At 65.2% G+C, this 54241-nt stretch carries 62 protein-coding genes (1 of these 62 cut by a window edge); 38 read left to right on the top strand and 24 right to left on the bottom strand.

The genetic code is table 11. The features are described 5' to 3' along the window. The 6 genes in view from WFP39_RS05395 to pyrE are tightly spaced (at most 9 nt apart) and all read right to left on the bottom strand, a layout consistent with a single transcriptional unit that may run on beyond the window. A protein-coding gene (locus tag WFP39_RS05395) for a DUF3089 domain-containing protein (RefSeq protein WP_336918171.1) crosses the window boundary here: on the bottom strand, positions 1–56 show its 5' end (the start). The gene continues 1117 nt to the left of window position 1, outside the view; only the first 56 of its 1173 coding nucleotides appear in the window; the start codon lies at positions 54–56; its stop codon lies off the left edge, out of view. Next, entirely contained in the window at positions 49–1176 is a 1128-nt protein-coding gene (locus tag WFP39_RS05390) for an AI-2E family transporter (protein ID WP_336918170.1), read from the bottom strand. Before WFP39_RS05390 ends, WFP39_RS05395 begins: the two co-directional genes overlap by 8 nt. Continuing rightward, on the bottom strand, positions 1173–2081 hold the full coding sequence (gene lepB, locus WFP39_RS05385) for a signal peptidase I (protein ID WP_336918169.1): 909 nt from the start codon (positions 2079–2081) through the stop codon (positions 1173–1175). The genes WFP39_RS05390 and lepB overlap by 4 nt, the downstream gene beginning before the upstream one ends. Next, complete coding sequence (acpS, locus tag WFP39_RS05380) at positions 2078–2479, bottom strand: holo-ACP synthase (RefSeq protein WP_336918167.1); 402 nt, start codon at positions 2477–2479, stop codon at positions 2078–2080. Before acpS ends, lepB begins: the two co-directional genes overlap by 4 nt. 9 nt (positions 2480–2488) lie before the next feature. After that, positions 2489–3226 (bottom strand): pyridoxine 5'-phosphate synthase, encoded by a 738-nt coding sequence (locus tag WFP39_RS05375; RefSeq protein ID WP_336918166.1) that lies wholly within the window; start codon positions 3224–3226, stop codon positions 2489–2491. A gap of 5 nt (positions 3227–3231) precedes the next feature. Then, entirely contained in the window at positions 3232–3813 is a 582-nt protein-coding gene (pyrE, locus tag WFP39_RS05370; RefSeq protein ID WP_336918165.1) for an orotate phosphoribosyltransferase, read from the bottom strand. A gap of 201 nt (positions 3814–4014) precedes the next feature. On the opposite strand from pyrE, the gene coxB reads away from it, so the two are divergent. From coxB to WFP39_RS05285, 17 genes are all read left to right on the top strand, one after another. Then, positions 4015–5049 carry a cytochrome c oxidase subunit II gene (gene coxB / locus WFP39_RS05365; RefSeq protein WP_336918164.1) on the top strand — a complete coding sequence of 345 codons (1035 nt, stop codon included), beginning with the start codon at positions 4015–4017 and terminating at the stop codon, positions 5047–5049. Between the two features lie 46 nt (positions 5050–5095). Then, entirely contained in the window at positions 5096–6811 is a 1716-nt protein-coding gene (ctaD, locus tag WFP39_RS05360) for a cytochrome c oxidase subunit I (protein WP_336918163.1), read from the top strand. 73 nt (positions 6812–6884) lie between these two features. Then, positions 6885–7796: a heme o synthase gene (locus WFP39_RS05355; protein ID WP_336918364.1), complete on the top strand. Its 912-nt coding sequence runs from the start codon at positions 6885–6887 to the stop codon at positions 7794–7796. Between the two features lie 34 nt (positions 7797–7830). After that, entirely contained in the window at positions 7831–7956 is a 126-nt protein-coding gene (locus WFP39_RS05350; RefSeq protein ID WP_336918162.1) for a hypothetical protein, read from the top strand. Then, positions 7956–8558 (top strand): cytochrome c oxidase assembly protein, encoded by a 603-nt coding sequence (locus tag WFP39_RS05345; RefSeq protein ID WP_336918161.1) that lies wholly within the window; start codon positions 7956–7958, stop codon positions 8556–8558. Before WFP39_RS05350 ends, WFP39_RS05345 begins: the two co-directional genes overlap by 1 nt. A 68-nt stretch (positions 8559–8626) precedes the next feature. Then, on the top strand, positions 8627–9493 hold the full coding sequence (locus tag WFP39_RS05340; protein ID WP_336918159.1) for a cytochrome c oxidase subunit 3: 867 nt from the start codon (positions 8627–8629) through the stop codon (positions 9491–9493). Between the two features lie 7 nt (positions 9494–9500). After that, entirely contained in the window at positions 9501–9893 is a 393-nt protein-coding gene (locus WFP39_RS05335) for a DUF983 domain-containing protein (RefSeq protein WP_336918157.1), read from the top strand. After that, positions 9890–10453, top strand: a complete 564-nt coding sequence (locus tag WFP39_RS05330; RefSeq protein ID WP_336918156.1) for an SURF1 family protein — start codon at positions 9890–9892, stop codon at positions 10451–10453. Before WFP39_RS05335 ends, WFP39_RS05330 begins: the two co-directional genes overlap by 4 nt. 12 nt (positions 10454–10465) lie before the next feature. Next, entirely contained in the window at positions 10466–11866 is a 1401-nt protein-coding gene (gene thrC / locus WFP39_RS05325) for a threonine synthase (RefSeq protein ID WP_336918154.1), read from the top strand. Continuing rightward, entirely contained in the window at positions 11866–12753 is an 888-nt protein-coding gene (locus tag WFP39_RS05320; protein WP_336918152.1) for a class I SAM-dependent methyltransferase, read from the top strand. Before thrC ends, WFP39_RS05320 begins: the two co-directional genes overlap by 1 nt. A 124-nt stretch (positions 12754–12877) precedes the next feature. Then, positions 12878–14122 (top strand): hypothetical protein, encoded by a 1245-nt coding sequence (locus tag WFP39_RS05315; RefSeq protein ID WP_336918150.1) that lies wholly within the window; start codon positions 12878–12880, stop codon positions 14120–14122. Positions 14123–14175: 53 nt separating this feature from the next. Then, positions 14176–14544, top strand: a complete 369-nt coding sequence (locus WFP39_RS05310; protein WP_336918149.1) for a dihydroneopterin aldolase — start codon at positions 14176–14178, stop codon at positions 14542–14544. Then, a complete protein-coding gene (locus WFP39_RS05305) occupies positions 14544–14906 on the top strand; it encodes a Rossmann fold domain-containing protein (RefSeq protein WP_336918147.1) in 363 nt (120 codons plus the stop codon). The genes WFP39_RS05310 and WFP39_RS05305 overlap by 1 nt, the downstream gene beginning before the upstream one ends. Before the next feature lie 11 nt (positions 14907–14917). Beyond that, positions 14918–15919 carry a GTP 3',8-cyclase MoaA gene (gene moaA / locus WFP39_RS05300; protein ID WP_336918146.1) on the top strand — a complete coding sequence of 334 codons (1002 nt, stop codon included), beginning with the start codon at positions 14918–14920 and terminating at the stop codon, positions 15917–15919. A 5-nt stretch (positions 15920–15924) separates the two neighbouring features. Next, positions 15925–16167: a MoaD/ThiS family protein gene (locus WFP39_RS05295; RefSeq protein ID WP_336918145.1), complete on the top strand. Its 243-nt coding sequence runs from the start codon at positions 15925–15927 to the stop codon at positions 16165–16167. A 4-nt stretch (positions 16168–16171) separates the two neighbouring features. Continuing rightward, positions 16172–16630, top strand: coding sequence for a molybdenum cofactor biosynthesis protein MoaE (locus WFP39_RS05290; protein WP_336918143.1), 459 nt, complete (start codon positions 16172–16174; stop codon positions 16628–16630). Between the two features lie 91 nt (positions 16631–16721). Then, a complete protein-coding gene (locus WFP39_RS05285) occupies positions 16722–17156 on the top strand; it encodes a hypothetical protein (protein ID WP_336918142.1) in 435 nt (144 codons plus the stop codon). A 190-nt stretch (positions 17157–17346) separates the two neighbouring features. On the opposite strand, the gene WFP39_RS05280 is transcribed toward WFP39_RS05285, so the two are convergent. Beyond that, a complete protein-coding gene (locus WFP39_RS05280) occupies positions 17347–17856 on the bottom strand; it encodes a hypothetical protein (protein WP_336918140.1) in 510 nt (169 codons plus the stop codon). 221 nt (positions 17857–18077) lie between these two features. On the opposite strand from WFP39_RS05280, the gene rplU reads away from it, so the two are divergent. The 3 genes from rplU to WFP39_RS05265 all read left to right on the top strand — a co-directional run bounded on the left by rplU (position 18078) and on the right by WFP39_RS05265 (position 19557). After that, positions 18078–18506, top strand: coding sequence for a 50S ribosomal protein L21 (rplU, locus tag WFP39_RS05275; protein WP_336918139.1), 429 nt, complete (start codon positions 18078–18080; stop codon positions 18504–18506). Between the two features lie 42 nt (positions 18507–18548). Continuing rightward, positions 18549–18818 (top strand): 50S ribosomal protein L27, encoded by a 270-nt coding sequence (rpmA, locus tag WFP39_RS05270; protein ID WP_336918137.1) that lies wholly within the window; start codon positions 18549–18551, stop codon positions 18816–18818. A 172-nt stretch (positions 18819–18990) separates the two neighbouring features. Continuing rightward, complete coding sequence (locus WFP39_RS05265) at positions 18991–19557, top strand: GNAT family N-acetyltransferase (RefSeq protein WP_336918136.1); 567 nt, start codon at positions 18991–18993, stop codon at positions 19555–19557. Here the strand turns inward: WFP39_RS05265 and WFP39_RS05260 are convergent. Next, positions 19503–20363, bottom strand: coding sequence for a metal-dependent hydrolase (locus WFP39_RS05260; protein WP_336918135.1), 861 nt, complete (start codon positions 20361–20363; stop codon positions 19503–19505). The two genes, WFP39_RS05265 and WFP39_RS05260, sit on opposite strands and share 55 nt — an antisense overlap. Positions 20364–20419: 56 nt before the next feature. Here WFP39_RS05260 and WFP39_RS05255 point away from each other — a divergent pair, with 56 nt between their 5' ends. Continuing rightward, positions 20420–21019 carry a TetR family transcriptional regulator gene (locus WFP39_RS05255; protein WP_336918134.1) on the top strand — a complete coding sequence of 200 codons (600 nt, stop codon included), beginning with the start codon at positions 20420–20422 and terminating at the stop codon, positions 21017–21019. Between the two features lie 4 nt (positions 21020–21023). Here WFP39_RS05255 and ygfZ read toward each other — a convergent pair whose 3' ends face one another. Next, the gene (gene ygfZ / locus WFP39_RS05250) at positions 21024–21755 is read right to left on the bottom strand and encodes a CAF17-like 4Fe-4S cluster assembly/insertion protein YgfZ (protein WP_336918132.1); all 732 of its coding nucleotides are present in this window, start codon (positions 21753–21755) and stop codon (positions 21024–21026) included. Positions 21756–21793: 38 nt separating this feature from the next. Between ygfZ and pyrC the strand changes: the two genes are divergently transcribed. Beyond that, complete coding sequence (gene pyrC, locus WFP39_RS05245) at positions 21794–22831, top strand: dihydroorotase (protein ID WP_336918131.1); 1038 nt, start codon at positions 21794–21796, stop codon at positions 22829–22831. Here the strand turns inward: pyrC and rarD are convergent. After that, a complete protein-coding gene (rarD, locus tag WFP39_RS05240; RefSeq protein ID WP_336918130.1) occupies positions 22828–23745 on the bottom strand; it encodes an EamA family transporter RarD in 918 nt (305 codons plus the stop codon). The genes pyrC and rarD overlap by 4 nt on opposite strands. A 90-nt stretch (positions 23746–23835) precedes the next feature. On the opposite strand from rarD, the gene WFP39_RS05235 reads away from it, so the two are divergent. Next, on the top strand, positions 23836–24576 hold the full coding sequence (locus WFP39_RS05235; protein ID WP_336918128.1) for a hypothetical protein: 741 nt from the start codon (positions 23836–23838) through the stop codon (positions 24574–24576). Between the two features lie 22 nt (positions 24577–24598). Here WFP39_RS05235 and astD read toward each other — a convergent pair whose 3' ends face one another. Together astD and WFP39_RS05225 are read right to left on the bottom strand one after the other, a co-directional pair. Beyond that, complete coding sequence (gene astD / locus WFP39_RS05230; protein ID WP_336918127.1) at positions 24599–26011, bottom strand: succinylglutamate-semialdehyde dehydrogenase; 1413 nt, start codon at positions 26009–26011, stop codon at positions 24599–24601. 138 nt (positions 26012–26149) lie between these two features. Continuing rightward, the gene (locus WFP39_RS05225; RefSeq protein ID WP_336918126.1) at positions 26150–27565 is read right to left on the bottom strand and encodes a protein adenylyltransferase SelO family protein; all 1416 of its coding nucleotides are present in this window, start codon (positions 27563–27565) and stop codon (positions 26150–26152) included. An 85-nt stretch (positions 27566–27650) separates the two neighbouring features. Between WFP39_RS05225 and WFP39_RS05220 the strand changes: the two genes are divergently transcribed. The 5 genes from WFP39_RS05220 (at position 27651) to WFP39_RS05200 (ending at position 33411) form a co-directional block, all read left to right on the top strand. Beyond that, complete coding sequence (locus tag WFP39_RS05220) at positions 27651–28538, top strand: alpha/beta fold hydrolase (protein ID WP_336918124.1); 888 nt, start codon at positions 27651–27653, stop codon at positions 28536–28538. Next, complete coding sequence (locus tag WFP39_RS05215) at positions 28535–29677, top strand: glycosyltransferase (RefSeq protein WP_336918123.1); 1143 nt, start codon at positions 28535–28537, stop codon at positions 29675–29677. Before WFP39_RS05220 ends, WFP39_RS05215 begins: the two co-directional genes overlap by 4 nt. A 135-nt stretch (positions 29678–29812) precedes the next feature. Beyond that, positions 29813–30586 carry a tetratricopeptide repeat protein gene (locus WFP39_RS05210; RefSeq protein WP_336918122.1) on the top strand — a complete coding sequence of 258 codons (774 nt, stop codon included), beginning with the start codon at positions 29813–29815 and terminating at the stop codon, positions 30584–30586. Between the two features lie 26 nt (positions 30587–30612). After that, positions 30613–31977 (top strand): outer membrane protein assembly factor BamB family protein, encoded by a 1365-nt coding sequence (locus WFP39_RS05205; protein ID WP_336918121.1) that lies wholly within the window; start codon positions 30613–30615, stop codon positions 31975–31977. Between the two features lie 72 nt (positions 31978–32049). After that, entirely contained in the window at positions 32050–33411 is a 1362-nt protein-coding gene (locus WFP39_RS05200) for a methyltransferase family protein (RefSeq protein WP_336918120.1), read from the top strand. A 7-nt stretch (positions 33412–33418) separates the two neighbouring features. Here the strand turns inward: WFP39_RS05200 and ubiA are convergent, their stop codons facing one another. After that, positions 33419–34324 carry a 4-hydroxybenzoate octaprenyltransferase gene (ubiA, locus tag WFP39_RS05195; protein ID WP_336918119.1) on the bottom strand — a complete coding sequence of 302 codons (906 nt, stop codon included), beginning with the start codon at positions 34322–34324 and terminating at the stop codon, positions 33419–33421. A gap of 39 nt (positions 34325–34363) precedes the next feature. On the opposite strand from ubiA, the gene WFP39_RS05190 reads away from it, so the two are divergent. From WFP39_RS05190 to WFP39_RS05175, 4 genes are all read left to right on the top strand, one after another. Then, positions 34364–35113 (top strand): 16S rRNA (uracil(1498)-N(3))-methyltransferase, encoded by a 750-nt coding sequence (locus WFP39_RS05190; RefSeq protein ID WP_336918118.1) that lies wholly within the window; start codon positions 34364–34366, stop codon positions 35111–35113. Between the two features lie 95 nt (positions 35114–35208). Next, positions 35209–36579, top strand: a complete 1371-nt coding sequence (locus WFP39_RS05185) for a glutamate--cysteine ligase (protein ID WP_336918117.1) — start codon at positions 35209–35211, stop codon at positions 36577–36579. Positions 36580–36736: 157 nt separating this feature from the next. Next, positions 36737–37177 (top strand): redox-sensitive transcriptional activator SoxR, encoded by a 441-nt coding sequence (gene soxR, locus WFP39_RS05180; RefSeq protein ID WP_336918116.1) that lies wholly within the window; start codon positions 36737–36739, stop codon positions 37175–37177. A 33-nt stretch (positions 37178–37210) separates the two neighbouring features. Next, positions 37211–37882 (top strand): spermidine synthase, encoded by a 672-nt coding sequence (locus WFP39_RS05175; RefSeq protein WP_336918115.1) that lies wholly within the window; start codon positions 37211–37213, stop codon positions 37880–37882. A 7-nt stretch (positions 37883–37889) separates the two neighbouring features. On the opposite strand, the gene smc is transcribed toward WFP39_RS05175, so the two are convergent. The 4 genes from smc to WFP39_RS05155 form a co-directional block, all read right to left on the bottom strand. Then, on the bottom strand, positions 37890–41312 hold the full coding sequence (gene smc, locus WFP39_RS05170; protein WP_336918113.1) for a chromosome segregation protein SMC: 3423 nt from the start codon (positions 41310–41312) through the stop codon (positions 37890–37892). Between the two features lie 27 nt (positions 41313–41339). Continuing rightward, positions 41340–42107 (bottom strand): thioredoxin domain-containing protein, encoded by a 768-nt coding sequence (locus tag WFP39_RS05165; protein WP_336918111.1) that lies wholly within the window; start codon positions 42105–42107, stop codon positions 41340–41342. Positions 42108–42239: 132 nt separating this feature from the next. Further along, positions 42240–42914, bottom strand: coding sequence for a DsbA family protein (locus tag WFP39_RS05160; RefSeq protein WP_336918110.1), 675 nt, complete (start codon positions 42912–42914; stop codon positions 42240–42242). Between the two features lie 3 nt (positions 42915–42917). Next, positions 42918–43460 carry a DUF721 domain-containing protein gene (locus WFP39_RS05155; protein ID WP_336918109.1) on the bottom strand — a complete coding sequence of 181 codons (543 nt, stop codon included), beginning with the start codon at positions 43458–43460 and terminating at the stop codon, positions 42918–42920. A gap of 29 nt (positions 43461–43489) precedes the next feature. Between WFP39_RS05155 and WFP39_RS05150 the strand changes: the two genes are divergently transcribed. After that, positions 43490–44512, top strand: a complete 1023-nt coding sequence (locus WFP39_RS05150; protein WP_336918108.1) for an A/G-specific adenine glycosylase — start codon at positions 43490–43492, stop codon at positions 44510–44512. Here the strand turns inward: WFP39_RS05150 and WFP39_RS05145 are convergent. Beyond that, the gene (locus tag WFP39_RS05145) at positions 44509–44730 is read right to left on the bottom strand and encodes a hypothetical protein (RefSeq protein WP_336918107.1); all 222 of its coding nucleotides are present in this window, start codon (positions 44728–44730) and stop codon (positions 44509–44511) included. The two genes, WFP39_RS05150 and WFP39_RS05145, sit on opposite strands and share 4 nt — an antisense overlap. Before the next feature lie 127 nt (positions 44731–44857). On the opposite strand from WFP39_RS05145, the gene WFP39_RS05140 reads away from it, so the two are divergent. Genes WFP39_RS05140 through WFP39_RS05130 form a run of 3 tightly spaced genes read left to right on the top strand, consistent with a single transcriptional unit; the run spans position 44858 to position 47758 of the window. Beyond that, the gene (locus WFP39_RS05140; protein ID WP_336918106.1) at positions 44858–46192 is read left to right on the top strand and encodes a serine hydrolase domain-containing protein; all 1335 of its coding nucleotides are present in this window, start codon (positions 44858–44860) and stop codon (positions 46190–46192) included. Between the two features lie 10 nt (positions 46193–46202). Then, entirely contained in the window at positions 46203–47081 is an 879-nt protein-coding gene (nudC, locus tag WFP39_RS05135; RefSeq protein ID WP_336918105.1) for an NAD(+) diphosphatase, read from the top strand. Then, positions 47060–47758, top strand: a complete 699-nt coding sequence (locus tag WFP39_RS05130; protein ID WP_336918103.1) for a DsbA family oxidoreductase — start codon at positions 47060–47062, stop codon at positions 47756–47758. The genes nudC and WFP39_RS05130 overlap by 22 nt, the downstream gene beginning before the upstream one ends. A 10-nt stretch (positions 47759–47768) precedes the next feature. Here the strand turns inward: WFP39_RS05130 and WFP39_RS05125 are convergent, their stop codons facing one another. Both WFP39_RS05125 and mgtE read right to left on the bottom strand, forming a co-directional pair. Further along, entirely contained in the window at positions 47769–48164 is a 396-nt protein-coding gene (locus WFP39_RS05125) for a DUF1489 family protein (protein ID WP_336918102.1), read from the bottom strand. Positions 48165–48190: 26 nt separating this feature from the next. Further along, positions 48191–49618: a magnesium transporter gene (gene mgtE, locus WFP39_RS05120; RefSeq protein WP_336918101.1), complete on the bottom strand. Its 1428-nt coding sequence runs from the start codon at positions 49616–49618 to the stop codon at positions 48191–48193. Between the two features lie 116 nt (positions 49619–49734). Between mgtE and WFP39_RS05115 the strand changes: the two genes are divergently transcribed. Both WFP39_RS05115 and WFP39_RS05110 read left to right on the top strand, forming a co-directional pair. Then, a complete protein-coding gene (locus WFP39_RS05115; protein ID WP_336918099.1) occupies positions 49735–50199 on the top strand; it encodes a peptidylprolyl isomerase in 465 nt (154 codons plus the stop codon). After that, a complete protein-coding gene (locus WFP39_RS05110) occupies positions 50199–50513 on the top strand; it encodes a hypothetical protein (RefSeq protein ID WP_336918097.1) in 315 nt (104 codons plus the stop codon). Before WFP39_RS05115 ends, WFP39_RS05110 begins: the two co-directional genes overlap by 1 nt. A 39-nt stretch (positions 50514–50552) precedes the next feature. Here WFP39_RS05110 and WFP39_RS05105 read toward each other — a convergent pair whose 3' ends face one another. The 4 genes from WFP39_RS05105 to ybeY all read right to left on the bottom strand — a co-directional run bounded on the left by WFP39_RS05105 (position 50553) and on the right by ybeY (position 54018). Beyond that, a complete protein-coding gene (locus WFP39_RS05105; RefSeq protein ID WP_336918095.1) occupies positions 50553–51506 on the bottom strand; it encodes an SgcJ/EcaC family oxidoreductase in 954 nt (317 codons plus the stop codon). Positions 51507–51590: 84 nt separating this feature from the next. Continuing rightward, the gene (locus WFP39_RS05100) at positions 51591–52469 is read right to left on the bottom strand and encodes a LysR family transcriptional regulator (RefSeq protein ID WP_336918093.1); all 879 of its coding nucleotides are present in this window, start codon (positions 52467–52469) and stop codon (positions 51591–51593) included. Between the two features lie 89 nt (positions 52470–52558). After that, a complete protein-coding gene (locus tag WFP39_RS05095) occupies positions 52559–53497 on the bottom strand; it encodes a hemolysin family protein (RefSeq protein WP_336918091.1) in 939 nt (312 codons plus the stop codon). A gap of 23 nt (positions 53498–53520) precedes the next feature. Next, positions 53521–54018, bottom strand: a complete 498-nt coding sequence (ybeY, locus tag WFP39_RS05090; protein ID WP_336918090.1) for an rRNA maturation RNase YbeY — start codon at positions 54016–54018, stop codon at positions 53521–53523. Positions 54019–54241: the final 223 nt, after the last annotated feature.

Below are 54241 nucleotides of genomic sequence, written 5' to 3'. Positions count from 1 at the left end.
AGCGCGGCAGCCGACAGCAAAATGCCCGCGACGATGATGTAGAGGAACTTACGCATCGCTGCTCTCCGCCAGCTCGCCCCCTGCCGCGTCGCCGGTTGCCTCGCCCTGCTCAGCCGTGTTCTTCTCCGCCCGGTGTTCCAGCGCCACCTTGATCATCGCCAGCAGCGGATCGGCCAGGAACAGGCCCAGCACGCCGAACAATATGCCCATGATCAGCTGCATCGCCAGCACCAGCGCGGGGGCGAGGTCGACCGTCTTCTTGGCGATCAGCGGGATCACCACATAGCCATCGAAGGTCTGAACCACGAAATAGACAAGGATCGTGTAGAGCCCCATCTCGTAGCCGCCGGAAAAGCCGACCAGCACCATCAGGATGCCCGAAATGAAGGCACCGATATTGGGGATGAAGGCCAGCAGGCCGGTGATGATGGAGAGCAGTGCCGCCATCGGCACGCCGTAGGCGGCCAGCATGATGTAGGTCAGGATGCCTTCGAACACCATGCCCACCAACCGCCCGAACATCAGGCGGCGCATGGTATAGGCCATGCGGCTGACCAGGATGTGAAAATCGGCGCGCTTCTTGGTCGCCAGCATCCAGGCCACGCCGCGTTCGTACAGGCGCGGTTCCAGCGCGACATAGACGCCAATGATGGCAATCAGCACGAGCGTGGTCAGCCCGCCCAGAATGCCGCCCAGCGCACGCGTCACCGTGCCAAAGCCGCTGACAGCCTGCCCGATCAGCCCCTGGATGCTGCTGATGTCGATCTGGAATCCCTGCTGGTCGAGCCAGGCAATCAGATTGAGTGATTGCGCCTCGATGATGGCGGGCAGTTGCGCGGCTTCGCGGCTGATCTGTGATCCGGCGAACATCGCGAGCCAGACCAGGAAGGCGACCGCACCCAGCAGCACGATGGCAATGCGCCAGACGCGCCCGATCGGCACCACCCGGCCCAGCAGCCGCGCCCCGCCGTCGATCATCGCGGCGAAAACCAGCGCGCCGAAAATCACCAGCAGGCTTTGCGAGATGTAGACCGCCAGAATGGTGAGGCTGACGAGCGCGATCCAGACCATTGCTCGCTGCGCTTCGTGCCGCAATTCCGGGCTGGCGATGCGCGTAGGGCTGGGGCCAAGCGTGCGGGGCATCTGTGTGTCCGGGTCAGAAGGTGTGGCACTCATTGCGCGGCTCCGTTTCCAGCAGCTTTTTGCGCCAGCGGCGGGCGCAGGCTGGTCAAGGCGCGATCAGGCCGGAGCGCACCCCACCATGTCAAGGGGTTGGCCGTGGCCCGCCCGTCGAGCGAGAAGGTAATGAATTCGGCCCGCCCGCCAATATCGGCCAGCGGCACGGGGCCGCCAAGCCCGTTGCCCCCGTCAACGGCGGATGGCGCGCGGCTGTCCGCCGAATGGTCGCGGTTGTCACCCATCAGGAAGACATGGCCTTCCGGCACGGTGATCTCGTCAAAATTGTCGAGGCCCTGCTCGCGGTGGTCGATGATGAGGTAGCTGGCCCCGTTGGGCAGCGTTTCGCGGTAAGTCGGCGGTTCGATCACTTCGCTTCCGTCCTCCAGCCGCACCCGGTATTCCTCGAACACGTCGAGGCACGGCCCGACTGCGCCCCAGCCATTGTCGCAGCTGTTCTGGTGCAAGGCGGGCAGGCGCACCGCCGGTTCGACCGCTTGCGGCACCGGCTCGCCGTTCAGGATGATGCGGCCATTGACCATGGCGATGCGGTCGCCCGGCAAGGCCACCACGCGTTTGATGTAATCCTCGGCCCGGTCGGGCGGCACCACGATCACGATATCGCCATATTCGGGCGTGGCAGGGGCGATGCGCCAATCGCCGCGCGGCAGCAGGTGGAAGCTGACTGAAACCCAGCTCCAGCCATAGGGGTATTTGCTCACCACCAGCCGGTCGCCCACCATCAGCGTTGGCAACATACTGGTGCTGGGGATGTAAAACGGCTTGGCGATGAAGGTGTGGAAAGCCAGCACGGCCAGAATCATCAGCGCCAGCCCGCGTATTTCGGCCAGCCAGTTGACGGGCGGCTTCGCATCCGCGCCGTTTTCGGTAGCCGGGCCGCTCATGCCGGATGCGCCTCCAGAATGACGAAGGCCTGCGCAAAGGGATGGTCGTCGGTCAGCGTCAGGTGGATCGTCACGCGGTGCCCCGGCGGTGTGAGTTCAGCCAGCCGCGCCGCCGCGCCGCCGGTCAGGTGCAGCGTGGGTGCGCCCGATGGGGTATTGACCACGCCGATATCCTTCATGAACACGCCGCGCTTGAATCCGGTTCCCACCGCCTTGCTGAACGCCTCTTTGGCGGCAAAGCGCTTGGCCAGCGTGCCCGGTTTGCTGAAGGGGCGGCGGTTCGCCTTGGCGCGTTCCACATCGGTGAACACGCGCGCCTCGAACCGCTCCCCATAGCGGGCGAGCGAATTGGCAATCCGGTCAATATTGCACAGGTCGGAACCGAGGCCGATGATCATGCCGCCACCTTAACGCGCCGCATCCATCAACTCGCGCATCCGCAGCACGGCATTTTCCAGCCCCACGAACACCGCCTCGCCAATAAGATAGTGCCCGATATTGAGTTCGGCGATCTGCGGAATCGCGGCGATCGGCTGGACATTCTCATATGTCAGGCCGTGGCCGGCATGCGGCTCGATCCCGTTCTTGACCGCGAGCGCGGCCATATCGGTCACGCGCTTCAATTCACGCGCCACCTTCTCGCGGTCGCCGTCGATCCAGGCATGCGCATATTCGCCGGTGTGAAACTCCACCACCGGCGCGCCAAGGCGCATCGCGGCTTCCAATTGCTTCTCGCTCGCCTCGATAAACAGGCTGACGCGGATGCCCGCATCGGCAAGGCGGGCGCAAATGGGGGCAAGCTGGTTGTGCAGGCCTGCGGCGTCCAGCCCGCCTTCGGTCGTGCGCTCCTCGCGCTTTTCGGGCACGATGCAGGCGGCGTGCGGTTTATGGGCCAGCGCAATGGCGAGCATCTCCTCGGTCGCGGCCATTTCGAGGTTCAGCGGCAGATCGGTCGCTTCCTGAATGCGGCGCAGATCCTCGTCGCGGATATGGCGGCGGTCTTCGCGCAAATGCGCGGTGATTCCATCGCCGCCCACGCGCGCCACGATTTCCGCCGCGCGCACTGGATCGGGATGATCCCCGCCGCGCGCATTGCGGATGGTGGCGACGTGGTCGATGTTCACGCCAAGGCGCAGTCGGCCCATGCGGCTCACTCCTTGCGGCTGCCGGGCTTGGTCACCGGAATGGCAGCCAGCGCGGCGGGCATTTCATCCTCCGCATAGGTCGGGAAATTGATTGCCACCAGCGGGTAGAAGGGCACGCCCAGATCGACCGATCCCGCGCTGCGATCGACCAGCGCGGCCTCGGCCACGATTTCGCCTCCCTCGGCGCGGACGCATTCCATGGCCTCGCGGCTGGAAAGCCCTGTTGTCACGACATCTTCCACCATCAGCACGCGCGCGCCGGCGGGAATGGCAAAGCCGCGCCGCAATTCGAATGTGCCGGTGGGGCGTTCGACGAAGATCGCGTCCTTGCCCAGCGCGCGGCCCATTTCGTGCCCGATAATGAGGCCGCCCATCGCAGGGGAGACGACCAGGTCGATCGACGAGCGCAGATCGCGCGGCAAGCGCTGCGCCAGCGCCAGCGCCAGGCGGCTGGCGCGTTCGGGGTTCATCAGCACGCGCGCGCATTGCAGGTAATGCGCGGAATGGCGGCCGGAGGACAGTTTGAAATGCCCTTCCAGCAGGGCATGGCAGCTGCGGAATTCGGCCAGCACCTCGTCTTCGGTCATGATTCGGATATCGCCTTTTCGGGTGGTAAAGCAGGGGTGCGAAGGCAAAGCGGACGAAAGCCCGCATCGCCTTCTGTGAAAAATCCTCCTAGAAGCGCTTGAGGCACGGGGCAAGCGGGCGTATAGGCCGCGCCGAACGCCCGTTTCCCGGCCTTTGACGGGTCACATGGGCTCGCAACGAAAACGGAAAGCACTGGACTGATGATTTTCGGCGATATCGCCCGCAAGCGGCTGCAATTCCTGGCAATTCTGGCCGCTGGCCTGACGTTCTCCACCGCATCGGTGCCCGTGCTGGCGCAAGATGCGGAATCGGCTGCGGCTCCGGTAGAGGCGACGGTTGCGGCGCCCGTGGATGGCGCGGCGCCTGCGGCTGACGCGGCGGCTCCGGCCGATGCGGCGGCGGTGGAAGCGCCCGCTTTCGATCATTTCGGCGCGGACATGATTATCGGCCAGCCCGAAGCGCGCGGCGTGACTTTCCAGAACCAGCACTCGCCCAACGGCCAATATGCGCTGTGGATGCACGATGCGATCCTGATGCCGATCATCACGGTGATCAGCATTTTCGTGCTTGGCCTGCTGTTGTGGGTGATCGTGCGGTACAACAAGCGCCGCAATCCGGTTGCCTCCAAGACCAGCCACAACACGCTGATCGAAGTCGTCTGGACAGTGATCCCGGTCATCATCCTGCTTGTGATCGCAGTTCCCTCGATCCGCCTGCTTGCCAAGCAATATGAAGCGCCGCCGGAAAACGCGATCACGATCAAGGCAAATGGCTATCAGTGGTACTGGGGTTACGAATATCCCGACCACGGCGGTTTCGAAGTCATCTCGAACATGATGCCCGAAGCCGATGCCGTCGCAGCCGGCCTGCCTCCGCTGCTTGAGGTGGACAACCGCATGGTTGTGCCCGTGGGTGTGCCGATCCGCCTGCAGACCTTTGGCGCGGATGTGATCCATGCCTTCGGTGTGCCTTCGCTCTGGTTCAAGATGGATGCTGTCCCCGGCCGCATCAACGAGAAGATGCTCGTGATCGAACAGCCAGGCATCTATTACGGCCAGTGCATGGAACTGTGCGGTGCGCGCCACGGCTATATGCCGATCGCGATCGAAGCACGCACCCCGGAAGATTTTGAAGCCTGGGTGCTGTCGAAGGGCGGCACACTGCCCGGCGCGGAAGTGGCGGCGGAAACCGCACCTGCTCCCGCTGCCGAGCCTGCCCCGGCTCCCGCTGCCTGATTGTGACTATCCTGTCTGATTTCCTAGCCTAAGGTCCGAGAGAAACATGGCCACCACCGCTGAAGGCTTCGACGCCCACCACGACACCCACGCGCATGATCATGCCGATCACAAGCCGAGCTTTTTCAAGCGTTGGTTCATGTCCACCAACCATAAGGACATCGGCACGATGTACCTTATCTTCGCGATTTTCGCGGGGATCATCGGTGGCGCCATTTCCGGCCTGATGCGCTGGGAACTGGCCGAGCCGGGCCTTCAGGTCATGGGCCAGGTGGTCGAGTTCCTCGGCGGCGAAGGCACCTTTGACCAGCAGGGCCACATGTGGAACGTGCTGATCACCGCGCACGGCCTCATCATGGTGTTCTTCATGGTGATGCCGGCGATGATCGGCGGTTTCGGCAACTGGTTCGTGCCGCTGATGATCGGCGCGCCGGACATGGCCTTCCCGCGCATGAACAATATCTCGTTCTGGCTGACGGTGGCGGGCTTCGTGTCGCTGATGTTCTCGGCCTTCGTGCCGGGCGGCACGGGCATGGGTGCGGGCGTGGGCTGGACGGTCTATGCGCCGCTCTCGACCACCGGCTCGGTCGGTCCGGCGGTGGACTTCGCGATCTTCTCGCTGCACCTCGCGGGCGCGGGTTCGATCCTGGGTGCGACGAACTTCATCACGACCATCTTCAACATGCGCGCGCCGGGCATGACGCTGCACAAGATGCCGCTGTTCGTGTGGTCGGTGCTCGTGACCGCGTTCCTGCTGCTGCTGGCGCTGCCGGTTCTGGCTGCCGCCATCACCATGCTGCTGACCGACCGTAATTTCGGCACGACCTTCTTCGATCCGGCCGGCGGCGGTGACCCGGTTCTGTACCAGCACCTGTTCTGGTTCTTCGGCCACCCCGAAGTGTACATCATGATCCTGCCGGGTTTTGGCATGATCAGCCAGATCGTGGCGACCTTCTCCAAGAAGCCGGTCTTCGGATATCTGGGCATGGCCTACGCCATGGTCGCCATCGGCGTGGTCGGCTTCATCGTGTGGGCGCACCACATGTATACGGTGGGCCTCGACGTGAACACGAAGATGTACTTCACCGCCGCAACCATGGTGATCGCGGTGCCGACCGGCATCAAGATCTTCAGCTGGATCGCCACGATGTGGGGCGGCTCGATCGAGTTCAAGAGCCCGATGGTCTGGGCGATGGGCTTCATCTTCCTGTTCACCGTGGGCGGCGTAACCGGCGTGGTGCTGGCCAATGGCGGCATCGATGACAACCTGCACGACACCTATTACGTGGTGGCGCACTTCCACTATGTGCTGTCGCTGGGTGCGGTGACCTCGATGTTCGCGGGCTGGTATTACTGGTTCCCCAAGATGTTTGGCCGGATGCACAGCGAATTCCTGTCGCACCTGCATTTCTGGGTGTTCTTTATCGGCGTGAACCTGATCTTCTTCCCGATGCACTTCCTGGGTCTGCAGGGGATGGCGCGCCGTTATCCGGATTACACCCCGGCCTATACCTACTGGAACGAGATCGCGTCCTACGGCTACATCATCATGGCCGCTTCGATCGGGATCTTCTTCATCAACATCATCTATGCGTTCACCGCCGGCAAGAAGGCTGCGGCCAATTACTGGGGTGAAGGCGCGACGACGCTGGAATGGTCGCTGTCCAGCCCGCCGCCGTTCCACCAGTTCGAAACCCTGCCGGTGATCGAGGATCACCATACGGCGGACGATCATATCAGCGCGGCGCCCGCCCGCGCCTGATCGGAAACGTGATCGGGGTTTCCCGGAAAGGACTGCCCCCTCTCGCCTTCGGGCGGGAGGGGGTCTTGATATGATGACAAAGGCAGACGCTCCTCTTGCGGCACCGATGCCGGCCGAATGGCGCGATTTCTTTGCGCTGACCAAGCCGCGCGTGATGAGCCTGGTGGTCTTTACCGGGCTGTGCGGCTTGTTGGCGGCACCGGGCGCCATCCACCCCGTAATAGGCTTCACCGCCATCCTGTGCATCGCGCTTGGTGCGGGCGGGGCGGCGGCGCTCAACCAGTGGTGGGAAGCCGATATTGACGCGGAAATGAAGCGCACAGCCGCGCGCCCGCTGCCGCAAGGGCGGATGCGGCGCGAGGATGCGCGCGATTTCGGCCTGTTTCTGTCGGGCACATCGGTGGTGGTGATGGGTCTGGCGGTCAACTGGCTGGCCGCGCTGATCCTTGCCGGGTCGATTGTGTATTATGCGGTCATCTATACGATCTGGCTGAAGCCGCGCACGCCTCAGAATATTGTGATCGGCGGCGGGGCAGGGGCGTTTCCGCCCCTGATCGGCTGGGTCGCGGTAACCGGCGACATCACGCTGATGCCGGTGCTGCTGTTTGCGGTCATCTTCATCTGGACGCCGCCGCATTTCTGGGCGCTGGCGCTGTTCGTGCAGACCGATTACGCGCGCGTGGGGATTCCGATGATGCCCGTGGTGGCGGGGGAGAAAAGCACGCGGCGGCAGATTCTCGGCTACAGCATCGCACTGCTTGCCATCAGCGTGGCACCCTGGGCAATCGGCGGGACAGGGGCGATCTACGGTATTGCCGCGCTCGTGCTTTCGGGTGCATTTGTGGCGCTGTCGGTTCCGGTTGCATTCCGCACCGCCGGGGCCGATGATCGCATGACGCCGGAAAAGCGGCTGTTCGCTTATTCGGTGTTCTATCTTTTTGCCCTGTTCGCCGCGCTGGTGGCGGATCGGGTGTTGCTGGCCTAGATCGGCCGAAACTTGGAGGCAGGTTGACCGCGCAATGACGCCCGATGAAGAAGCCGAATTCCTGCGCCGCCGCAAGGCACGCAACATTGCGCTGGGCCTCATCCTTCTCGGCTTTGTCGTGCTGTTCTACATGATCACCATTGTAAGGATATCGGACTGATGACCGTGTTGGCAAACGCGGGGGGGCAAGGAGCAGGCGGATCGGGGGATCTTGCGCGGCGAAATCGCCGTGTGATGTGGATGGGCTTTGGCATGGCGGCGGCCATGCTGGGCCTGGGTTACGCGGCGGTGCCGCTTTATGACCTCTTTTGCCGGGTGACCGGTTTTGGCGGCACCACGCAGGTGGCGAGCGAGGCGGATGCCGATCTTGCCGCACGCATGGCCGCAAGCGCCGGTGCGCGCGAATTTTCGATCCGTTTCGATTCGAATACGGCCAGCAATATGCCGTGGACATTCCATCCGTTGCAGCGGGTGGACCGCGTGGCGATTGGCCAGCGCGACATGGCGACCTATGTGGCGCGCAACAATTCGGATGTGCCGATCACCGGCACCGCCACCTTCAATGTGGAGCCCGAACAGGCGGGCCGCTACTTCAACAAGATTCAGTGCTTCTGCTTCACCGAACAGACGCTGCAACCGGGCCAGGAGGTGCGGATGCCGGTGCTCTATTTCGTGGATCCCAAAGTGCTGGACGATCCCAACATGGAAGGCGTGGAACAGATCACCCTGTCCTACACATTCCACCGTGCAAAACAGGACTGATAGGCTCTAGACCCTTTGGCCAAGCCGCACTAAGGGCAAGGCAACAGGACTAATCAGGATACCGGACCATGGCTGGCGCCAAGAATCACGATTATCACATCCTCGATCCCGATATCTGGCCGCTGGTCGGCTCGCTTTCGGCGCTCACCTTCACCAGCGGCATGGTGCTGTTCATGCATGACATGAGCGGCGGGCACCTGGTGCTGGGTCTGGGTATCGCGGGCCTGATCGCCACCTTCTTCGGCTGGTTTTCCAAGATCGTGATGGAAGCGCAGCGCGGCGATCACACACCGGTGGTGCAGCTGCACATGCGTTACGGCATGATCCTGTTCATCGCGTCGGAAGTGATGTTCTTCGTCGGCTGGTTCTGGAGCTGGTTCGATTTCGCGCTGTTCCCCGCGCCGCTGGTTTACGATTCGGCGGCTGGGCTGTGGTCGAACATTGTGGGGCAGAGCGGTGAAGAGGCCGCGCGCGTGTTCCCGCATGACGGGATCCATGTGCTTGATCCGTTCGATCTGCCGCTGCTCAACACGCTGATCCTGCTGTGTTCGGGCACCACGGTGACTTGGGCGCACCACTCGCTGATCCACGGTGACCGGGAAGGCCTGAAGAAGGGCCTGTGGGCGACTATCGCGCTGGGCGTGCTGTTCAGCGCCATTCAGGCCTATGAATACAGCCACGCCACCTTCGATTTTGGCAAGAATGCCTATTCCTCGGCCTTCTACATGGCGACCGGCTTCCACGGCTTCCACGTGATCGTGGGCACCATCTTCCTCGCCGTCTGTCTGCGCCGCGCCTATCTCGGCCACTTCACCCCGCGCCAGCATTTCGGCTTCGAAGCGGCGGCGTGGTATTGGCACTTCGTTGACGTGGTGTGGCTGTTCCTGTTCGTCTCGGTCTATGTGTGGGGCGGTTGGGGCGCACCGATCCATTGATCTGCGCGTGACCTCACCGGAAACCACGACAAAGGGGCAGCCCGGTTTGACCGAGGCTGCCCTTTTCGCCTGCTGTCCGCGCTGCGGCAGCCGCACGCTGTTTGCAGGCGTTGCGAGGTTCGCTCCCCGCTGCCGGATTTGCGGCCTGGATTTCGCAGCCTTCAATGTGGGCGATGGCCCGGCGGCTTTCCTGACGCTGGGCGTGGGCGCGCTCGTCACCATCCTTGCCGTGTGGCTGGAACTCAGCTTTGAACCGCCCTTCTGGGTGCATATCGCGCTGTGGCTGCCGCTGGTGGTGGCACTGGTGATTGGCGGCCTTCGGGTGACGAAGGCGGCACTTCTGGTGCGCGAGTTCCAAATGCGCGCCGAAGAACATCGGCATGACGGGAGTGCGTTGTGAGCAGAGCGCACCGCATCCCCATCATTGCGACACTTATCGTCGCTGCGGCGATTGCCACGATGATCGGCCTTGGCATCTGGCAACTGGGCCGGATGCAGGAGAAGGAAGCGCTGATCGCCCGCTATCAGGCCGCAGCGACCAGTGCGGAGACGCTGGCCGCGCTTCCCGCCGATCCGCTCGCCAATCTCTATCGCCGGGTAGCGTTTACCTGCACCGGGGTAACGGCCTGGAATGCGATTTCCGGCCGCAACGCGCGCGGGCAGGCGGGATATGTTCATATTGCCAGCTGTCCGGGCGCGGAGGTGGTGCTCGGCTGGTCGCGCGATCCCTCGCTGGTGCCCGATTGGGCAGGCGGGGCGCTGACCGGCACAATCGATCCCGGCGGCGTGGCGGGCTGGCGCATCGTGGCCGATCCGCCGCTCGCCGGTTTGGAGGCAAACGCCGCGCCCGATCCGGCCGATACGCCCAACAACCACCTCGCCTATGCGGGGCAGTGGTTCTTCTTCGCGCTGTCGGCGCTGGTCATATATGTGCTGGCCTTGCGCAAGCGGGGGCGCTAACCGCGCGGGGCTATGGAATATATCTCGACCAGGGGCGCTGCGCCCGCACTCGATTTCGCCGGGGTTACAATGGCGGGCCTTGCCAGCGATGGCGGGCTGTATGTGCCGCGCGAATGGCCACGCTTTTCGGCAGACGAAATCCGGGCGATGCGCGGGCTTCCCTATGCCGAATTGGCGGTGCGGGTGATGCTGCCCTTCGTGCAGCCCAGCCTGACCGAAGACGAACTGCGCGCGCTGGCCCAAGAGGCCTATGGCCGCTTCGCTCATGCCGCGGTCACTCCGCTCAAGCAGTTTGACGAACAGCATTGGCTGCTCGAACTGTTTCACGGCCCGACGCTCGCCTTCAAGGATGTGGCGCTGCAATTGCTCGGCCGGTTGTTCGAGCATTTCCTGGCCAAGACCGACGCGCATCTCACCATCGTGGGCGCGACCAGCGGCGACACCGGCAGCGCGGCGATCGACGCGGTGGCCGGGCGCGAACGGGTGGATATCTTCATGCTCCACCCCAATGGCCGCGTGTCCGATGTGCAGCGCCGCCAGATGACCACGGTGCGCGCGCCCAATGTCTACAACATCGCGATCGACGGCAGTTTTGACGATGCGCAGGCGATGGTGAAGCGCATGTTCAACGATGCCGAGGTGAATACGCGCTACCGCATCACCGCGGTCAATTCGATCAACTGGGCGCGGCTGATGGCGCAGGTGGTGTATTATTTTGCCGCGGCGCTGCAACTGGGCGGGCCGGATCGGAAAGTAGCCTTCAGCGTGCCGACGGGCAATTTCGGCGATGTTTTTGCCGGCTATGTCGCGGCGCAGATGGGCCTGCCGGTCGAGAAGCTGATCGTGGCGACCAATATCAACGACATTCTGCACCGCGCGCTGTCCACCGGCGATTATTCGGCCGGAACGGTGACGCCCACGGCGGCGCCCAGCATGGACATTCAGGTCTCCAGCAATTTTGAGCGGCTGCTGTTCGATTGCGGCGGGCGCGACGGCGTGGCGATGGCTGAACAGATGCGCGTGTTCGAAACGACCAAGGCTATGCAACTGACCAATGCGCAACGGGAAAAGGCGGCGGCGCTGTTTACCTCGGCCCGCTGTGACGGGGACGAGATGACCCGCGCTATGGCTTGGGCCAAGAACAATTGCGGCGAGATCATCGATCCGCATACCGCGATCGGTCTCCACGCCGCGCGCCATGCGGGCATCGACCCGGCAGTGCCGGTGGTCACACTGGCGACCGCGCATCCGGCCAAGTTCCGCGACGCGGTGGAACGCGCCACCGGCCAGCGCCCCGCACTGCCGGCACGCATGGGCGATCTGTTCGAACGCGCCGAAAGCTACACCGAATTGCCGGGCGATTATGATGTGGTGCGTGCCTTTGTGGAAAGCCACGCGACGCCGAGCCAGTAATGGCGAACCTGGCGCTGCAACCGCTGGTGATGGAAGGCGCGCCGTGGGCCGATTACGGCCTGGTCGACAGCGGCCATGGGCGCAAGCTGGAACGCTATGGCTCCTATCGCTTCATCCGGCCCGAACCGCAGGCGATGTGGACGCCGCGTCTGGCCGATTGGCAGGCGCATGGCGAATTCGTGCCTGGCAGCGACGAGGATGGCGGCGGGCGCTGGCAATTCAGCGGAAAGGTGCCGAAAGACGGCTGGCCGCTCGGCTGGAACGAGGCGAAGTTCACCGCGCAATGCACGCCGTTTCGCCATCTGGGCTTCTTCCCCGATATGGCCCCGGTATGGGACTGGATGCGCGAACAACTGGCCGGGCGCAGCGATGCCGCCACGCTCAACCTGTTTGGCTATACCGGCGTGGGCACGCAGGCGCTCAGCCGCCATGGCCCGGTGACACATGTCGATGCCAGCAAGAAATCGGTCGCGCAGGCGCGTGCGAATGCGCAATTGGCGGGCATGGCGGATCGCCCGATCCGCTGGCTGGTGGACGATGCGGCGAAGTTCACCGCGCGCGAAGTGCGGCGCGGCAAGCGTTATGACGGGATCATCCTCGACCCGCCCAAATTCGGGCGCGGGCCCGAAGGCGAGGTGTGGCGGCTGGAGGAGCATCTGCCCGGTCTGGTTGCCGACTGCGCCCGGTTGCTCGATGGCGACAGCCGGTTCCTGTTCCTGACGGTTTACGCGGTGCGGATGAGCAGCCTCGCCATCGGCGGCCTGCTGGCCGAGGTGCTGCGCGATCTGCCCGGAACGGTGGAGCACGGCGATCTGGCAGTGCGCGAGGAGGGCGCGGATGGCCGGTTGCTGCCCACCGCCATTTTCGCCCGCTGGCGCCGCGACTAGCGCGACTCAGTCCGCGCGCAATTCGCGCTTTGCGGCGGCTCGCGACAGGCATATGCTGGCACCTCTTGCAGGGCCTGCCTGCTGGTGGAGTCGGCGGTTCCCTGCGCGTTTGGGGGGAACAACGATGCGCACACGCTTTCGCGTCCTGATGCTGGCCGGCCTTGCCGCCGGTGCGGCTACACTCGGCCTCGCGCCGGTCCTGTCGCAGACCAATACGCAAACGGTAGCTCGCTACACCATGGATGCGGGCACGCTGTCAGGCATGGCGGCGATGAGCCAGGGCGGCGGCGGCATGGGTGCGGTCATGAACATGATGCGCGGCGGCGATCAGGTGGCGCACGAACTGGTGTTGCGGCTGGGAACTGTGCGCGCGCCCGCCAACGGATCGCCGGCCGCCGACCACTTCATGCCCGAAAATGCCCGGCTTGGCCCCTCGGTGCCGCTGGTCACTCCGCGCCCTGCTGTTCGGGAAGCGGGAGAGCCGGGCCAGATTGGCCAGACCGAATTGCCGCGCGGGCGGTTGCTGCTGTTCTGGGGCTGCGGGGAGAATGCCGGGCCGGGCCAGCCGGTGATTATCGACTTTGCGCGGCTGGCGCGCGGCGAAGTGCCGCCCGGCCTCTATGCCCAAGGGCTGAACCTGCCCGACGATTGGCAGGTGATGCCAAGCAACAGCACCACTTACGGCGAATGGCCGAATGAGCGGGCCGACCGGCGGCTGACCGCGCAATCCTCGCTGCTGGGCGCGCACCGCGTGGCGGGCAATTACACGCCCGATATCGCCTTCAATCTGGCAGAGGATTTCATGCCCGCGCTCAATCCCACAGGCGCAGAATTGCCGGGCGGGGCGGTGCGAATGCGCTGGAACCATCTGGACAAGGCCACCGGATATTACGCCTGGGCGATCGGTGCGGGCCGGAACAATCGGGACATGGTGTGGTGGACCAGTTCCACAACGCAGGCCTTTGGCGGGCCGTTTGCCGACTGGATCAGCCCGGCCGCCGCGCGCCGCTATGTCGAGGCGGGGCAATTGCTGGCACCCGGCACCACCGAATGCGTCATCCCGCGGCAAGTGCGCGAACAGGCGGCAGAGGGGATGATGACCAGCCTTTATGCCTATGGCCCGCAGGCGGATTTCTCCTACCCGCCGCGCCCGCAAAATGCGCCGTCCTCGTGGCGGCCCGAATGGGTTGCCCGCGTGCGGTTCCGTTCCATGGCAATGATGATTCCTGGCATGGAAGCGATGATGGGCATGGGCGGTGCGGGACAGGACACGGATGCCGCGCCACAGGCCCCGCAGCCCGCCGCCCTGCCGCGTTGCCGGGGCGGTTTGCGCGGGATAGCTGAACGCGCCGCCGGACTTTGTCAATAAAGCGGGACTGATCGCGCTTGCCAAGCGGGCGCGCCTTTGCCAAGGGCGCGCCCATGGCAGACAGCCTCATCCTTGAACTCGCCGATTTCGTGCACGATGTGCACACGGGCATCTATTCCGAAGAAACCGGCCAGCCGCAGCCGCTGAAGTTCACCGTGCAGGTGAAGCTGAAGGTCGAGGATCGCTACGATCCCGAAACCCCGCTCGATGCGTCCAAGAATTACATGGATCTGAAATTCGCCTGTTCCGAAGGGCTGGGCGATACGCATTACAAGCTGATCGAGGCAGTGGCCGATCACGTTGCCGAAACGCTGTTTTTGCAGGATAGCCGTGTGGAACAGGTCAGCGTCAAGATCGTCAAGCTGGCGCTCTCTGAGGCGGACGAGCAGATCGGCATTACGCTGGTGCGGGAACGGCGCTGATGGCGCAGAGCGTGCTGCGCATTTCGCGCCTGCCCGATGCGGCGCTGGAGGCGGCGGGCGCGTTTCACACCCATGTCGCTGACGAATTGCGGAAAGCGACGGAAGCGCTTCCCGAAGGCGGCGATATGGTGGTGATCTTTCCGCCCGCGCCGCCCGATCACAGCGGCTGGCGCGAAGCCGCCGTGCAGGACATGGCCCGCGCTGCCGCGCCGCAGCGCCGATTCAACGCCATTGTTGGCACGCACGAACCGGATATCGACGCGGTGCTGGCCTATCTGGCCGATGCGCCGGGCGTGACGGGGCAGGTGTTCATGCTGGACGAAATCAACGGACGGGATGGCAATCCGGCAAAATCGGACTAAATGAGTCCGATATGAGCTGCGCCAAACCCCTTGTCGACGCGTTCAACCGCCGCATTTCCTATCTTCGCCTGTCGGTGACCGACCGGTGCGATCTGCGCTGCACCTACTGCATGCCCGAAGCGATGCAGTTCCTGCCCAAGAAGGACGTGCTGAGCCTGGAGGAGCTGCACAAGCTCGCGCTCGCCATGATCGACCGGGGGATTACCAAGATCCGCCTGACCGGCGGCGAACCGCTGGTGCGGCGCGATGTGGTGGACTTGATCGCCGCGCTGGGGCGCAAGCTGGGGGACGGGCTGGAGGAGCTGACACTTACCACCAATGGCACGCAATTGGCCGACCATGCCGAGGCGATTGCGGCGGCGGGCGTGCGCCGCATCAATGTCAGCCTCGATACGATGGACGGCGCGCTGTTCCAGCAGCTTTCGCGGCGCGACCGGCTGGTGCAGGTGCTGCAAGGCATTGCGGCGGCCAAGGAAGCGGGCCTCAAGGTCAAGATCAACACCGTGGCGCTGAAAGGCCTGAACGAGGAGGAGATACCATACCTCGTCGAATGGGCGCACGCGCAAGGGCACGACATCACGCTGATCGAGGTCATGCCGCTGGGCAAGGTGGATGGCGAGCGGGTGGATCATTACCTGCCGCTCACCGCGGTGCGCGATGCGCTGGAGGCGCGCTTCACGCTGGAAGACAGCGATTTTCGCACCGGTGGCCCGTCGCGTTATGTTACCGTGCGCGAAACCGGCGGGCGGCTGGGCTTCATCACGCCGCTGACCAACAATTTCTGCGCCGGATGCAACCGCATCCGTGTGACCGCCACAGGCCAGCTTTTCGCCTGCCTTGGCGGGGCCGAGATGGTCGATCTGCGCGCCGCGCTGCGCTCCGATGATCCCGATGCGCGTCTGGCCGATGCGCTGGACGAGGCGATGCGGATCAAGCCTGAACGCCACCATTTCCGCATTGCCGAAGGCGTTGGCCCGGCCCAGCCGCGCCATATGTCGGTGACAGGGGGCTGAAGGGCATGAGCGTGCGCATCGTGTTCCTGGGCAAGCTGGCCGACCTGGCCGGAGTGGCTGAGCGGGATTTGCCTGCGCCGCTCGACTGGCAGGGTCTGCTTGACGCAGTGCCGGGCCCGCTGGGAGAGGCGGTGCGCAGCGAACGCACGCGCATTGCCGTCAACGGCGCATTGCTGGCCGACAAGTCGGCGCTCAGCGCGGGTGAGGGGGACGAGGTGGCGCTGCTACCGCCCGTCAGCGGCGGCTGATCCGATGGCCCGCGATGTTCGCCTGTTGGCCGAGCCGTTCAATCCCGGCCAGTTCGTCGGCCCTTTCACCAATGCCCATCCCGGCCTTGGCGGTGTGTGCACCTTTGTGGGCGAAGTGCGCGGCGGCGAGGGGCAGGATGCGGGCGTCGAAGCGCTCGAACTGCTGCATTACCCGCCCATGACGCTGCCCGGTATGGAGGCGCTGGCGGATGAGGCGCTGGCCCGGTTTGACCTGATGGGCATCCTCATCATCCACCGTACCGGCGTGATGCGCGTGGGCGAGCCGATCGTGCTGGTATCCGCCGCCGCCCGCCACCGGCGCGGCGCGATTGATGCGGTGGATTTCACGATGGATCACCTCAAATCGGACAGCTGGTTCTGGAAGCGCGAGAGGCGCGGCGGACAATGGCACTGGATCGAACCGCGCGAACAGGATCACGCTGATATCGCCCGCTGGGGGTGAGTGAAACCGCCATCGCGGTTTGACGCAAATCAAGGCGTAGCGGTGCGATTCGCGGCAATCCTTCACCTGTCACACAGGAAGGATCGCCATCATGGCCCAGAAGCACAACCTTGCCGCCATTGCCGCCCATGCCGATATCCATGCCGAGCCGCCCGCGCTGCGTGCGCCGCATGTCGTGGACCGCACATTCGAACTGCCGCGCGGCCTCTATGTCGCAATGGTCGGGTGTTATCTCACCTTCCTTGCCACTACGGCGCTGGCCTTTGCCCATGCGGAACTGATCATTCCGATGGCGATCTTTGCCTTCTTCATCATTGCCGGGTTCGGCCTTCCCACGGTGTGGACGAAGATGGCCCCCGATGCTCCCAAAAAGGCCATGAGCTGGGCTCGTTTCCAGCGCGATGGCATTACCGCCCTTACGGGGCACAACACCGCAGGCGCGGCAACAGTGCAGGTTCTGATCCTCCCGGCACTGATCGTCGTCTGGGGTCTGGCGGTTGTGACCATTGCCGCCCTGGTGCGCTAAACCCTTTCACACGCGAAAAGGGAAAGCGCTGCCATTTGCTCCGTATGCGCGCGGGGTCGACCTCAAGGTCGGCCCCGCGTTTTGCGTTTGCGGCTTGGGGGTCGACCTCAAGGTCGGCCCCGCGTTTTGCGTTTGCGGCTTGGGGGTCGACATCAGGGGCGGCCTCGCGTTTTGCGTTTGCGAGGTGGTTCTAGCCGCCCAATTGGCCGAGCAGTGCCGCGATCACCGCGTCTTGCTGATCCACCAATGTATTGATTTCGGCCAGCGCGGCGCCCGTTTCGGCAATGTCCCCGCCTCCGGTGTGGGCATCGACATGCAGCCGGTCGATATCGGCCAGCGCGATCATCGTGTCGCTGCGCAGCGATTCGAGATTGGCGATGGCGACCTGCGCGCGCGCCCATCCTTCGGTGCCTGCGGCGCTGCCCCGTGCGCCCGCCACGAGCCTTTCCGTCGTGGGCTGCGCGGCAAGGAAACGCTGGTGCGCGGCGCGGGCGCTGGCGGCCAGCGTATCGAGCTGTGCCAGCGTGGCGGGCGTCGCCGGGGCTGGCGTGAAGGCGGCGGCAGCCGCGTCGATGACGCCTGTCACCCGCTCCGAATCGCGGATGGAGAGGCTGGGATAGCCTTCGCTGCGCGCGCAGCCGCCCAGCAGCAGGAACAGCGCGGCGCTGGCCGTAATCAGCTTGTCATGGCGGTGCATCATTGCGCATGCCTTAGACGGGCGGCGGCGCGGTTTCCAGCATGGACTGGGCGCAGGCGAATTACGCGCCGTGCCGCGCGAAAATGCGCCCCCCGTGTTGACAGGCGCACCGCTCTGCCGTATCGGCGCCCCACTTGGCGGTGCCCTTGTGGGCGCCTTTTTTGTCATTGCAGCGGGTTCTCGTCCGCCTCAAGGACAGCGATTAGAAACGGAAGTTGGACACCATGTTCGCAGTCGTGCGCACAGGCGGCAAGCAATATCGCGTTGCCGAAGGAGACAAGATCGCGGTTGAAAAGCTGGCTGGCGAAGCCGGCGACACGATCGTGCTGGGTGATGTGCTGCTGGCCGGCGAAGGCGCCGATCTGGCGGATGCATCCAAGGTGACGGTCTCGGCCGAGATCATCGCCCAGGCGAAGAGCGAGAAGGTGATCGTCTTCAAGAAGCGTCGCCGCCACAACTATCGCCGCCGCAACGGCCACCGCCAGCAGATGACGCTGCTGCGCATCGTGGGCGTGGGCGAAGCGAAGAAGGCTGCGCCGAAGAAGGTCGAAGCCGAAGCAGCGCCTGCTGCGGATGCGGCACCTGCCGCCAAGAAGGCCCCCGCTTCGAAGGCTGCGCCCAAGAAGGCCGCTGCCAAGAAGGCCGCTGAATAAGATTTATCCCGGCCCCGGCCGGTAGAGACGGAGTAAGACGAGATGGCACATAAGAAAGCTGGCGGTTCGTCGCGCAACGGTCGCGATTCGGCTGGCCGTCGCCTCGGCGTGAAGAAGTTCGGCGGCCAGGAAGTGGTCGGCGGCAACATTATCGTGCGTCAGCGCGGGACCAAGTTCTATCCGGGTGCCAATGTGGGCATCGGCAAGGACCACACCCTGTTTGCGCTCACCGGCGGGCGCGTGCGTTTTCACATGGGCAAGCTGGGTCGCCAGTACGTGTCCGTGGACATGCAGGCCGAAGCAGCCGAATAACCGGGTGATCCGATAAAGGGGTCATCCACCGGGTGGCCCCTTCGGACAAGCAAAGTCCGAAAAGTCGAAGGAGATGGGGCTGACCCGTCTCCTTTTTTCGTTCTCCTTCGCAACATGTTCGTCATCCGCCGCGCCTATGCGCGCGGCGGGGGCGCGACGAGGGAGAAGTACCGTGTTCCATCGCACGCAAAGGTTGTTCCTGCGGCCGCCATTCCCGGAGGATTGGCGCGCCCTGTATTCGGGCATCAACGACGCCGGCGTGGTGCGGATGCTGGCCCGCGCGCCCTGGCCCTATACCGAAAGCGACGCCAAGGCGTTTTGCAGCGCGTCGCCCGATCCGCTCGAACTGCGCTTCCTCATCACGAAGCCCGGCGTTGACGGGGCAACGGTGATCGGCGGGATCGGGCTGAACGGCGCGGCGGAAGTGCCCGAAATCGGTTACTGGATCGCGCGCGGCCACCGGGGCAAGGGATATGCCACCGAAGCGCTGCGCGGCGTGCTCGATATTGCGCGGATGCTGGGCGTGCGCCGGGTGGCGGCAGGTCACTATATCGACAACCCGGCCAGCGGCGCGGTGTTGGTGAAAGCGGGCTTTGCCGAAACCGGCGAGCTGCGCCCCACCCACGCGCTGGGCCGGGGCGGGCAATTGGTGCTGTCGCGGCGCTATGCGCTCGACCTCGCCATTCAGGCCGAAGCGGGAGAGGCGGGCGTATCGGGCGGGGAGTGCAAGCCCGCCTGATAGCCGGCAATCAGATGCCGGTCGTCGATCTGCCACGGGTGGAAACCTGGCGCAAACCAGCCGGCCCATGCGGGCACGACGCGCGTCAGGATTCCCGGCTTCAGCCACAGATAGGCAAACAAACGCCAGCTTGCGCGCCAGCCGGTGATCCCGTCCTGCGCCAACAATTCCAGCGCGTCGATCCAGCGGTTGCGCAGGAATCGGCGCGACACATCGGCCATCACCGCCGCGCGCAGCAGCCAGCGGCGCCGCGGCGTCCAATCGCGCGTGGCGTGCAGCAGCGTGTCAAAGGCGACCGCCTTGTGCTCGATCTCCTCTACCGCGTGCCAGCGCCACAATTCCGCCAGATCGCCATCCGCATGGCCGAAATGTTCAGGTCGGGTGAGGAACTGGTGTGAAAAGATCGCGGTAAAGTGTTCTAAAGCCGCGGTAATCGCGAGCCGGATGATGGGCGGCTTGTCCTCTGTCATCGCCACCAGCGCAGCCACGCGCGCGTCGATCGAGGCAAGGTCATAGCCCGCATCCTCTGCCGCACGGTTGAAGGCGAGATGCTCGCGGCTGTGATTGACTTCCTGCCGGATGAAATCACGAATCTGCGCAGCCAGCGCCGGATCAGTGCCGTCGCGGTGCGCCTTGACTGCGGCGATGAACATCGCCTCGCCGCGTGGGAAGCTGGCCGACAGCGCGGTGAACCACGCACTCGCCACCGGATCGCCCCCCAGCCAGTGGTGCGGCAACTTCTGTTCCCGGCCAAAGCGCCGGTCGCGCACGGTGAGGGCCAAATCTGCGGGTGACTTGCCGGGCATGGGCACAACCCCTAGGTCTGCTGCTGATGCACGCGATATGGATTTAACTGACATCAATGTCAATAAGGAAGCGCCTCTCGCCTGAGGAAAGCCGCGCCGCTGCGCTTGCCGCCGCACGCGATCTGCTGGTGGAAGCGGGGCCGCAGGCAGTCACGCTGAAAGCCGTTGCCGCGCGAATTGACCGCACGCATGCCAATCTGCTGCACCATTTCGGCAGCGCGGCAGGCCTGCAAAAGGCGCTGGCGGCGCAGATTGCGGGCACGGTGTGCGACGCAATCAGCGATGCGGTGCGCGCCACGCGCGGCGGCACCGGCACGCCGCGGCAGGCAATCGACCTTGCCTTCGATGCCTTTGGCCGCGAAGGCGGCGGCGCGCTGGCCAGCTGGATGCTGCTGTCGGGGAATGAGGATGCGCTGGATCCCATCGTCGAGACGATCCACCAACTGGTCGATGAATTGCATCCGTCCGAATTGCAGCCGGGCGCCAACCGGCTGATGCACGAGGCGGCCTATACTCTGGTGTTGATGGCGCTGGGCGATGCGTTGCTGGGCGATATGCTGTCGGCCTCGTTCAAGGTGCAGCGCAATACCGCGCGCGACAAGGCGGCAGAGATGATCGTCGCCGCGCTCAAGCAATCAGGCGAAATGCGCGGCTAGGCGGTCAATCCTCGCTTGCGCCAAGGCTCATCCACTCTGGTGCAAGCTCTGCCGGAATATCGGCCACGCGGCGGTGATCCACGGCCAAGCCCAGTTCGGGATAGACCGCCTTATGCCGCTCCGGATCGCTCTGATCCAAGGGCACCACCAGCAGCCGCCGGTTCACCTTCTGCCGCCAGTTCATCCGCGCGGTGTTCTCCTGGCCGATGTAACAGCCCTTGGTAAAGCTGACGCCGTTCAGATCCGCCGCATTGGTTTCCAGCCAGAGCAGGTCGCCCAGTTCGGCGCGGCCTTCGGGCACGCCCAGCGACAGGCGGTGCGCCAGCCAATCGGCGTCGGCAGGCGCATCATCGGGACTGGCAGGCGCGATCCAGCGCTGGCCGAGAGCAGGCAGGCGCGGATCGGGTGTGCCCATACTGCCATCAGCGCTCCAGAACACGCCCAACCCAACGTCGCGCGCGATGCCGATCTTGCGGCGCAGGCGGTAGAGCGAGAGGCGTTTGACCAGATCATCGGCCAGCGCGGCTTCGCAATCGATCAACAGGTCGGCTCCATCGCCCCACACCAGGAAATCGAACATGTGCTTGCCCTGCGCGGAAAGCAGCGCGGCATAGACGGGCAGGGAGCCAGCCACATCGTTCGTCACCAGACCTTGCAGGAAAGCGCGCGCATCTTCGCTTTCATCCAGCGGGGACAGGCGCAGCACGGCGCGCGAAAACAGGCGGTTTCCGGTCATGCGTGACAGATAGGGCGGGGCTTGGCTAAGGGGAAGGGATGACCTCGACTCTGACGATCCGCCGCCCTGATGATTGGCATGTTCACCTGCGCGATGGCGCGATGCTGGCCGGCGTGGTGGGCCACACCGCGCGCCAGTTTGCCCGCGCCATCGTGATGCCCAACCTCACCCCGCCGGTGACAAATGTGGCGGCAGGCGCGGCCTATCGGGAGCGGATCCTGGCGGCAGTGCCCGAAGGCATGAGCTTCACCCCGCTGATGACGGCCTATCTCACCGACAATTCCGATCCGGCGGAACTGGTCCGGGGCCATGCCGAGGGCGTGTTCACCGCGGCCAAGCTCTATCCGGCAGGCGCGACGACCAATTCGGACAGCGGCGTGACCGATATCCGCAAGATCGACCGCGTGCTCGAAGCCATGGCCGATGCCGGGATGCCGCTGTGCATCCATGGCGAGGTGACGCATGCGCATGTCGATGTGTTCGACCGGGAGGCTGTGTTCATCGAGCAGATCCTGGAGCCGCTGCTGAAGCGCATCCCGCATCTGCGCGTGATCTTCGAACATATCACCACGGCCGAGGCGGTGCAGTTCGTGGAAAGCGCGGGCGATAATGTGGCCGCCACGATCACGCCGCAGCACCTCCATATCAACCGCAACGCGATGCTGGTGGGCGGCATTCGCCCGCATATGTATTGCCTGCCCGTGGCCAAGCGCGAGACGCACCGCCTGGCGCTGCGCAAGGCGGCGACCAGCGGCAATCCCAAGTTCTTCCTCGGCACCGACAGCGCGCCGCATGCGCGCGGGGCGAAGGAAAGCGCTTGCGGCTGCGCGGGGATTTACAACTCGCCCTATGCGCTCGAAAGCTATCTCACCGTGTTCGAGGACGAGGGCGCGCTGGACCGGTTCGAGGATTTTGCCAGCCGCTTTGGCCCCGCCTTCTACGGCCTGCCCGAAAACGAGGAGACGGTGACGCTGGAGCGCGTGGAGTGCGAAGTTCCCGCCAGCCTCGATGTGGGTGCGGCGGAGCTGGTGCCCTTCCACGCGGGCGAAACGCTGCGCTGGCGGTTTGTCGGCTAAACCTGCGGGGCAGGCAGGTCTTTCGGCTTTTTCAGCATCCCCACGGTGAACAGCCCCGCCGCGACCCAGATCGCGATGAAACAGGCAAGCTGCGCGGGCTTCAATGCCTCGCCAAACACGAACAGGCCCATCAGGAACACCACCGTGGGCGAGAGGAATTGCAGGAAGCCGATCACGGTATAGGGCAGGGCGCGCGTGGCGGCGGCGAACATCAGCAGCGGGATCGCGGTCATCGGCCCGCTAAAGGCTACAGCCAACGCCACTTGCCACCCTTGTGCCAGCGCCGGGCCAGCAGGGCTTGCGGCATACCATCCCGCCAGCGCCAGCGCGGGCGGCATGAGGATGAGCGATTCCACCGTCAATCCCGCCAGCGGCCCCGCCTTCACCGTCTTGCGCAGCAGCCCATAGAGACCAAAGGTGATCGCCATCGACAGGCTGAGCCACAGCGTCGTCAACGCGCCTGCCGCCAGCGCCGCGACGCCCACGCCCGCCAGCGCCACCGCCGCCCATTGCAGCCGCGTCAGCCTCTCGCCCAGAAACGCCATGCCCAGCAGCATCATTACCAGAGGCAGGATGTAATAGCCAAGGCTGGCGGCATAGACATGGCCCGTCTGGATCGCCTCGACATAGAGATACCAGTTGATGGCGATCAGCGCCGATGTGCCGAGCAGCGTCGCCATGGTGCGCCTGTCGCGCAGCACGCCCGACAGTTCGGCAAATCCCGATCGCGCCGCCAGGATCAGCAGGCACAGCGGAAGGGTGAAGACCAGCCGCCATGCAACAAACTCCAGCGCGGGCACGGTCTGCACCAGCAGCAAATAGAGCGGCATCGACCCCCAGGCGACATGCGCGCCCAGCGCATAGGCAAGACCCCTTGCGGGCGTGATCTGCGGGGTGATCGGTGCGCGTGCCATATGCAGATCGCGCGGTAGGCCTTGCGCGGCGGGGCTGCAAGAAGCGGGCGCGTTAAACAGCCATTGGCAATTTCGCGCTATGCGGTCTGAATGACCAAGCCGCATCTCTTCCTGTTGGCCGCCCTGCCGCTGGCCCTGCTGGCTCTGGCAGGGTGCGGCCAGAGCGAGGAAGGCGCCGCCAGCACGCCGCCCGACCATTCCGACCCGCTGATGGAAGGCGCGCTGGCCGATCATATTCTGGTCGATCCCGACATGGTGGCGCTGAACGGTGCGAATCAGGCCATCAGTTTTCCCGCAATGGATGGCAGCCTGCCCTTGCCCGACAGCGGGCCCGATGCCGCGCGCGCTGCGCGGGACGAGGCGATTGCGCTGCTGGGCGGCACTACGGCGCTGCGTCGTGCCCCTGCGGCGGAACGCGTGGAGGGCACTTTGCCCGCTGAAGCTGCGCTGTCAGTGGCCGCTCGCGCTGCCGCTGTGCCGGGCGGGGCGAACCGCGATTGCGCGGCGCTGGCGCAGTTCAGCGCGGGATGGGCCGCGCGCCTGCCGGCCGCTTTCCCCGTCTATCCGCGCGGCGCAGTGCACGAGGCGGCGGGCACGGACGAGGGCACTTGCCGCCTGCGCGTGGTCAATTTCACCACGCCGGTCACGCTCACCGATGTGATGGATTTCTACTATTCGCGCGCCATCGCCGAAGGGTTCAGCGTGCAGCGCATCGTGCAGGATGGCGACGATGTGTTGGGCGGCACGCGCGGCAATTCCAGCTTCATGGTGTTTGCCCGGCCTGTGGCCGGCGGACATATCTCGGTCGATCTGGTAACGACCGGCGGCTGAAGGGGGAGGTTGAGAGGGGCGGCTAGCTGCGAAAACCCACGCCCACGCTGGCGCGCGGCTGCTCCATCTCGGTGCTGGCCACGGGATAGGCGCAGTAATCCGCCGCATAATAGGCCGCCGGGCGGTGATTGCCCGAAAAGCCCACCCCGCCAAAGGGTGCGGCCGAACTCGCCCCATTGGTGGGCCGGTTCCAGTTGATGATGCCAGCGCGCACATTGGCCCAGAAGCGGTTGTATTGTTCGGGCGTGCCGCCAACCAGCGAGGCCGACAGGCCGAAACGCGTGGTGTTCGCCTCGGCAATGGCCTGGTCGAAATCGTCCACGCGGATGACCTGCAAGAGCGGGCCAAACAGCTCCACATCGGGCCGCTGGGGCAGCGCGGTGACATCGATGATGCCGGGGGTGAGAAACGGCAGGTTTTCGTCAGGGCGGCGGATGTGGCTGATGGGCTTGCCCCCGTGTGAGAGGAAATAGAGGAAGCTCTCGGTCAGTTGGTCGGCGGTGGCGTTGTCGATAACCGGGCCCATGAAAGGCTGCGGATCGTCGAACGGCGCGCCCACGATGATGCGGTCGGCAAGCCGTTTCACCTCGCCCACGACATCGTCATACAGGCTGGATTTCACGATCAGCCGCCGCGCCGCGGTGCAGCGTTGGCCGGCGGTGGTGAAGGCGCTTTGCACGATCAGCGCGGCGGCGTCGTGAATCTTGGGCGTGTCCCAGGCGACCAGCGCATTGTTGCCGCCCATTTCCAGCGCCACGATCTTGCGCGGATCGGTGGCGAGCTTGCGGTTGATGGCAATGCCCACCTGCGCGCTGCCGGTGAACAGCACGCCGTCAATCCCGTCATGCGCGACCAGCGCCTTTCCTTCGTCCGGCCCCCCGATCAGCACCTGCACCAGATCGGCCGGAATCCCGGCGCGGGCAAACAGGCTGAGCAGCATCTCGCCCACCGCGGGCGTTTTTTCGGATGGCTTCAGGATTACCGCATTGCCCGCTATCAGCGCGGGCACGATGTGCCCATTGGGCAGGTGTGCGGGGAAGTTGTAGGGGCCAAGCACTGCCATCACGCCGTGCGGCTTGTGCCGCACTGCGGCGCTGCCTTGCAGACCGCTGTCGAGCCGTTTCTGCCCGGTGCGTTCGCCATAGGCGCGGATCGAGATTTCGACCTTGGCGATCACCGATTCCACTTCGGTGCGCGCTTCCCACAGGGGCTTGCCCGTTTCGCGTGCGATCAGCGTGGCGAAGGCTTCCTGTTCCTTGCGCACTTCATTGGCAAAGCGGCGCACCAGCTCAATCCGGTTGGCGAGCGGCAGCGCGGCCCATTGCGGCCAGGCGCGGCGTGCGCGGGCCACGATCTCGTCCACATCGCCATGCGGCCCCCGCCACAATTCCAGGCCGGTTGCGGGTTCGTAGGATACCAGTTCGTGCACGGCCAAGAGAGCGGAGCCTTTTTCTGTTGATGCGTCGGACTTCCATAAGCGGCTGCGGCGCAAAATTCCATGGCTGGTTGCAAATGCAACAAGGCACGCCGGTCGGCTGGGTCAAGCCATGGCAGACGGGGGTTAAAGCACAGCTTACGCGCAGGGTGTGATAGGTAAATGGCCGGATGGCGCGGGTGCATCGCCCAATGCTGCGCCCAATTGCCGGATCGCGGCCACCTTGGCGTGGAGCGGCTGCCAATCGTCATGCTCGGCAATGGCGGCCCAGATCGCCTCCACCTCCTCGATCAAAAGGCTTTCAGCTTCGGGCTGGTCCCAGTGCGGATGGTCCTCTCCTGCTAGAGCATGCCCAACCAGCGCCTCGGCCAGCCTGCCTGCCGCGTTCCGGCCAGAACGGTGGCGGTGAAAAAACGCAAAGGGGCTGAGCTGCTGCTCGCGCATGGTCACCTCCGCCGCCTCGATCAGCGCGCCGTCCGCCTCAACCCCGCGCGGCGCAATGCCCAGCCGCCAACAGAAGCGGCGCATCATCGCCTGCGTGTAGCACGGCCCGAATCGGTCGAGCGCGGCGATCAGCGGTTCGGCCTCCACCAATTGGCGCAAGGAAATGGCGAGCTGGGCGAGGTTCCAGCGGATCGCTTCGGGCTGCCGGCCAAAGGCGTAGAGGCCGTTCTCGTCGAAATAGGCGGCGGTAAAGGTCGGGTCCCAGCGCGGCAAGAAGCGCCAGGGGCCGTAATCGAAGCTTTCGCCGGTAATATTGCAATTGTCGGTGTTGAGCACGCCGTGGACAAATCCTGCCACCATGTAGCTGGCGGCCAGATCCGCCATCCGCTCCACCGCCTGATGCATCAACACCGCTGCCGGTTCATCGCGCCCCGGCGCGTCGGCGGGGGGCGGGGGGCCGGGATAATGGGCAAGGCAGTAATCCACGAGCGCCGCCAGATGCGCCTTTTCCTCCAGCGCGGCGAGGCGCTGGAATGTGCCGATGCGGATATGCGAATGTGACAGGCGCGTCAGCACGGCGGAGCGGGTGGGCGAAGGCTCGTCCCCGCGCCACAGGCTTTCGCCCGTTTCGACCACGCTGAAGGTCTTGGAGGTATAGACGCCCAGCGCCTCCAGCATCTCGGTCGCCAATATTTCGCGCACCGCACCTTTCAGCGTCAGCCGCCCGTCGCCCTGCCGGCTGTAGGGGGTGGTGCCGCTGCCCTTGGTGCCGAGGTCGAGCAGGCGGCCATCCGCAGCGCGCAATTGGGCGAACAGGAAGCCGCGCCCGTCCCCGATCTGCGGGTTGTACACGCGGAACTGGTGGCCGTGATAGCGCAGCGCCAGCGGGCGGGGCAGGTTGTCCGGCAGGGGCGCGAATTGCCCGAAATGCGCGATCCATTCCTCCTCGCCCAGCGAATCAAGGCCCACCGCCTTGTCCCAGCGGGTATTGCGAAAGCGCAGCGCGTGATCGGGAAAGGGCGCGGCATCAACCCCGTCGCCAATCCATTCGGAAATTGCGGAAATTGCCGGGTCAGGGCGATATGGGGCGGGTTGCGGTTCGGTGGACATCTGCCATTAGTGGCCACGCAAGGGGCGGGACGCAAGGTGGCGACCAGTCCGCGAGCGGCGCAAACAGGGTGCAAGGGTTGGCGGCATGATGAATCAGCAATGGCAGGATGGCACCTGGCAAAGCGCCGATGGCCTGTCCCTGCATTACCGCGATTATCCCTGCACAGACCCTGACAGCGCGGCCCGCCCGCCGATCCTGTGCCTGCCCGGCCTGACCCGCAATGCCCGCGATTTCGAGCCGGTGGCAGAAGCCTTTGCCGGCAAATGGCGCGTGATCGCAGTGGATTTTCGTGGACGCGGCGACAGCGATTACGCGCGCGACACGGCCACCTATGTACCCGCTACCTATGTTGCGGATATCGCCGCTCTGCTGGAACAGGCAAGGCTGGAAAGGGTCATCACGATCGGCACCTCGCTGGGCGGGCTGGTGTCGGTGATGCTGGCCAATGCCTTTCCTGATCGGATTGCGGGCATGGTGATCAACGATATCGGCCCGGTGATCGAGCCTGCGGGCCTTGCGCGGATTCGCGAATATGTGGGGCAGGGGCGCAGCTTCCCCACCTGGATGCACGCCGCGCGTTATCTGAAGGAGTTGAACGGCGCGGCCTTCCCGGACTACACGATCGGGGACTGGCTGGTGCAGGCCAAGCGGCTGATGACGCTGGGCAATGGCGGGCGCATCGTGCTGGATTACGATATGCGCATTGCCGAACCCTTCATGGCGGCAGAGGCTGCCGGAGGCAGCACGCCGGAGGTTGACTTGTGGCCCGCCTTCCGCAGCCTTCCCATGGTGCCCCGGCTGGTTGTGCGCGGTGAATTGTCCGATATCCTGGCGGCATCGACGCTGAAGGCGATGGAACGCAAGATTGCGGGGCTGGAGACGGTGACCGTGCCGCGCACCGGCCATGCCCCCACTCTGGGTGAACCGGCGGCCCGCGCCGCCATCGCCCGCCTGCTGGAAAACGTCGCATGAGCAAGCAGCCCGCCCCGCGCATCCTGCATCTGCATTCCACCTTTGACGCTGGCGGCAAGGAAGTGCGCTGCGTGCGCCTGATCAACGCGTGGGGCAAGGATGCCGAGCACGCAATCGTATCGGGCGATCTGGAAAAGCGCGGCGCCGCGCGCCTGCTGTCGCCCAAGGTGAAGGTGACATGGCCGCGTTTCCCTTCGCTGCAAGGAAGGCCCACCTTTGGGCGGCTGAAGGACATTGCCGCCGCGATGGCGGGGTATGACCTCATCTGCACCTACAACTGGGGCGCGATCGACGCGGTGATGGCGCACACGCTGTTTGCCGATGTCTTCAAGTTGCCCCCGCTGGTGCATCACGAGGATGGCTTTAACGAGGACGAGGCGTCGCGCCTCAAAACGCGGCGCAACTGGTATCGGCGCATTGCGCTGGGCCGGTCTGCCGCTTTGGTGGTGCCGTCGAAAAAGCTGGAGCGCATCGCGCTCGACATCTGGAAGCAGCCGCGCACGCGCGTGCAGCGCATTTCCAACGGGATCGACACGCGCGCCTTTGCCATTGCCCCCCGGCGGGACGCGCTGCCCGGCCTGATCAAGCGGCCGGGGGAAATGTGGCTCGGCTCGCTGGCGGGCCTTCGCGAGGTGAAGAACCTGCCCGTGCTGGTGCGCGCCATCGCCAAGCTGCCGCCGCATTGGCATCTGGTGGTCGCGGGCGAAGGGCCGGAGAGGGAGGCGCTGGTGCGCCTGTCGGCCGAGCTGGGGGTGGAGGACCGGGTGCATCTGCCCGGCTTTGTTGCCAAGCCGGAAACGCTGGTGGGCCTGTTCGACATTTTCGCGCTGTCCTCGCATTCCGAACAATTCCCCATCTCGGTGGTGGAGGCGATGGCGGCGGGCCTGCCGGTGGTGGCGCCGCGCGTGGGCGATATCGGGGAAATGGTGGCAAGCGAAAACGGTCCTTACCTTTCCCCGCCAGGCGAGGAAGGCCTGCTGATCGACATTCTGCGGGAGCTTGCCGACAGCCCCGCCGACTGCAAGCGCATTGGTGCGGCCAACCGCCAGAAGGCGCGCGCTGAATATGACGAAAAGGCGATGATGGATCGTTATCGCGCGCTGTATTGGGGATTGATGGGACGCAACCGTCCGGGCTGATTTCGCAGGGCGGTGAACCCGGCTCGCTTCATCGCCCGTTCAGTCCGCAGGGGACAGGTTCGAGACAAAGATTGAATTGCCGCGCCCCAGCGCTTAACAGCGCGACGACCCTTTACCATTCCATTGCAGACGAACGTGGCCACAACACCCAACGATCCCAGAAAGACCGCAGAAGCCCCCGACCTTGCCCAGCAGATGCTGATGCGCGAGGTGGACGAGGCTGTCCGCAGCGACGAGGTTACGAACGCGGCGCGCAAATATGGCTGGCCTGTGGGGATCGGCCTGCTGCTGGGCCTTGCCGCCTTTGGCGGATACCTCTGGTGGGATGCCCGCACCGAAGCCGCACTCGAACGCCAGTCGGAAATGCTGGTGCTGGCGATGGACAAGCTGGAAGCGGGGCAGCTTGACGATGCCGATGCTGAACTGGCGCTGATCGACGGTGATGTCAGTCCTGCCGCCTATGCCTCGGCGCTGATGATGCGCGCAGCCATTGCGATGCAGGAAGAGCGTTTCGATGATGCGGTGACATTCTACGAACAGGTTATCGCCAATGAAAAGGCGCCGCAGCCGATGCGCGATGCCAGCCTGGTGCGCAAGGTCTCGATCCGGTTCGACCAGATGCAGCCGCAGGCAATCATTGACGAATTGCAGGCCTTGGCGCGTCCCGGCGGGCCGTGGTTCGGAAGCGCGGGTGAAATGGTCGCGCACGCCTATCTGGCGCAGAACAAGCCGGAGCTGGCCGGGCCGCTGCTGGTGCAGATTGCGCAGGATGAAACCGTGCCCGATTCGCTGCGCGCCCGCACGCGCCAGCTTGCCGGCTTTTATGGCTTCGACGCGATCGAGGATGTGGGTGAGCTGATGGATTCGGTCGCTTCGCAGGATAAAAATGCCGCGGCCACTGGCCAGTGATGCGGCCGCTTACGCAGGATGATTGCATGACCAGGACTGTCGCTCCCGCCCGTTCCATCGCCGCCGCTGCCCGGCGCGTGCCGCATCTGGCGATTGCCGGGCTGGCAGCATTGGTGCTGGCCGGCTGCGGGGGCGGCAATGACGAACGCGTCACCCCGACAGCGGGCACGCGCACGCCGATTCTGTCGCGCATTGCCTCCGACATCTCTCCGCATCCCGATCTGGCGGGCGTAGCGGTGATCCTGCCCACGGCGGAAACCAATGCCGACTGGGCGCAGGGCGGGCGCAACGCGGCCAAGGTATCGGGCCATGTCACGCTTTCCGCCAATCCGCAGCGTGCCTGGACCGCGCAGATTGCCGGCACCACCAACACCCGTCGCCTGGCGGCCGCCCCGGTCATCGCCGGCGGGCGGCTGTTTGCGGTGGATACAAGCGGGACTGTCCACGCCTTTGATGCGGCAACGGGTGCCCGCATCTGGAGCCATACGATCCAGGTGTCCGGCGATCTGCGCGATGCCACCTTTGGCGGCGGCGCAAGCGTTGCCGGCAATGTGGTCTATGCCACCACCGGCACAGGCGATGTGGTGGCGCTGAATGCCGAAACGGGCGCGCAAATCTGGCGGCGCAAGCCCGCCGGACCGCTGCGCGGTTCGCCCACTGTCGCGTTCAATTCGGTGTTCGTGATGACGCAGGACAACCAGATCCACGCGCTCAACATGACCACGGGCGAGCCGATCTGGCAGGATGTCGCCGCATCGGGCCAGTCGGGCGTGTTCGGCGTGGCGGCACCTGCGGCGGCGCAAGGGTCGGTCGTCGCCGGCTATTCATCGGGTGAACTTGTTACCTACCGCTACGAAAATGGCCGCGTGCTGTGGTCGGACGCGCTGGCGCGCACCTCGATCAGCACCGAAGTGGGCGCGCTGACCGATGTGGATGCCGATCCGATCATTTCGAACGGGCAGGTTTTCGCGCTGGGGCAGGGCGGCCGCATGGCTGCCTATGAACTCGTCACCGGGCAGCGCATCTGGGAACTGACGCTGGCGGGCATTTCCACCCCGGCACTGGCGGGCGAGTGGATCTTCACGCTCACCGATGATTCGCGCCTGCTGGCAATCGCCCGCAACACCGGCCGCGTGCGCTGGATCACGCAGATGGCGCGGTGGCGCAACCCGAACAAGCGCGAGAACCCGATCTTCTGGACCGGGCCGGTGCTGGCTGACAACCGCCTGTGGATCGCCAGCAGCCGGGGCGAGGTGCACTCGGTCGACGTGATGACCGGCACCGCCAGTCTGTTCACCACGCTGAGCGCCGGCGTCTCGCTGCCGCCGGTGGTGGCGAACAACACGCTGTATATCCTCGACGACAGCGGCCGCATCACCGCCTGGCGGTAAATCCTGCCCATTGCGGGCCTGCAAAGCGGCGCGTTACCGCCGCTTTAACCTTCCGGCCCTATGGCTGCGGGCATGAGCGCCCCTGCATCCGCAGCCCCGTTGCATCTGCCGCAAAGCGATGTGCCCGCGCGCGTGGGCCTTGTCGGGCTGGCGGTGCTGCTTGCCTTCATCCTGATCTGCCGCGCATGGCCGGAAATCGTCACCGCATTCAGCCTGCCCGGACCGGCGCAGCGCCTGTCCGGCCCCTATGCCGCGCTGCTGGCGATGGCGCTCACGGGCCTTGCCATGGCCGCCTGGTCGGTCGGGGTGGAGAAGGTGCACCGTAACCCCTCCACCGGCATCGACTGGGACAATCCGCGCCCCATTTCCGACATCCTGCCCATTTCGGCCACCAAGATCGCCGCTCTGTGGGTGACATGGGCGGCGATCGGTGCCTTCTATTGCCTGGGCCGCTGGTATTGGGATGGACAGTATCTGTTCGCCATGAAGGTGATCGGCGTGGCGGCGATCCCGATGGTGGTGCTGAGCGTTCCCTATGTCCTCTGGCTCGACCGGGTGATGGTGAACCCGCGCGACCATGTCTGGCATTTCGGCGCGATGCTGTTGGGGCGCGAGGAATGGGATCTGGCGCAGGTCAAGAAGCACTGGCGAAGCTGGGGCATCAAGGGCTTCTTTTCGGCCTTCATGATCTCGATCCTGCCTTTCGGCTTTGCCGCGGTGGTGGAAGCCAATCCGGGCGAATTTGCGGGCGATCCGGTGCGGCTGGCGACATTCCTGTTTGAAATGCTGTTCCTGATCGATGTGCAGATCGGCACGGTGGGATATTTGCTCACCCTGCGCCCGCTCGACGCGCATATCCGCAGCGGCAACCCCTTTCTGGCCGGCTGGCTGGCGGCGCTGATGTGCTATCCGCCCTTTGTCTATGGCCTGATGGGTGGCGGCGGCATCATCCAGTATGAATACAACACCGCCGATTGGGGGCACTGGCTGGCGGGCCATGATGCGCTGCTGTGGCTGTGGGCGGGCTGGCTGGTGTTCCTGACCGCAGTCTATGCCTGGGCGACGTTTGCCTTTGGCATCCGCTTTTCCAACCTCACTTATCGCGGTGTGCTGACCAACGGGCCATACCGTTACACGCGGCATCCGGCCTATCTGTCGAAGAACCTGTTCTGGTGGTGTTCGGTGCTGCCCTTCTTCGTGACCAGCGGCAGCCTGGTGGATGTGATTCGCAACACCTTCTTCCTGTGCGTGGTGAGCGGCATCTACTACTGGCGCGCGCGCACCGAAGAAGCGCATCTGCTGGGTGAGGACGCGAAATACCGTGCCTATTACGACTGGATGCAGGAACATGGCCTCATCACCAGCCGTCTGGCGAAACTTTGGAAGCGCGCCAATCCGCGCCCGGTCCGGCCTGCGCTGCAACCGGCGGAATAGCCTCGCCTCAGGCGTTGCCCACCACAAAGCACGCCGCCGCCACCAGCGCGCCCGCCCAGCGGTTCGAGCGGAAGCGGGCGAGGGCATTGGCGCCATCATCGGGATTGAGCGTCGCCACCTGCCAGCCGAAATGCGTCGCCGCCGGGATCAGCGCCAACAAAACCAGCGGATCGGGTCTGAGCTGCCAGAACGCCAGCGCAAGGCACAGGATCGCGGCGGTATAGAACAGGCCCACGCCCAGCCGCACCTGGCTGCCCAGCCGGAGGGCAGAGGAACGGATGCCCACCAGTGCGTCATCCTCGCGGTCTTGCAGCGCGTAGATCGTGTCATAGGCCATGCACCAGAAGAAGGCGGCGGCATAGAGCGCCAGCATCGCGCCGATATAATCGCCGCGCAGCGCCATCCAGCCCACCGGCGCGCCCCAAGTGAACACCAGCCCCAGCCATGCCTGCGGCCAATGCGTGATCCGCTTCATGAAGGGATAGGCCGCGACCAGCGCCAGACTGCCCAGCGCCACCAGCTGCGCCTGCCAGCGCAGTTGCAGCAGCACGATCAGGCCCACCGCGCACAAGGCCAGCAGCCATGCCCACGCCGCGCGCTTGCTCACCCGCCCGCTGGCAACGGGCCGCGCCGCAGTGCGTGCAACCTGCCGGTCCAGATCGGCATCGACAATGTCGTTATACACGCAGCCCGCCCCGCGCATGGCGATCGAACCCAGCAGTAGCCACACGACAAGCCCCGCCTGCACGCCCGACCCGGTCAGCCACACGCCCCAGGCGCAGGGCCAGAACAGCAGCCACCAGCCAATCGGCCGATCAAACCGCGCCAGTAGCGCGTAATCGCGCATTTGGGGCGGGAGCAGGCCGACAAGGCCGCGATGTTCGCTGTCCGGGGTGATATGCTCGGCACTCATGGCTTGCGTGTTAGCCGCGCCGCGCTCTAGTGCCTAGCCATGGCAGCAACTCCCGCATGGCCCCCGCGAAGCGCTCCGCGCCTGTTCGTTCCGCAGCGGCTGGAACAGGGGGCGCATGTGGCGCTGGATGGGCCGCAGGCGCATTACCTTGCCCGCGTGATGCGCGTTGCGGCCGGCGACGGCGTGATCCTGTGCGATAATCAGACCGGCGAATGGGCCGCGCGCGTGGTGGAAGCGGGCAAGCGCGACGCGGTGCTGGAAGTGGCGGAGCTTTTGCGCGGGCGCGAGGCGGTGCCCGATTTCTGGCTGTGCGCAGCGCTTCTCAAAAAGGATCGCTTCGATCTGGTGCTGGAAAAGGCGAGCGAACTGGGCGTGGCGCGCTTCGTCCCCGTGCTGACGCGGCGCTGCGTGGCGGACAAGCTCAACCCTGAGCGCGCCCGTGCCATTTTGACCGAGGCAGCCGAACAATGCGCCCGCACGGCCTTGCCCGAATTGGGACCGGTGACAAAACTCGACGCCCTCTTGCGCGATTGGCCTGCCGAAAGGGCGCTGTTCTTTGCGGACGAGCAAGGTGGGGAGCCCGCCGCTGCCGCCTTTGCCGCGCATACCGGCCCCGCCGCGCTGCTGATCGGGCCGGAAGGCGGGTTTGACGATGCCGAGCGCGCCGCCATCCGTGCGCATCCCGCTGCCCGACCGGTCAGCCTTGGTCCGCGAATCCTGCGCGGGGAAACCGCTGCCATCGCCGCCATAGCCTTGTGGATGGGGGTCGCCGGGGATTGGCGGGGATAGCTATCCGGTCACGCGATGGTCCAAATCGGACACAGTCAAATAATGGTGCAATTTCGCGCTGGCATCGGCGGCGTTTCCATCCTAACGGCGCAGGCATGAGCACGCGCCAGGCGTCAGAGGGGGAGGAGCGGCCGATTGCGAGCCGCGCGGAGCTGTTGCTGCCCATGCAGCGCGGCGAAAAGCCGGCTGAACGCTGGCGAATCGGCACCGAGCACGAGAAGCTGGTCTTTCGCCTCGCCGACCACCGCGCGCCGTCCTATGACGAAAAGGGCGGCATTCGCGACCTGCTGATAGCGATGGAGCGCTTTGGCTGGGAGCCGGTGATCGAGGGCGGCAATGTCATCGCGATGACCGGGCCCGATGGCGCGATCAGCCTTGAACCGGCGGGCCAGCTCGAATTGTCGGGCGCGCCGCTGGAAAACCTGCACCAGACCTGCGCCGAAACCGGCCGCCACCTGAAACAATGCCGTGAAGTGGGCGATGAACTGGGCCTCGGCTTTCTGGGTCTGGGTATGTGGCACGACAAGACTCGCGCCGAACTGCCGGTGATGCCCAAGGGCCGCTATGCCATCATGCTGCGCCATATGCCGCGGGTGGGCAATCTGGGCCTCGACATGATGCTGCGCACCTGCACCATTCAGGTTAATCTCGATTATTCGAGCGAGGCCGATATGGTGAAGAAGTTTCGCACCAGCCTCGCCCTGCAACCGCTGGCGACTGCGCTGTTCGCCAATTCGCCCTTCACCGAGGGCAAGCCCAACGGGATGCTGTCCTATCGCAGCCATATCTGGAGCGATACCGATCCGCACCGCACGGGAATGCTGCCCTTCGTGTTCGAGGATGGCTTCGGCTACGAACGCTATGTCGATTATATGCTCGACGTGCCGATGTATTTCGTGTTCCGCGATGGGCGTTACATCGACGCGGCAGGGCAGAGCTTCCGCGATTTCCTGAAAGGCGAATTACCCGCGCTGCCCGGCGAATTGCCCACGCCCAGCGATTGGCAGGATCATCTGTCCACCGCCTTTCCCGAAGTGCGGCTCAAAAGCTTCCTTGAAATGCGCGGCGCCGATGGCGGGCCGTGGAACCGCATCTGCGCGCTGCCTGCCTTCTGGGTGGGTCTGCTTTACGACCCGCAAGCGCTCGATGCCGCATGGGATCTGGTCAAGGACTGGTCGATGGAGGAGCGCGAGGCCCTGCGTTCCGCCGTTCCCGCGCAGGCGCTCGACGCTGCCATTCCGGGCGGGCACCGCTTGCAGGATCTGGCAAAGAATGTGCTCGCCATCGCGCATCGCGGGCTTGCCAACCGCGCGCGCCACAACGCTTCGGGCGATGACGAGACGGGCTTCCTCGAACCGCTGCACGAGATCGTGGCAAGCGGCAAAGTCCCCGCGCAGCGCCTGCTGGACAAGTATCACGGCGAATGGGGCGGCGACATCTCGCGGGCCTATGAGGAAGCGTTCTAGTTTCCCGCTGCTCACGCTTTTTGTGAGATGTGCCACATAACTGCTTGAAAAAAAGGTAACAGGCTGGTGCTGCCTGTGTGTTCTGCGGCCAATTCGCTTGCCTCCCTCCCAAGCTGAAGTTAGCTTTAACTCAAGGGTTTGGGGATATCGGCAAGGCATGACCGAGCATCGTTATATCAGCATCGGGCAACTTGCCGCGCGCACCGGCGTGGCCGTTTCCGCGATCCGTTTCTACGAGCAGAAGGGGCTTGTCCGTTCCGTCCGCACGGGCGGCAATCAGCGGCGTTTCCTGCGCAGCGACATCCGCCGCATCAGCTTCATCCTGATCGCGCAAAGGCTGGGCCTCGCACTGGGGGAGATCGAAGAACAGCTTTCCGCGCTGCCCGACAACCGCAGCCCGACCCAGCTCGATTGGCAGCGCATCAGCCGCGGGATGCGCGACCAGATCGACAAGCGCATCGGCCTGCTTACCCGCGCACGCGGCCAGCTCGACCAGTGCATCGGCTGCGGCTGCCTCAGCCTCGACAAATGCCGTCTGTATAACAAGGACGACCGGCTCGGTCTGAAAGGGCCGGGACCCAGAGCAGTGCTGGACTAGCTAAATCCGCCGCACGCGGGCATAGCCTGCCCCATGATACCGCTCGAACATCTCGCCTCTGCCCAGGTCCCCGGTGGGGAGGAATTGCGTCTGATGCGGCGCGGGGCCGATTTCATGATCGTGCTCGACCGCAACGAATTGATGAACAGCCGGATGAGCGGATCGGAAGAGGCGCTCGCGGAAATGACTGCCGAGCGGCTGGGTGCGCGGCCCAAACAGCACTGGCTGATCGGCGGCTACGGCATGGGCTTCACGCTGCGCAAGGCGCTCGAAGCAACCGCGCCCGGCACGCGGCTGACCGTGGCCGAACTGGTGCCCGAAATCATCGAATGGGCGCGCGGTCCAATGGCGGAACTCACCGCAGGTGGCCTCGACGACCCGCGCACCGATCTGGTTCACACAGATGTCGCGCTGGCGATTGCCGGAGCCAAGGGCATCTATGATGCGATCCTGCTCGATGTCGATAACGGGCCGGACGGGCTGGTGCGGGCCGATAACGGCCGCCTCTATTCGCGCGAAGGGCTGATGGCGGCAAAGGCAGCTTTGAAACCCGGCGGCGTGCTGGCGGTATGGTCCGCCGCGCCCGATCCGGTCTTTGCGAGCCGCCTGCGCAAGGCAGGATTTGCAGTGGACGAAGTGGTGGTGCGCGCCCGCAGCAACGGCAAGGGGCCGCGCCATGTGATCTGGTTTGCAGGTAGGGGATAGGCGCAGCCTACTCCGCCGCCAGCCGTTCCGCTTCGCCCAGATCCACGCTGACCAGCCGCGAGACGCCGCGTTCCACCATCGTCACGCCAAACAGGCGGTGCATCCGGCTCATCGTTACCGCGTTGTGGGTGACGATGAGGTAGCGGGTTTTCGTTTCGCCCACCATCCAGTCGAGCAGGTCGCAGAAGCGGTCGATATTGGCATCGTCGAGCGGGGCATCGACCTCGTCCAGCACACAAATTGGTGCCGGATTGGTTAGAAACAATGCAAAGATAAGTGCCGTTGCGGTTAGTGCCTGTTCCCCGCCCGACAGCAGGCTCAAGGATTGCAGCCGTTTGCCCGGCGGCTGGGCGTAAATTTCCAGCCCAGCTTCCAGTGGATCGTCCGAATCGACCAGCGCGAGATGCGCCTGCCCCCCTTCGAACAGGCGGGTGAACAGCGCGCGGAAATGGCCGTCCACCGCCTCGAACGCCGCGCGCAGGCGTTCGCGCCCTTCGCGGTTGAGATTGCCGATGCTGCCGCGCAGGCGGTGCACCGCTTCGACCAGTTCGGCCTGTTCCTGTGCGCTCGCGCCATGCTCGGCCTCGATCCGGGCCAGCTCCTCTGCCGCCACCAGATTGACCGGGCCGATGCGTTCGCGGCTCGCGGTCAGCGCCTCCATCGCCTCACTCTCCGCGCTGGAATGGCTCACCTGGGCCGCGTCAAACGCAAAGCGTTCGGGTAGCAGCGGCGGCGGGCACTGGAAACGTTCGCCCGAAATGCGCGCCATTTCCTCGCGCCGGCTCTCCTCGTTCTCCGCCCGTGTCGCCAGCGTGGCACGGCTTTCGCGCGCGGTGGCGAGTGCTTCGGCGGCGGTGGCGAGAGCGGTTTCCGCGCCGCGCAATTCTTCTGCGCAAGCCTGCACTGCGGCATCGGCAGCGGCCAGTTCGGCGGTGAGTCGCGCGCGCACCGCTTCGCCGCCTTCAATCTCCGCGATCAGTCCGGCAGGCTTGGCGGCAGTAATCGCGCGCTGTTCGGCAATTTCCGCGAACCGGGCCTCCATGCCCGCCAGTCGCTGCGCCGCTTCGCCCGCCCGCGCCTGCCAATTGGCCTTGTCGCTGCGCTGCGCGGCCACGCGTTCGCGCGCCACCGCCAGCGCCTGATCCTGCGCGGCGAGAGTGGCGAGCGCGGCTTGCAAGCCTTCGCGTGCGGCCTCGTGACGCAGGCGCGCGGCGTCGAGCGCGGCGCGACCCGCGGCAGGATCGGGCAGGGCGGCGCGTTTCGCTTCGGCCGCCGCGATATCGGCCTGTGCGGCCTCCTGCTGCTGCGCCAGATCGGCACTGGCACGGGCGATTTCGGCAAGGCGTGCCGCATGGCGTTCTGCCGCCGCTTCGGCCTGATCGAGCGCCCGCAGCGCTTGCCGCTCGGCCTCTGCCGCCTCGTTAACGCTGCGTTCGCTGGCAACCAGCGCGCGGGCAAGCTCGCTCGCCTCCGCAGCCAGCGCATCGTGACGCGCCTGCGCTTCTGCCACGGCCTTGCGCAAGGGCGGCAGGCGTTGTTCCAGATCGGCAAGGCGGTTGTCCGCTTCCAGCCGCGCCGCCTCGGCAGCGCCTTCGCCGCGTGCGACAAAGCCGTCCCAGCGGCGCAGCAGGCCATCTTTCGTCACCAGCCATTCGCCGGGGCCAAGCGTGCGGCCATCATCGGCATCGGCCACATGGACGAGCGCCAGCCGCGCGGCGAGCTGCGGCGGGCAGGCGCGCACATGGGCGGCGAGATTGTCCGCCACGGGGCTGGGCGCGGCGGCGCCCGTCCAGAAGCGGCCTTCGGCGGCCTTGTCGGGCATACCCAGCGGCGCCTTGGCATCGCGGCCCAGCACCGCTGCCAGCGCGCGTTCATAGCCCGGCTCTGCCGCCACCTCATCGAGCGCCACAGGCAGGCCATGCTTGCCCTGCGCGGCCTTGGCGCGAGCTTGCCGGTCGCGGTCGAGCGCCTGCCATTCGCGTTCAATTCCAGCCAGGTCCGCGCGGGCGGAGGAAAGCAGGCTGGCGGCGGCGTCCCGCTCCGCGCCAAGCGCATCCTTGCGCGCGCGTTCCGCGTCCAGCGCAGCGCGCAGATTTTCGCGGCGGGCGGAGGCGTCTTCGGCGGCCTTGCGCGCGGCTTCCACCGCTGCTGCCGGATCGCCGGTGCTTTCGAGGGCGGCCCTTTGCTCCGCCAACCGCCGCGCCTCGGCCAGCAAGCGATCGGCGCGGGCACGCGCCTGCGCCACCTCGGCCTCGGCCACGCGCCATTCGGCTTCCACTCCTGCGTTTTCCGCCGTTGCGCGGGCAAGTGCGAGTTCGGCGGCGCGTGCGGCGCGTTCGGCATCTTCGGATTTGGCGAGCAGGGCAGGGCGCGCCTTTTCCGCCTCTTCCAGCGCGGCGACATTGGCGGCAAGCGCAGCGTCGAGATCCTTCAGCGCCTGTGCCGCGTCGCGGGTAAGGCGGTCGGCCTCGAACCGGTCCTCTTCCAGCCGTTGCTGCTGCCGGTCGAGATCGGCAAGGCGTTGCTGCGCGGCTTCGAGCTGGCTGGCGAGCGCGGCCATGCGGTGCCCGTGCGCACTGGCATCGTCGCGGCGGTCGGCCAGTTCGTCACGCAATTCGGTAAGCTTTTCCGCAAGAGCGTGCTGCGCCGCCTGCGCCGTCTTTGCCGCCTCCTGTGCGGCGGCCACTTCAGCATCGGCAGTGCGCGCCTGCTGCCTTGCTGCCTCAGCCGCCGCCGCCGCGTCGCGCCAGCGGGCAAAGACCAGCCGCGCTTCGGCCAGCCGGATCTGGTCGGACAAGGCCTTGTAGCGTTCGGCCTGCTTGGCCTGCCGGCGCAGTGTGGCGATCTGGCTGTCGAGGCCCGCCATCAGGTCTTCCAGCCGCGCAAGGTTGCGTTCGGTCGCTTTCAGGCGGTTTTCGGCATCGCGGCGGCGGACATGCAGGCCCGCAATACCCGCCGCCTCTTCCAGCATCATGCGCCGTTCTTCGGGCTTGGCCGCGATGACCTGCGCGATCTTGCCCTGGCTGACGAGGGCAGGGGAATGTGCGCCGGTGGCGGCATCGGCAAACACCAGCGCCACGTCCTTTGCCCGCACATCGCGCCCGTTGACGCGGTAGGCGCTGCCCGCGCCGCGTTCGATGCGGCGGGTGACGTTCAGTTCCTCGCCCTCGCTATCGGCGGCGTGGAGCACCACTTCGGCAAAATCGCGCGGCGGGCGGGTGGCAGTGCCCGCGAAGATCACGTCCTCCATCCCGCCTGACCGCATGGATTTGGGGCTGTTTTCGCCCATGACCCAGCGGATCGCTTCGAGCAGGTTGGATTTGCCGCAGCCATTGGGGCCGACCACACCGGTCAGCCCCGGTTCGATGCGCAGTTCAGCTGGCTCGACAAAGCTCTTGAAGCCCGAAAGTCTGAGCTTCCTGATCTCCACTGGCCGGCTTCCCCCCTCTTGCCAGGTTTACCTTGCGCCGGCGCGTTGCAGCGCGCCTTCGACCTCGGCCCAGCGGGTGGCGTCAATCTTCTGCCCGTTGAGGAAGAAGGTGGGCGTGCCGGTCACATTGTCGGCCTGCATTGCGCCCTGCGTCACTTCCGCAAGGCGCATCATGGCGGGCGCATCGGCAAGGCAGGCATTGGCCTGATCGGTGCTGATCCCGCGTGCAGCGAAGAACTGGGTGAAGCCGCCCACTTCGCCCAGCGCCACGAAGCGCTGGTTTTCGGGCAATTGCAGCGCGCGGTTCATCGCGTCCTGCTGGCTCATATAGGTCTGCTGGATTTCGCCCAGATTGAACCACACCTGATCGGCAAGCGGTATGGCGGCGGTTTCAGGCGCACATTCGATCAGGCGGGTGAGCATCAGGTCCACAACGCCGTGGATCACCGCGCTGCGCAGTTCGAAGCTGACGCGGCCGGTATCGACATAGTTTTCCAGCAGCGCCTTCGACCCTTCCTCGGCAAAACGGGCGCAGGCGGGGCAGGTGAGCGAACCGTATTCAACGAGCTTGATCGGCGCATCGGGATTGCCGACCAGCCAGCCGCCCTGCTCCGTGCGCGTGACGGTCTTCGACCAGGTCGTGCCGGCAGGCGCGGCCACGGGGGCCACGGGTTCGCCATTGCCGCCCGCCGTGGTGGCATCTTCGCCAGAACAGGCCGCAAGGCCCAGCGCCAGCGGCGCGGCGAGCACGGCGAAGATCACACGATGAAGCGGACGATCACGAAGCACGGACATTTCAGGTTCCTTTTCGGATATTGGGAGGAAGGCTAGACCGCTTGGACGCAGGGGCAAGCGTTGCGCGCGCCTGTGGCCCCGCTTTTGCACAGGATATGCCCAGCTAATCGCACGCGCAGCCCCTTCGCAAGCTTAACGCAGCGCAGCATCCAGCCGGGGTTGCAGCGCCTGCCAGCTGTGCACGCCCGATACCATCGTGCCGTTGATAGCAAAGCTGGGTGTTCCGGGAATGTCCCAGCGCGCATTGTCGGCTGCGGCGGTTTCGGCCAGCCGGCGCGCCTCGGCCTCGTTGTTCAGGCACTGGTCGAGCTGCGCGGCGGTATATCCGCGCGGCTCCATGATGCGGTAAAGGCCGATATCGCTTGCAATCGCCCGCATCCGCGCGCCGGTGGTGCCGGTGCGCCAGCGCGCCTGCTGCGCCGGGGTCGTCGCCTGTGCGGCGGCCAGCCAGCGAGGCTGATCGCGCAGGATCGCGCGGTGATTGCCCCAGAACCTGTCCGCCGAACCGCACTCCGCCGCCAGCGCGGCCGCCAGATCGATCGGGTTGCGGATCACATGGCGCACTTCCACCGCCACGCGTCCCGTCTGCACATAGGCGAGGCGCAGCGGCCCTTCGGCCTGCGTTTCGAAATTGGCGCAATGCGGGCAGGTATAGCTGACGAAGGTGGTGAGCCGCGTGGAGGCCTGCGGATTGCCGTGCAGGTTCCCGCCATCGGTGGTCGAATAGGTGGCGTCCCAGTTCTGCGCCACCACCGCGCTGATCGGGGCGGCGGCGAGCAGAAGCCCTGCAAGAACAGCCTTCTTCATTCCTCAATCATCCTCTTTCGATCCCAGCGAACGGGCCAGCGATTCGAGCACCATGCGCAGTTCCGGATCGCCAATATCGCGCAAGGAATCGCCCAATTCCATCGGAATGGGTTTGAGCGAAGGCGGCGCGGTAGCGGGTTTTTGAGCAGCATCCGCCTTAACCGCGCCTTGCCGCATCTTTACCCGTGCCACCGCCTTGTATCCGAAAAAGCGGTTCACCCGCTCGATAATTTCCGGGATGACATGCTGGATCAGCGGGGCGTGTGCGGGCTGGACCACCAGTTGCAGGATGCCGTCGGCCTTTTCGCCGGGGGGAAAGCGGATCGCTTCGGGCACGCAGACGCGGGCATGGGCCGCACCCACGATTTCGGGCCAGCGCGTGACGACGCTGGATTGCACAAAGCCAAAGCGGCGAAAGGCGGCGCGCCCGATTTGCGGCACCAGATCGGCCACCGCCTGCGCGTCCCCGCCGCGTGGCCGTTCATAGGGGCGCGCGGGTTTGGCAGGGGGGCTTTTGGGCCGGGGTGGGGGCTTGCCGCTTTCCATTGCGGCCCTGCCTATGCCATGGCGCGGCAATGGACAACACCGCACAGGCCTTGCTCGATTGGTATGATGGCCATGCCCGCGACCTGCCGTGGCGGGTGAAGGGCGGCGCAAGGCCCGATCCCTATCGCGTCTGGCTGTCCGAAGTGATGCTGCAACAGACCACAACGGCGGCGGTTGCGCCCTATTTTAACAAATTCGTGGCGCGCTGGCCCACGGTGGATGCTCTGGCCGCCGCGCCAGAATCGGAGGTGATGGCCGCATGGGCGGGGCTGGGCTATTACAGCCGCGCGCGCAATCTGGTGGCCTGCGCCCGCGATGTTGCCGCGCGTGGCGGCTTTCCGGAAAACGAGGCGGAGCTGCGCAAGCTGCCCGGACTTGGCCCCTATACTGCCGCCGCGATTGCCGCGATTGCCTTTGGTCAGCGGGCGGTGGTGGTGGACGCCAATGTGGAACGGGTGGTGGCGCGGCTGCTTGCCATAGAGGAACCGCTGCCGGGTGTGCGCAAGGCAATCCGCGCCGCCGCCGATGCGATCACGCCAGAAAACCGCGCGGGCGATTTTGCCCAAGCGATGATGGATTTGGGCGCGACGATCTGCACCGCGCGTGATGCCAAATGCCTGCTTTGCCCATTGTCCTCGCAATGCCGGGGCCGCGCCACCGGCGATCCGCTGCGGCTGCCGGTCAAGGCTGCGAAAAAGGCTCGACCGCGCCGCACGGGCACTGCCTTCTGGATTGAGCGCGACGGCGCTGTCTGGCTGGTGACGCGCGCGGGGCGCGGAATGCTGGCCGGGATGCGCGCACTGCCCGACGATGGCTGGTCAGCGCGGGGAGACGGACACGGCGATCCGCCGCTGGGCGGGCGCTGGCAGGCTGGCGGCGTGGTGCGCCACACATTCAGCCATTTCGATCTGGAACTGGGCGTGGCGATCTATGCCGAGGATGCAATAATCGAGTTATCCGGCGGCGAATGGTGGCCGGTGGAGCGGCTTGACGAGGCGGGCCTTCCTACTCTGTTCGCCAAGGCGGCGCAGCTGGTGTTGGCGCGGAATTAGATGATCCCGCCGCCTAGCGACAGGCGGATTACCGCGATGGCAAAGATCACCAGGCAGAAATTGCGCCCCGCATTCGTGCTCGACAGCGCGCCCACGACAATCCCCGTCACCACCAGCGGCAATGCCAGCCAATTGCCCCAGCCCAACAGCGGGATTTGCGAGGGGATTACAATGATCAACGAGATCAGCCCGATGAGGATGGAGAGCACGTTCAGCATCTGTTTTATTTAGGTAAGACACTGGGCGATCGCAAGGGTCCGTCAGCCGCGGCGCAATCGCTCGCTTGAAGGGCGAGCAAGCGCTGCTAGTGTCCCGCCACAAAAGGATCAGAACGGGAGAATTCGCGTGGAAGCCAATCGTATCGACGGCATCGCCTTGTCGCGGCGGCAATTCGCAGGCGCGGGCGGCCTTGCGGCCCTGGCGCTGGCTTTTCCGCACCTCGCTTTCGCGCAAGGAACTGGCGACGATGCCGTGCGCCGCTGGCCCGGCGTGGCAAACATGGTCCGCAGCTATGTAGGCGATGGCAGGGTGGCGAACATGGTCGCGGCGCTGGGGATGGGGCCGGGCGATCCGGACGTGATCGCGATGGGCAATACCAGCTTCACCAGCGGCCAGCCCGCCGATGCGGACAGCCTCTACCGCATCTATTCGATGACCAAGCCGATTACCGGCATGGCGACCTTTGCCTGTATAGAGGAAGGCTGGCTGGACCTTGACCAGCCGATTGCCGACATCCTGCCTGCCTTCGCCAATATGCAGGTGCAAAAGGTCTATGACGGGCCGATCACGCCCGACAATCTGGAGCCCGCCGCGCGCCCGATCACCGTGCGCCATTGCCTGACACATACTGCCGGCCTCGGCTATTCGATCGTGCAGCAGGGGCCGCTGGCCGATGCCTATACCGCCGCCGGCCTTGTGCCGGGCCTGGTCACGCGAATGGAGAATGTGCCCGCCTTTCGCGGCACGCCGGTGCGCAGTCTGGCGCTGTTTGCTGACCGGCTGGCGGAAATGCCGCTGGTGGCGCAGCCGGGCACGCGCTGGGTCTATTCGGTCGGGCTCGACCTCTTGGGTCGTGTGATCGAAGTGGTGACGGGCAAGAGCTTCGACCGTTTCCTGAAGGAGCGCTTTTTCGATCCGCTGGGCATGACCTCCACCTTCTTTCAGGTGCCGCTGACACAGGCGCACCGCTTTACCGCCAATTATTTCCTGCTGAACGGGATGCTGGTGCCGATCGACCTGCCCGACAACAGCGTCTATCTCGACCCGCCGCCTTTCCCCTTTGGCGGGGCGGGGCTGGTGTCGAGTGCGCGCGATTACGACCGCTTTCTGGCGATGATCGCGGGGCGCGGCACGGTGGACGGGGTGACTGTGCTGGATCGCAGCAGCGTGGAGCAGGCGACAAGCGACCTGATGCCCGATACGCTGGCTGCTGATGGCGGGTTCTCCAGCGGCGGGCGTGCTTTCGGTTATGGCGCAGGCGGGCTGGTTGGCCGGGGCGATGCGGCGGGGCTGTTCGGCTGGTTCGGCGCGGCAGGAACCTGCGGCCTTGTCGATATGAACCGGGGCCTGCGCCACACGCTGATGACGCAATATATGCCGAGCATGGAATACAGCGTGCAGAATGATTTTCCCGTAGTGGTGGCCGGTGATGCCGCCGCGCTGGCCTCGCGCCGGGGTTGAGATTGGCTGCATGACGATACACTATCCCGGCCACGGACTGGACCGGGCCGATCACAGCCGCACTGATCCCGCCTTGCTGGCGGCCTTGCGCGCACGGGCCGATGCGCGGCTGCTGCTGCTTGATGCGCTCTCGCCAGTGCTCAATCCGGCCAACCGCCTGAGTTTTGGCGCGGCCGCCGATCTGCCGCCCGATGCCGAAACGGTGTTTCTGGGCATGGATGGCGAAGTGCCCGTCTTTGCTGCGGTGCCGGCAGAGGGGGACGACCGCCCGGCTTTTCGGCAAAAGCCCAATTGGGCCGCCATAGCCTTGCTGGGTGCGCAGGACATGGCGCTTTACGCCAGTGCGCGCAGTCTGGTCGATTGGCACGCGCGGCACCGCTTCTGCGCCCGCTGCGGCGCGCCCACGGTGATCGCCAAGGGAGGTTGGCAGCGCGATTGCCCGTCTTGCACCGCGCAGCATTTCCCGCGCACCGATCCGGTGGCGATCATGCTGGTCGAGCACGAGGGCGACCTGCTGTTGGGGCGCGGAACGCAGTTTCCACCGCACAGCTATTCGGCGCTCGCAGGCTTCATTGAGCCGGGCGAGACTATCGAACAGGCAGTAGCGCGCGAAGTGTGGGAGGAAGCGGGCGTGCGCGTCCACTCGGTCCGCTATATCGGCAGCCAGCCATGGCCCTTTCCCAGCCAGTTGATGATCGGCTGCCACGCGCTGGCCGATGCGCGCGATCTGACGGTGGATTACACCGAACTGGCCGATGCGCGCTGGTTCACCCGCGCCGAAGTGGCCGAGGCGATGGAGAGGCGCAGCGATGCCGCCGCCTTCATTCCGCCACCAGCGCAAGCTATTGCCAATGCCATGCTTGGCTGGTGGCTGGAGAGAACCCGATGAGCGAGGTGTTGCAGGTGGATATCTGGTCGGATGTGGTGTGCCCCTGGTGCGCCATCGGCCATGCGCAGTTCAAGCAGGCGGTGGCCGATCTGAAAGGCACGGTGGACGTCGACGTGGTGTTCCTGCCCTTTGAGCTCAATCCCGACATGCCGCCCGAAGGCCGCGATCAGGCGGAATTGCTGGCGCGGGCCTATGGCAAGAGCGCCGAGGAAGTTACTGAAATGCAGCGCCATGTGGAAGCGGCGGCAGAGGCGGCGGGCTTTGATATGGGCTGGACAGGCGAGGGCGATGCCCCGCCGCGCCATGTGTGGAACACGCACGGCGCGCACAAGCTGCTGCGCTGGGCGCTGGAAACATCGGGCGCGCAGGCGCAGGGTGAACTGAAACAGGCGCTGTTCGCCGCGCATTTTCAGGCGCGGCGCAATATCTCCGACAGGGCGGTGCTGCTCGATCTGGTGGCGGCGCAGGGGCTTGATCCGGCGGCGGCGGCCCGCGCGCTCGACGATCCCGGCCTGTCGCAGGCGATCCGGCGCGATCAGGAACTGGCGGCGCAGAACAATATCCGCTCGGTCCCCACCTTCGTGGTCAACGGCAAATTTATCCTGCAAGGCAGCGCGGAGCCGGAAAGCTACAAACAGGCGTTGATCAAGCTCGCCACCATGGAAGCATTGGCGTGAGGGAAAGGCGCTAGACCAGCCCCAGCTTTGCCAGCTCGCTCACCAATTTGCCCGGCATGGCATCGCCCACCACTTCGCCATCGAGCAGATCGGCAGGCGCGTCCGCATCCTCCAGGTATCGCCAGCCCTGATGCGCCCGCTTGGGGCGCGGGTGCACGCGGTGGAGGCGGTTTTCGAGCACAATGTCCCAATGCCCGTCGGGCCGCTGCTCAAAGCCGGTAATCGCGGCGCGGGCAATGATCGCGTGTTCGTGAATCCAGTAAAGCGAGCCGCCGATAATCTCCGCATGGCGCTTGGGCAGGTAGCGTGTGCGCAGCCGCTTGTCCGGCGTGCGCCCGTCGAACCATGCCTCCAGCTCGGCCAGAGACGAGCAGCGGAAGGCGATCTTGGTGAGGTGGAGCGGCATGGGGGGAAGATAGGGTTTCCCTGCTTTCAGACCAGCCCCATGCCGACCGCGAGGCCCAGGAATACCAGAAAGCCCATCGAATCCGTCGTCATGGTGACAAAGATCGAGGAGGCGATCGCCGGATCTGCGCGCAGCTTGTCAAGCGTGAGCGGCACGAACACGCCGGCAAAGCCCGCGATCACGATATTCCCCATCATCGCCAGAGCAATCACCAGCCCCAGCATCGGATTGCCGAAGATCAGGCTCACCGCCGTGCCGATCACCAGCGCCACGGTGGTGCCGTTGAGCAGCGCGATCGACATTTCGCGCCGCACCGCGCGCCAGGTATTGCTGCTGGTAAGCTGGTTGGTTGCCAGGGCGCGCACCGTCACCGCCAGTGTCTGCGTGCCCGCATTGCCGCCGATCCCGGCGACGATCGGCATCAGCACGGCCAGCGCCACCATCTGCGCGATCACATCCTCGAAGCGGGAAATCACGAAGCTGGCGACCGATGCGGTGAGCAGATTGGCGAGCAGCCAGCGCACGCGCGCGGAATAGGCATCGCGGATCGGCTCGTTAATGTCGCCATCGCCCGCGCCCGACAGCAGCAGCGCGTCCTCGCCGGCTTCTTCCTGAATGATGTGGACGATGTCGTCGACGGTGAGCTGACCCACCAGCCGGCCGCTCTCGTCCACCACGGCCGCCGAGATCAGGCCGTATTTCTGGAAGCGCAGCGCGACTTCTTCCTGATCCATGTCGGTGGGGATCAGCGTCTGGTCGCGCTTCATTACGTCGGTAAGGGCGATGTGGCGCGGCGTGCGCAGGATCCACGAAAGCTGGCAGGTGCCCACCGGGTGATGCCGGTGATCGACCACGAAGACTTCCCAGAACTCGGTAGTCAGATCGTCATGCTCGCGCAGATAGTCGATCAGGTCGCCCACCGTCATCGTATCGGGCACCGCCACCAGCTCGCGCTGCATCAGGCGGCCGGCGGATTCTTCCGGGTAGGACAGCGCGCTTTCGATGACTGCGCGGTCTTCCGGCTCCATCTCGGCCAGAATCGCCTGCTGATCCTCGGCGTCGAGATCCTCCAGCAATTGCACCGCGTCATCGGTGTCGAGCTGTTCGGCGATTTCCGCGACCGCGGCGGCGGGCAGCGCCTCGATCATGTCCTCGCGGACATAGTCGTTGAGTTCAGCGATCACCTCGCCGCTCATCAGATCGGTGATGGCAGCGGCCAGACCCGCGCGCTCGGCGGGCTGGAGCAGTTCGAACAGGTCGGCAACGTCGGCGGGGTGGAGCGGTTCGACCAGATCGTAGACGCGCGCCACATCGCCATCGGCCAGCGCGGCGCGCACGGCGTTGACGAAGCTTGGTTTCAGCAGATTGTCTTCGTCCAGCTCCTCCACGCGTGGTTCCGCAGCAACGTTCTCGACGCTGTCTTCTGCCGGGTCGTGCAAATCGGTCTGGGCCATGGAAGGTGGGCCTAATCGCGCTGCCTGTAAAAGCAAGCATCAGCCGCGCTGATGGCGTGACTTTGCCCGCATTTGCCCTATATCCCGGCACCACATTTCATTGAGGAGACATTTGCATGGCCGCCGAACATCTGACCTTCACCCTCGACACCGGCAACGGCGAAGGCGGCGATGTCGTCATCAAGCTGCGCCCCGATGTGGCCCCCGGCCATGTCGCGCGCATTTCCGAACTGGTTTCGGAAGGGTTTTACGACGGCGTGGTGTTCCACCGCGTGATCCCCGGCTTCATGGCGCAGGGCGGCGATCCGACCGGCACCGGCATGGGCGGCAGCGACAAGCCCGACCTCCAGGCCGAATTCAACGATGTGCCGCATGTGCGCGGCGTCTGCTCGATGGCCCGCACCAGCGCTCCGCACAGCGCCAATTCGCAGTTCTTCATCTGCTTTGACGATGCGCGCTTCCTCGACAAGCAATATACCGTATGGGGCGAAGTCATCAGCGGGATGGAGCATGTCGACGCGCTGCCCAAGGGCGAACCGCCGCGCAACCCCGGCAAGATCGTGAAGGCCACGCTTTCTTGATGCCATTGGGGCAGTGGCTGGCGCTGCTGCTGGCGGCGGGGCTAATGCCCTTGCCGCTGGCCGGGTGCCTGTTGCCGCCCGATGCGCCCACCATCCTCGCCAGCGCGGGCGGCACCGGGCCCGACGATGCCTATGTCGTCTATTCCCGTTCGCAGGAGATCGAAGTTCTCGCCCTGCTGGGACTGGAAGCGGTGCGGCAGGAACTGCACCTGCTGAACGGGCGCACTTTCCATGTCACCGCGGCCCGTTCCCTGCAAACAGGCGAAACGCGAGATGTCTGGTTCGACATCTCGCGTTTCCATGGTCGCGAATAGGGGCCGTAATTCGGCCCGGTTAGATCGTGTCAGACCCGATCAATCGGGCGCGACATTGCGGCTCTGGATCAGCCAGCGGCCGTTCTGCTTGATGACGATGTCCTCGCCCCAGCCCTGCGCGAGCATTTCCGGACGCGGACCAGCGGGCACGCCGCGCGTGACGGTCTGCCAGTAATAGCGGACCACGGCGCGGTTGGGATTGATGAACTCAATGGTCTGGTTGCTCATCACATGGTGCAGCGTGGGCGACTGCGCGTTGCGGTTGGCGGCCATGCCGCTGACCATCTGCCGCAGCGCATCACGGCCGCGCGTGTTGCCGAAGCTGCCGTCCTCGGTGAAGACAGCGGCATAGGCATCCGCGTTCCAGGTGTCGATCGCGCGCACGTAATTCCACATCAGCCGTTCAATCGCGGCGCGGTCCTGCGCCTCGCGCAGCAGATTGTCGGCGGCAACGGCGGGCGGGGTGTAATTGGGCAGGGTGGCCGGATCCCAGTGCTGATCGGCCTTGCCATCGACAAAGCGCCAGCTGTCAAACCAGGTGGTCGTGTAGGTGCCGCCATTGGGATCGCCGGGGATCGGCAGTTCGCGCCGGATCACCACGGTCACATAATCGCCTTCGGCCTGCACCGAGACGATGGGCGTTACCAGCCGGTCGCAGGTGGGGGTGGGCTGCACGCGGGCCACATTGACAAAGTAGTTCACCACGCCTTCCAGCCCTGATGCGGCGAGCGGATTGTGCTGGATGTAGCGGTCGGTCAGCCATTCGCCCGCCCGGTGCCACTGGTTGCATTGCAGCAGCTCGCGCATGATGTGGAGCGCAGCCTGCTTGTTGCGGTGAAGCACGGGATCGCGGCTGGTGAACAGGCTTTCGGGATCGGGATGCCCCACCACGGGGTCGTTGAGCGGCATCATCTGCGCCGATGCGGGCGCGATGAAGGCCAGCGGGCTGATGGCGGCCAGTGCGGCAGCCAGAACGGTTTTCCTGATTTGCATGTCTCTCCCCTTTGGATCATTTGCGAATCCGCAGGGGAGGGGTTGTGCCGCAAAACGGCCACGCGGGCTAGGGTTGCGCGACTGTCAGAGCCCTGCCGACACGATCCAATCGTGAAAGATGCGCAAGGGCCGCGCATCCAGATCCACCGGCTTGCACAGGAACCAGTAGGAATAGGGGCTGGCAATCTTCTGCCGGTAAAGGCCGGTCACGCGCGGATCGGCATTCCGGATCATGTGATCGTCATGCATGATGGCGATGCCGAGGCCCTGCGCGGCGGCTTCGAGGATCAACTGGCCCGAATCGTAATGGTCCACCGCCACGGGTTGCAGCTTTTCGAGGCCCAGCGCCTTCTTCCACGCCTCGAAACTCAGTTCCATGTCGGTGTGGACAAGGAAGGTCTGCTTTTCCAGTTCGGCAATGTCGGGCACCGGTCCCAGCTTCTCGGCCAGCGCGACCGAACAGATCGCGTGCACACTGTTTTCGTCGAGCTGCACCGCATGAAACGCCTTGTCGGGCGTAGTGGTGAGCGCAATGGCGGCATCCAGCGTGTCGCCCACCCGGTCGATCAGATGCGGGCCGGTGTCGATATCCAGATGCAGGCGCGGATGCATGGCGCGCAGTTCGGGCAGGCGCGGGAACAGCCGCTGCGTGCCGAACAGCGGCATGACGCCAAGGCGCAGGCGCAGCGTTTGCAGGTTTTCCGACTGCGCCTCCACTGCGGCGGCCAGCGTTTCCAGATGCGGGGCGACCGCGTCGTAGAAATTGCGCCCTTCATCGGTCAGCTTCATCACCTGGCCCGAACGGGAGAACAGCTTCTTGCCGGTGAAATCTTCCAGATTGGTGATTCGCCGCGACAGCGCCGACGGCGAAAGGCCCAGTTCACTCGCCGCCGCGCGCGCCGAGCCAAGGCGCACCGTGCGCACGAATGCCTCCAGGGCACGAAGGGGCGGCAATCTGCGCATGGGGGCCTTTGTTCACAATTATGCAACTGCTGTCGAGCGGGATAAGTAAAAATCGCTGGGAAAACTGGAGCAAGCGGCCGATTGCCCGCCTATTCGACCGCTTCGGCCTCCGCCGCTGGCGGGGCGTGGAGGCGCAGGCGCGTAACATGCGTCTCGTCCCCTGCAATCACCTCGATGCGCCAGCCGCTGGGATGTTCGAGCACGCTGCCCGGCTGCGGCACATGGCCCGCCAGCACAAAGGTGAGCCCGCCCAGCGTATCGACCGATTCTGCAACCTCGGCAATGCGCGGATCGCCCAGCGTCTCGGCCAGATCGTCGAGTTCGGCCAGCGCGTCGGCTTCCCACATCCCGTCGCCCAGCGGCACCACCAGGTCCACCGGGTCATCGTCATGCTCGTCCGCGATTTCGCCGACGATTTCCTCGACCAGATCCTCGATCGTGATGAGGCCATCGGTGCCGGAAAACTCGTCGAGCACGATGGCCAGATGCGTCTTTCTGGCGCGCATATCGGCCAGCACGTCGAGCGCGCCGCGCGCCTGCGGCACATAGAGCGGCTGGCGCATCAGCGTGGTCCAGTCGGCCGGCGGCGCGCGCCCTTCGGCCAGGATCGGGAAGACATCCTTGATGTGCATCATGCCGATCACATCGTCCAAGGTCTCGCGGTATACCGGCAGCCGCGAATGGCCGTGTTCGGCAAACAGCGCGACCACCTCGTCCCAGCTCGATGCGGCGTCGATGGCAATGATCTGCCCGCGCGGCACGGCGATATCGTCGGCGTCGTGTTCGGAAAAATGCAGCAGGTTCTTGAGCATGATAAGCTCTGCACGGGACAGGTCACCCTTGGCGCCGTTCTCACCGCTCACACCGGAGGCCTGATCCTCCTCATGCTCCTCGATCGCTTCTTCGAGTTGTTCGCGTAGGGAAGGGCCTTCCTCGCCTTCGAACAGCGATTTTATCGCGCCCCAAAGGCCGCCGCTACTCTCCCCGTCTCCCGATTGGGAATCACCACCCTTGCTGTTGTCGGCCATCGCCGCAAGCTACCCCTGCTGTTTCAATTCTCGCTATATGGGTTGGCGATACCCATTTGTGCAAGCGCCAACACTTCAAGCGCTTCCATCGTCTCGGCATCTTCGGCGGAAATCGCGTGATCGTGGCCCGCCAGATGCAGCAGGCCGTGGATGATGAGATGCGCGGCATGGGCTTCCAATGGCACGTCCTTTTCCGCCGCTTCACGCGCGCAGGTTTCATAGGCGAGCGCGATGTCACCCAGCATTTGGGGCGGGCCTTCGGGGGCAAGGGCGAGCAGTTCGGCCCGCTCCAGCATGGGGAAGGAGAGCACATTGGTCGCCTTGTCGCGCCCGCGCCATTCGCGGTTGAGCGCGTGGATTTCGGCATCGGATGTGAACAGCAGCGAGGTTTCGAGGCGCGGATTGGCCAGTTCCGGCGCGACCTGCTGCACCGCGTTTAATGCGCGTGTGGCAAGCGCGGCCCAATCGCCCCACGGCGCGGCAGGGGCGGGCCAATCCTCGATATCGATCTCAAGCTGCATGACGCGCAGCCCCTAGCGCAGATTGCGCGGGTGGGGAATGGTGGGGTGGGAAGCAAATGTCCTCAAGCAATATTGCTTGATAACCCTCCCAAGCCTGGTTCATTCTGCATTGGTGTACCAATGATCAAGGAAAAAACTGTTGTCGTTAGGGTCTAAACCCAATCAGCCTCTTGAAATTCAGTGCGTGTATTGATTCAGAGTGTCTCCGCTGAAGCAGGAGACC

Origin of the sequence: Alteraurantiacibacter lauratis (assembly GCF_037154155.1) — a bacterium.
Taxonomy (GTDB): domain Bacteria; phylum Pseudomonadota; class Alphaproteobacteria; order Sphingomonadales; family Sphingomonadaceae; genus Alteraurantiacibacter; species Alteraurantiacibacter lauratis.
Note: the sequence above shows the minus strand (reverse complement) of the source record. Positions and strands in the feature narration are given on the sequence as shown.

Excerpts from the sequence above, each read along its gene's own strand:
- WFP39_RS05390 (WP_336918170.1), bottom strand. The coding sequence starts at position 1,176 with ATGAGTGCCACACCTTCTGACCCGGACACACAGATGCCCCGCACGCTT.
- lepB (WP_336918169.1), bottom strand. The coding sequence starts at position 2,081 with ATGAGCGGCCCGGCTACCGAAAACGGCGCGGATGCGAAGCCGCCCGTC.
- acpS (WP_336918167.1), bottom strand. The coding sequence starts at position 2,479 with ATGATCATCGGCCTCGGTTCCGACCTGTGCAATATTGACCGGATTGCC.
- WFP39_RS05375 (WP_336918166.1), bottom strand. The coding sequence starts at position 3,226 with ATGGGCCGACTGCGCCTTGGCGTGAACATCGACCACGTCGCCACCATC.
- pyrE (WP_336918165.1), bottom strand. The coding sequence starts at position 3,813 with ATGACCGAAGACGAGGTGCTGGCCGAATTCCGCAGCTGCCATGCCCTG.
- coxB (WP_336918164.1), top strand. The coding sequence starts at position 4,015 with ATGATTTTCGGCGATATCGCCCGCAAGCGGCTGCAATTCCTGGCAATT.
- ctaD (WP_336918163.1), top strand. The coding sequence starts at position 5,096 with ATGGCCACCACCGCTGAAGGCTTCGACGCCCACCACGACACCCACGCG.
- WFP39_RS05355 (WP_336918364.1), top strand. The coding sequence starts at position 6,885 with ATGACAAAGGCAGACGCTCCTCTTGCGGCACCGATGCCGGCCGAATGG.
- WFP39_RS05350 (WP_336918162.1), top strand. The coding sequence starts at position 7,831 with ATGACGCCCGATGAAGAAGCCGAATTCCTGCGCCGCCGCAAGGCACGC.
- WFP39_RS05345 (WP_336918161.1), top strand. The coding sequence starts at position 7,956 with ATGACCGTGTTGGCAAACGCGGGGGGGCAAGGAGCAGGCGGATCGGGG.
- WFP39_RS05340 (WP_336918159.1), top strand. The coding sequence starts at position 8,627 with ATGGCTGGCGCCAAGAATCACGATTATCACATCCTCGATCCCGATATC.
- thrC (WP_336918154.1), top strand. The coding sequence starts at position 10,466 with ATGGAATATATCTCGACCAGGGGCGCTGCGCCCGCACTCGATTTCGCC.
- WFP39_RS05320 (WP_336918152.1), top strand. The coding sequence starts at position 11,866 with ATGGCGAACCTGGCGCTGCAACCGCTGGTGATGGAAGGCGCGCCGTGG.
- WFP39_RS05315 (WP_336918150.1), top strand. The coding sequence starts at position 12,878 with ATGCGCACACGCTTTCGCGTCCTGATGCTGGCCGGCCTTGCCGCCGGT.
- WFP39_RS05310 (WP_336918149.1), top strand. The coding sequence starts at position 14,176 with ATGGCAGACAGCCTCATCCTTGAACTCGCCGATTTCGTGCACGATGTG.
- WFP39_RS05305 (WP_336918147.1), top strand. The coding sequence starts at position 14,544 with ATGGCGCAGAGCGTGCTGCGCATTTCGCGCCTGCCCGATGCGGCGCTG.
- moaA (WP_336918146.1), top strand. The coding sequence starts at position 14,918 with ATGAGCTGCGCCAAACCCCTTGTCGACGCGTTCAACCGCCGCATTTCC.
- WFP39_RS05295 (WP_336918145.1), top strand. The coding sequence starts at position 15,925 with ATGAGCGTGCGCATCGTGTTCCTGGGCAAGCTGGCCGACCTGGCCGGA.
- WFP39_RS05290 (WP_336918143.1), top strand. The coding sequence starts at position 16,172 with ATGGCCCGCGATGTTCGCCTGTTGGCCGAGCCGTTCAATCCCGGCCAG.
- WFP39_RS05285 (WP_336918142.1), top strand. The coding sequence starts at position 16,722 with ATGGCCCAGAAGCACAACCTTGCCGCCATTGCCGCCCATGCCGATATC.
- WFP39_RS05280 (WP_336918140.1), bottom strand. The coding sequence starts at position 17,856 with ATGATGCACCGCCATGACAAGCTGATTACGGCCAGCGCCGCGCTGTTC.
- rplU (WP_336918139.1), top strand. The coding sequence starts at position 18,078 with ATGTTCGCAGTCGTGCGCACAGGCGGCAAGCAATATCGCGTTGCCGAA.
- rpmA (WP_336918137.1), top strand. The coding sequence starts at position 18,549 with ATGGCACATAAGAAAGCTGGCGGTTCGTCGCGCAACGGTCGCGATTCG.
- WFP39_RS05260 (WP_336918135.1), bottom strand. The coding sequence starts at position 20,363 with ATGCCCGGCAAGTCACCCGCAGATTTGGCCCTCACCGTGCGCGACCGG.
- WFP39_RS05255 (WP_336918134.1), top strand. The coding sequence starts at position 20,420 with ATGTCAATAAGGAAGCGCCTCTCGCCTGAGGAAAGCCGCGCCGCTGCG.
- ygfZ (WP_336918132.1), bottom strand. The coding sequence starts at position 21,755 with ATGACCGGAAACCGCCTGTTTTCGCGCGCCGTGCTGCGCCTGTCCCCG.
- pyrC (WP_336918131.1), top strand. The coding sequence starts at position 21,794 with ATGACCTCGACTCTGACGATCCGCCGCCCTGATGATTGGCATGTTCAC.
- rarD (WP_336918130.1), bottom strand. The coding sequence starts at position 23,745 with ATGGCACGCGCACCGATCACCCCGCAGATCACGCCCGCAAGGGGTCTT.
- WFP39_RS05235 (WP_336918128.1), top strand. The coding sequence starts at position 23,836 with ATGACCAAGCCGCATCTCTTCCTGTTGGCCGCCCTGCCGCTGGCCCTG.
- WFP39_RS05225 (WP_336918126.1), bottom strand. The coding sequence starts at position 27,565 with ATGTCCACCGAACCGCAACCCGCCCCATATCGCCCTGACCCGGCAATT.
- WFP39_RS05220 (WP_336918124.1), top strand. The coding sequence starts at position 27,651 with ATGATGAATCAGCAATGGCAGGATGGCACCTGGCAAAGCGCCGATGGC.
- WFP39_RS05215 (WP_336918123.1), top strand. The coding sequence starts at position 28,535 with ATGAGCAAGCAGCCCGCCCCGCGCATCCTGCATCTGCATTCCACCTTT.
- WFP39_RS05205 (WP_336918121.1), top strand. The coding sequence starts at position 30,613 with ATGACCAGGACTGTCGCTCCCGCCCGTTCCATCGCCGCCGCTGCCCGG.
- WFP39_RS05200 (WP_336918120.1), top strand. The coding sequence starts at position 32,050 with ATGAGCGCCCCTGCATCCGCAGCCCCGTTGCATCTGCCGCAAAGCGAT.
- ubiA (WP_336918119.1), bottom strand. The coding sequence starts at position 34,324 with ATGAGTGCCGAGCATATCACCCCGGACAGCGAACATCGCGGCCTTGTC.
- WFP39_RS05190 (WP_336918118.1), top strand. The coding sequence starts at position 34,364 with ATGGCAGCAACTCCCGCATGGCCCCCGCGAAGCGCTCCGCGCCTGTTC.
- WFP39_RS05185 (WP_336918117.1), top strand. The coding sequence starts at position 35,209 with ATGAGCACGCGCCAGGCGTCAGAGGGGGAGGAGCGGCCGATTGCGAGC.
- soxR (WP_336918116.1), top strand. The coding sequence starts at position 36,737 with ATGACCGAGCATCGTTATATCAGCATCGGGCAACTTGCCGCGCGCACC.
- WFP39_RS05175 (WP_336918115.1), top strand. The coding sequence starts at position 37,211 with ATGATACCGCTCGAACATCTCGCCTCTGCCCAGGTCCCCGGTGGGGAG.
- WFP39_RS05165 (WP_336918111.1), bottom strand. The coding sequence starts at position 42,107 with ATGTCCGTGCTTCGTGATCGTCCGCTTCATCGTGTGATCTTCGCCGTG.
- WFP39_RS05160 (WP_336918110.1), bottom strand. The coding sequence starts at position 42,914 with ATGAAGAAGGCTGTTCTTGCAGGGCTTCTGCTCGCCGCCGCCCCGATC.
- WFP39_RS05155 (WP_336918109.1), bottom strand. The coding sequence starts at position 43,460 with ATGGAAAGCGGCAAGCCCCCACCCCGGCCCAAAAGCCCCCCTGCCAAA.
- WFP39_RS05150 (WP_336918108.1), top strand. The coding sequence starts at position 43,490 with ATGGACAACACCGCACAGGCCTTGCTCGATTGGTATGATGGCCATGCC.
- WFP39_RS05145 (WP_336918107.1), bottom strand. The coding sequence starts at position 44,730 with ATGCTGAACGTGCTCTCCATCCTCATCGGGCTGATCTCGTTGATCATT.
- nudC (WP_336918105.1), top strand. The coding sequence starts at position 46,203 with ATGACGATACACTATCCCGGCCACGGACTGGACCGGGCCGATCACAGC.
- WFP39_RS05125 (WP_336918102.1), bottom strand. The coding sequence starts at position 48,164 with ATGCCGCTCCACCTCACCAAGATCGCCTTCCGCTGCTCGTCTCTGGCC.
- mgtE (WP_336918101.1), bottom strand. The coding sequence starts at position 49,618 with ATGGCCCAGACCGATTTGCACGACCCGGCAGAAGACAGCGTCGAGAAC.
- WFP39_RS05115 (WP_336918099.1), top strand. The coding sequence starts at position 49,735 with ATGGCCGCCGAACATCTGACCTTCACCCTCGACACCGGCAACGGCGAA.
- WFP39_RS05110 (WP_336918097.1), top strand. The coding sequence starts at position 50,199 with ATGCCATTGGGGCAGTGGCTGGCGCTGCTGCTGGCGGCGGGGCTAATG.
- WFP39_RS05105 (WP_336918095.1), bottom strand. The coding sequence starts at position 51,506 with ATGCAAATCAGGAAAACCGTTCTGGCTGCCGCACTGGCCGCCATCAGC.
- WFP39_RS05100 (WP_336918093.1), bottom strand. The coding sequence starts at position 52,469 with ATGCGCAGATTGCCGCCCCTTCGTGCCCTGGAGGCATTCGTGCGCACG.
- WFP39_RS05095 (WP_336918091.1), bottom strand. The coding sequence starts at position 53,497 with ATGGCCGACAACAGCAAGGGTGGTGATTCCCAATCGGGAGACGGGGAG.
- ybeY (WP_336918090.1), bottom strand. The coding sequence starts at position 54,018 with ATGCAGCTTGAGATCGATATCGAGGATTGGCCCGCCCCTGCCGCGCCG.